We start from the raw sequence: 52,759 nt of genomic DNA, 5'->3' as shown, positions 1-52,759 counted from the left end.
GGGCTTCGGGCTTCGGGCTTCGGGCTTCGGGCAAAGATTAAAACCTTGTGGTGCTGCCACAAGGTTTTTTTATGCCTATGATTACAAGGTGATGGTGAGTTGTTAAACTCAGTTAAAAGAATAAGAACGTAAACTACTTTGCAATCAATCTCTTTATTCCCTGTACACCTTGTACAGAGTATCTTTCTGTTCCAAATGTTATTTGGTGCATTATTAATTAATAGCCAAAAACAAAGTCGTTCCTTGGTGCTGCTATTTGTATTTCAAGGCTGTGTATGCGCCTTTAACCTGTTAGAAGGGTTAGGCCTTTCTGATTACTTAATCACACCGGCATTTACATTACTGTATGGGCCTATGATTTACTTTTTTACCTTGTCGATTACAGGTAAGCAGCCCTTTATAACATCACACTACGCGGTTCACTTAATTCCTGCGGCTATTTCCTTGGCCTTTACCCACTACACGCAGGCGATCATTTTACTCGGTTCGCTCAGTCAACTTGGCTACTTCTACTTTGCTTATGGCACTTTAAAGGGCTACCACAAACAACTTATGCATGCGCGCTCAGATGCTGAGAGCCTTAAGTTAAAGTGGTTGTTCAAAGCATTATTTATTTTTGCCATTATTGTCGTATTCGATTTGCTGCGCATGAATGTGCAACCAATCACGCCGCTCGATTTAAAGATGTACTGGTACTTATTAAACGAAATACTGTTACTGCTTATGTTTAGCTTTTTGTTGTTCCACACCATCAAGAATAGCTTTCAATTCGAGCCTGTCACATTACCTGAAGAAACCGAAGCTGAAGAAGCTGATTCGTCTGATGAGCAACTTGCACAGCAAATTTTCTCAACCATTGATAACTTGATTATTAATGAATCGCTTTATCGACAACCTAGGCTGTCACTAAACGACTTAGCAGATCAAACAGGGCTCGGTAGTAAAGAAATATCTTGGGCTATTAACAGCACAACGGGGAACAACTTTTGTGAGTACATCAACCAGCATAAAGTGAATGATGTTAAACGCGAAATAGAGCAAGACTCACCTCAAAAACTCAGCCTGATAGAACTGGCATTTCAAGCTGGCTTTAATTCTAAATCGACTTTTAATGCGGTGTTTAAAAAAGAAACGGGATTAACGCCGAGTCAATTTAAGAAGCAAACACTAAAAAACAGCTCATAAAACAGACAAAAAACGTCCTAAATCCTGTTTTAGGACGCTTTTTTACAGCCCAAACGCTAATTTAAACAAAAAACAGCTTTGAGACTCCAGATGTACAAGTCCTATTTTTTACTACTAATATTGTGCCTATTAATAAACTTTTCGGGTTCTGCGTTAGCAACGAATCATTCTTTAGAGGTAACGAATCAAGCCTTAAAAGTGCAACCAAATCGCGTTGGTGCAACAGACCCAATCGCTTACTTTCAATCGAAAACAGCAGCAATAGAATTTGCTAAACAACAAAACTGGGCTCTGGTGAATAAACTCACAAAACAGCTCATTAATGAATATCAAAATGATGGCGATACTTGGTATTTACTTGGTCTCAGTTATTTTCAATTGGCCGATTATCAAAATGCCAGCAATGCTTTGCAACGCGCACTTGCAATTGGGACTAGCTTAAAAGGCATTCCTAATGGGGCTAGTAATCCTAACGATTTAATGGTGAAAATTGCAGAGGCATACGCAGAGCTTAATAACCAACAGCAAGCCGAGTATTGGCTCAAAAAAGCACTGGCAGCAAGATGGGATGACCGCCCAACACTTGCTGGCACCAGCTTATTTAAATCTGGTACTAACCCTCACTTTGAACGCTTTGCGCAATCAACCAGTTATAAATCACTTGCAGGTAATAATTTGGAGACTGAACTCAATCGAGATCAAAAATGGCGCACCGATTTAGCGTTTTTAGCTGCAGAGATTAAACGTTTACACGTGGCAATGTATCAAAACATAAGCCCTCAACAATTTGCTGAAAAAGTAGCAAGCATTGATAAAGCGATTCCTATTATGATTGATCAGCAAATTATTTTTCAGTTTATGGAGCTAATTGCACTACTTGGCAATGGTCATAATTTATTGATCCCAGCATGGGGTGAAAAAGGCAACTTTCAGCAATTGCCATTTCAGTTTTATCAATTTAGTGATGGCTTATACATCACCAAAGCAAGTAGTGATTACCAGCAATATATTGGCTATAAAGTTGCAGCATTTGCCGATACACCAGCCGATCAAGCCCTTGAGTTAACTAAACGTGTTAATGCTCGTGATAATGAAATGCAAACCCTGTGGTTGGGCCCATATTATTTAAGTTTGCTTGATGTACTAAACGGGCTTGGCATTAGCAAAGGTAACGAGGTAACACTCACGCTCAGCTCACCAAAAGGGGCTATCACCACAGTTACACCAGCGCTCAAGTCAATGCAATTTGCAGGTTTTCCTAAGTTACCAAAACTTACTGAACACCCTACGCTTAGATACTTACAAAAAACAACACGCCGTTTTGGAGCGAACAAATCAAAACGAATAAATTACTGTATGTACAATTCAATGATGTGCGAAATAGCAAAGATCTCACACTTGCTGAATTTGCTATGCAGCTACAAGCACAAATCAAATACGATGACATTGAGCATATGGTGCTAGACCTTCGCCATAACAGTGGTGGTAATGGCTCGCTCAACCCACCTATGGTGGCAACTGCCGCATTTTTTAAAGTATTAAAGCCACAAGGAAAGTTATTTATATTAATTGGCCGCAATACGTTTTCGGCAGGCCATGATGTAGCAGTTAAGATTGCCAATATAGTGCCAGCGATTTTTGTAGGTGAACCATCAGGCACCCGCCCTAACGTGGCTGGTGAAGCAGGCTGGTTTAACCTACCATACAGTAAACAAACAGGACTTATTTCGAGCCAGTTCCACCAGCAAAGCAGAGCTGAAGATCATCGTATTTGGTTAGCGCCCGATATGCCAATTACACTTTCTGCAAAAGATTACTTTGCAGGTGTCGATCCGGTGATGGATGCTGTTTTAACCATAACTAAGCAATAAACAGTGCTGGCATAAACCTTGTAACTATTCAGTTATAGCAACAATTTGCCCTTGTTTACTGTGTAATTAAGCAACTTTTACGCAGTACTCAAGGCATTTTTACAAGGAGGCACTGTGTCTAAATCTGCAATTTTATATCGCATGGTGACCGATGAGCATATTTGCCCCTTCGGTTTAAAATCAAAAGATTTATTAGAGCGACATGGTTACGATGTTGATGATCGTCACTTAACCAGCCGTGAGCAAACTGACGAATTCAAACAGCAGCATAATGTAAAAACCACGCCACAAACCTTTATTGATGATAAACGTATAGGTGGGTACGATGATTTGCGCGATTTTTTCAATCTGACCAAAGCGGGTCAACAAGGCACAACTTACACGCCAGTGTTAGCTATTTTTGCAGTCACACTATTACTCAGCTGCGGGTTTAGCTATACCAATGGCGACGCTTTATTGTCTATGCAAAACTTAATGCTGTTTATTGCACTGTCGATGGCGGTGTTAGCAATTCAAAAGCTACAAGATTTATATAGCTTTTCAAACTCATTTATTACCTATGACTTACTTGCCATGCGCGTTGTGCCTTATGCTTATGTTTATCCTTTTATTGAAGCCTATGTTGCCATCGGGATGGTGGCCAAACTTCCGGCCTTAGCGGTGGCGCCGTTCTCGTTATTTATTGGTGGTATTGGTGCGGTATCAGTATTTAAAGCTGTATATATAGATAAACGTGAACTCAAGTGCGCGTGCGTCGGTGGCAACAGCAATGTACCGCTAGGTTTTATCTCATTAACCGAGAATCTATTTATGATAACAGCGGGTCTTTGGATGCTAGTTAGTTGATAAAACATATAACGGTTTTGCCCCTTTATTACTGTTCTACCGTGGTTAAATCTGCAAAATTTAGTTAGTATGGTCACGTGTTATTTTTTATTAACGCTCCATCAATTAGGAATTTATGAACAAAGATTTACTGCTCCATCCGGTACTTATTTCACTAGCAATGATCACTATTGCGTTTACTCTTAAGGCGCTGGTTGACAGATTTGCGCGCCATAAAGCAGAAAAAAAAGAAAAAGATATTCGCTATATTTCGCACAATATTAAGCACTCTATTAACCTAGCAACGGTGCTATTACTGCTATTTGTATGGTCTACTGAAATCCAGAACTTTGCGCTGTCGATCGCGGCATTTGCAGTGGCTATTGTATTTGCGACCAGAGAGTTTATTCAATGTATAATTGGCTTTTTCTATTTAGTTACCACGCGCCCGTTTCGGGTTGGTGACTGGGTACAGGTTGGTGAATACTATGGTGAAATTGCTGAAACCGATTGGATCAAAACCACCATGCATGAAATTGACATGCACACCTATCAGTTTTCTCGCAAAACCATTTATATTCCGAATAATAAGCTGATCACTAACCCGATTAAAAACTTAAACTTTGTAAAACGTTTTACCACTCATCACTTTAGTATTGTGCGTAAAGAAAGTTTTAATCCGTATCCAATTTACGAAACTCTAACCACGAAAGCGAAGCAATATTGTGAAGAGTTTCAAGATGTGGCTGGTCGTTATAATTCGATTATCGAAAGAAAATTAGATGCAAAAATTTCTGGCCCTGAGCCTGAAATACACTTTAGCACCACCGAATTAGGCGAGTTTAAAGCCAGCTTCACTTTATTCTGTCCCACTGACAAGGCGCTGGGAATAGAGCATAAGCTAACTGCCTTTTTTATGGAGCTTTGGTACAGTGAAGCTGCAAAACAACAAAGCAGTAACTCTCACATATAATAAGAATATGCCACTATATGGACATAGTTTAACTCACTTGATTAAAACTGAAGTGAGTTAAGCTTTTAACGCTAGCCTCCCGATCTAATATCTCGCTCAAACTCAGTTTTAGTTTTTACTGGCTGACAAGTTGATTGAACCGTGCTCTTATTACTTTCATCTTCGTCAGAACTAAAGATTGTGTAGCTATAGTCTGTTTCAACTTCACCACCTAAGCACTCATGCTCTGCAAATAATTCATCTCCATAACCCTCTGGCATTTCTTTTGACGCACACCCACTGAGGATCAGAAATGTTATTAAAATTGACATTACTTTCATATTAATCACCTTAAAAGAACACGTTATAACTCATACTCAAAATGCCATGATGGAAGCTTGTTGAGTAATGGCTGAAGTGCTTTTTCTTTTCTTAAATCACGACGCTCTCTCTCTAACTGTTCTCGCTCTCGGCGTAACTCTTTACTTTGGCTACTTGACGATTTATCACTCGCTAATTCATTACTAATAGATTGCAGCCGCCAATTAATATTATTAAGTCGATCATCTATCTCGGCTTTCCTTGCTTCAAATTGATAACGCTCGTTACCTTCTTGCCATGCTTTTCTAAACTGTGTGTCATTACAAATCCCGTTATACGCATCGCCTCGCAAACCTAGGGTAAAGCCATTTTCAGGCTCACAAAAGGCTGCGAGCCCCTGTTTGTAACCAGCTTGATAATCATCTAATTTTGCAGTGATGCCAAATTCACTACAAGCAGATATGATTTCTCTGCCATGTTCAAATGTATACCCTTGCTCACCATGACTAAAGCCTAAATTTGTCCAATTGGCCTGTATACATTCATCCTGAGACAAAGAAGAGCATCCTGATATAGATAGTAGAAATAAAATAAACATACAACGGCTAAACATGCTATTTCCTGAAGTGTCATAGACTATTCAAGTACCTATTTTAAGAGATATTCGTTTAAAGTGAATGATAAAAATGTAACAAGCTATTCTAATTCCGTTGAAGTTTAAAATTTACGACAAAACTTAATCCTTTCATCACAAAAAATAACATGAGGCATACTCATAATATTAAAAAGCTGCCTCATAGATATTTTCTTTATTTAACCGTTTGAGCTTGGTTAGTTGGTACATTTTGTTGCTTCATTATCCAACGGGCTATGTTATCTTTTCGCATGAACTTAACACCAGTATGCTGTTTTGCATACTGGATAAAATCATCAAGCGCTTTTACTCGCGCAGGCGTTCCTGCAATACGGTCATGAGCACTAATCGACATCATTCGTCTTCTGTGTTTTCCTTCAGCGTATAACACGTCAAACTCATCTTTTAACTCTTGTAAGTAGGCTTGGGCCGTCATTGCAGTGCTTCCTGAATAGCGCACAATGTCGTTATTACGAAAAGTATAAGGTACAACCACAAAAGGCTTATTATTTACTGGTGTAAAAGAAGGCTCATCACGCGATAGATCATCAATATGATAAATAAACCCCAGCTCTTGCAAAAGCGTAAGTGTATTTTTTGAGTGTCTCATCCAAAATGCATTAAAGCCAACCGGCCGCATGCCTGTCACTTTTTCGATAATATCTGCACTTTTAATATATGAAGCGCGCTCTTGTTCAACACTCATAGAATATTGTGGTGTCCATGTTTGGCCGTGACCCGATGCTTCATGCCCTCGTGAAACCACTTCTTTAGCAAGTGCTGGATTTAATTCCACAGCCCTACCCACCATATGAGAAGTAACTTTAATATTATGTTTATCCCATAGATCAAGTAATCGTGGGATCCCTTCATTCATCCCATACTGATACCAAGTAGGCGAAATCGTATCGTGATAACCCTGCTCTATTTGAGGAAACGGCCCTGCATCAGAGCTATCTTGTGCTGTTGCTTCAAATTGCATTGAAATAGAAATCACTAATTGTGCATCATCAGGCCAATAACCTGATTTATCAGATAATGGGGCCGCATTTAACAACTTACTGCTGCACAGTGCCATTAAAAAAGTGAGTAAAGGTAAAGCCTTCATTTTTTATCTCCTTAACTAATTAACGCGGTCCTGCCGTTACTGTGATCTCGGCTGTTTGCAAAGAGTGCTGATGTAAGAAAAACCCTGTAAGTGCACTTGTTGCCCCTTGTGGAACAGCTAATTTTTCTACATCCAATGCATACACTTTATAGGTATAGCTATGCTTGCGTCCTTCTGGTGGACATGGTCCAAAGTACCCGGGCTTACCCATATCTGTATTACCTTCAATGGCCCCTTCGGGCAAAGTCGTTGAAGATAACGAGTTACTAGTCAGAGGAATATCATGTACTACCCAGTGCCAAAAACCACTGCCAGTTGGTGCGTCATTGTCATACACTGTCACGGCAAAGCTTTTGGCTTTCTTAGGCGCATTTTGCCATTTAAGTTGTGGCCTAACATTACTCCCCTGACAACCAAAGCTATTCCAGTATTGCTCACTCTTTATTGCCTGCCCTGGCTGTAAATCAGGGCTCGATAAACTAAATTCAGCCGCAAAACTGGCACTACTAAACAGCCCGCTGATCAGTAAAGTAACTACTGAGTTTGAAAAATTAACCATTTTTAGCCCTTATATTTTCAGTTAAAAAGTTACTTTTGATATGCTGGGTAATCGGTATAACCTTTGGCTGTACCGCCAAACAATGTACTCCCATCGGTAATCGTGTTTAGTGGCAGTTGCTCTTGAATACGATACGGTAAGTCTGGGTTGGCAATAAAACGACGACCGAATGCGATGTAATCGGCAAGACCTTGTTCAATAAGCTGCGCACCTGAATGCTCGGTATAATTACCGGCAACAATAATCGCGCCACTAAAATACTGACGAAGTGCGACTCTAAACTCTGGTGTTACGGTAGGTGCATCGTCCCAGTCCGCTTCGGCAAGATGAATATACGCAATACCAATTTGCTCAAATTGCTTTGCTGCCAATAAAATAGTGTCAATTGCTTCACTATCACCCATACCACGCTGAGTGATAAAAGGCGCTAATCTAATACCCACTTTATGAGCTCCAATGGCATTACTAATTGCGCTAATGATTTCACAGGCAAAACGAATACGGTTTTCTTGGCTACCGCCATATTCATCTGTGCGTTTATTTGCTGAACGTCTTAAAAACTGATCAATTAAATACCCGTTACCTCCATGTATTTCAACGCCATCAAAACCAGCCTCAATCGCGTTAATTGCCGCTTGCTTGTAATCATTTACTATTTCTTTAATTTCTTTAACACTTAGTGCTCGTGGGGTTGGGCAATCAAGCATCCGTCCTTCTCCATCATCGCCTACCACCCAAACTTGTGCATCTGGAGCAAGTGCAGATGGAGCAACTGGCGTTCCATCATGATGAAATGAAGAGTGCGACATTCTACCAACGTGCCACAGTTGTAAAAATATTTTACCACCTTCTTTATGCACAGCTTGTGTTACTTGCTTCCAACCTTCAATTTGTTCTTGCGTGTAAATACCTGGCGTAAATGAGTAACCTTTGCCCTGAGCAGAAATTTGTGTTGCTTCAGAAATAATCAGCCCCGCAGTAGCACGCTGCGCATAATACGTGGCCATCAGTTCAGTGGGAATATCACCCGGTTGCGCAGTTCGCGAACGGGTCATAGGTGCCATCACAATTCTATTTTGAGTGACCATGCCACCGAGGGTTTTAACTTCAAATAAGGATTCTATAGACATAACTAACTCTCTTATAAATAATGTTTATCTGGATTTAAATTAAATTTCATCACTACTAAATAGCATTTCGACCTTCATCTCTTCTGGTCCTTGTATAAATACTTGGTGCTCTAGTAGCTCTGGCACGGTTCGCTCGAAATAACTTATACCTGTTTGCGCTAAGCGACTTTTCAATCCTTGATAACCTATGCTGCGAATGGCAATGTGATCTACCACTCCTCGGCCTTGGATTTTGCTGTTTAATGCTGATAAGTAACCCTGTTGTGCTTTATTACCCGCGGCATTAACCAGATGAATCAAAGCAACGTTATCGCTGCCGTATAACCACGCTCCCTCGAAAGGAAAAGGCGGACGATACCCTTCACTTAGCCCAACTGAATTAATAAAGAACTGTCGCATCGCTTGGTAATCACAACTAGAAATTAATACATGATCTAAACGCATAAACTTTCTCTGTTGATAATAAGTACAACCAGTTTAACTATTTACTTAAATTTGATAATTGAGTTAATATCAAAAACACTATTCATTAATACTGAATTATAAAGAGTAAGGAACGATGGCTAAGATTGATGATATGCAGCTTTTTGTTCATGTGGTGCGCTCTGGCGGGCTTGCTGCAGCTGGGCGAAAAATTGGTTTATCGCCTGCGAGTATGACGGCACGTATCAACCAGCTTGAAAATCACTATCAAACCCGACTCTTAATACGTAATACTCGCAGTATTAAATTGACCGAGGCTGGAGAGCAATTTTATCAAGGCTGTTTAAGAGTAATTGCTGAAATTGATGCCACAGAGCAAAGTATTCAGCTTAGTAAAAACACCCTTTCGGGTAATCTCAAAATAACCGCACCCTCTGACTTTGGTAAACAGTTTGTTGCCCCTGCAATAGCTAAATTTGTAGCACAAAACCCACAAGTTAAACCACACCTGCATTTAACCGATGGCTTAGTCAATTTAGTTGAAGAAGGTATTGATATTGCTATTCGCTTTGGAAACTTACCCGATAGCAATTTGATTAGCCGAATGATCAAGGCCAATCAACGTGTGTTATGTGCTTCAGCTGAATATTTAAAAATACATGGCCAACCCTTGCAGCCAAACGATTTATTAAATCATCGCTGCCTAGTAATGGAGCGATTTGGTCAATCGATGAATGATTGGCATTTTAAAGATCAGGTAATTCGCGTCCCTGTGGCTATGAGTAGTAGTGATGGTGCGGTGATCAGACAATGGGCAATTGACGGTGCAGGGGTTGCTCTAAAATCAATGGTAGATATTAGCGATGATCTGACTAAGGGTAATTTAGTGACGATACTTGATGACTATATTCTCGGTTTTAGTAATAAAGATAAACAACAAATCGGCTTACAGTTTCTTTACCCATCTAGGCAATTTCAGCCACGACAAGTTGCCGCATTTATGGATTTTTTTCAGCAGCAAATTTAACAATAAACAGCCGACAAAAATAAAACCTTGAAAGCATGCACTTCCAAGGTTTTATTTGTTGTATTTGGCAGTAATAAAATTAAGCCGTGCCACCCACTGTTAGGTTATCTATTTTCAGGCTTGGCTGGCCAACGCCTACTGGTACACTTTGACCGTCTTTACCACAAACACCGACGCCTTTATCAAGCGCTAAATCATTACCTACCATAGAGATTTGTTGCATAACCTCAGGGCCATTACCAATTAATGTTGCCCCTTTAATTGGCTGAGTAATTTTACCATTTTCAATTAAGTAAGCTTCTGAGGCACTAAACACAAACTTACCTGAGGTGATATCCACTTGGCCGCCACCAAAATTAGGGGCAAACACGCCTTTTTTAACCGTGCTGATAATATCAGCTTGGCTGTGCTCTCCACCTAACATGTAAGTGTTGGTCATACGTGGCATTGGTAAATGCGCGTATGACTCACGGCGCGCATTACCAGTTGGGTTAACGCCCATCAAACGCGCATTCATTTTATCTTGCATGTAGCCTTTTAAAATACCGTTTTCGATAAGTACGTTGTACGCTGCAGGAGTACCTTCGTCATCCACATTAAGTGAACCTCGGCGATCGGCAATGGTGCCGTCATCAACTACAGTACACAGCTCTGATGCGACTTTTTGGCCCACTTTACCGCTAAATGCCGAGGCTCCTTTACGGTTAAAGTCGCCTTCTAGGCCATGACCTACGGCTTCATGCAGTAATACTCCTGGCCAACCTGCGCCAAGTACCACTTCCATCGTGCCCGCTGGAGCGTCAATAGCTTCAAGGTTTACTTTTGCTTGGCGTACGGCTTCTTCTGCGTATTCCATCCAACGGGGTTTACCATCCACCAGTTCTTTAAAGTAACCATAGTCTAAACGTGCGCCACCACCTGCGCCACCGCGTTCACGGCGGCCGTCTTTTTCAAGTAATACCGAACAATTTAAACGGATCAATGGGCGGATATCGGTGGCAAATGTACCATCGCTGGCCGCAATCAATACTTCTTCATACACCGCAGACATAGAGCTAATAACTTGCTCTGCGTCAGGAGCAAGCTCACGAATATAATTTTCAAGCTCACGTAATAAATTTACTTTGTCGGTATCACTCATGCTTTGAATCGGCTGCAGTGGTGCAAACTGCTGTTTTGCTGCTACATCACTAAATACCTGAATGGCTTTACTTTCACCTGCTTCGGCAATACTGCGCGCAGCGGTTGCGGCTTTGTTAAGTGCTTCTAAATTAATTGCATCAGAGTACGAAAACCCCGTTTTTTCACCGCTCACGGCACGTACACCTACGCCACGTTCAACGTTGTACGAGCCTTCTTTTACTAAGCCATCTTCAAGCACCCATGATTCATGGTGGCTAGATTGAAAGTAAAGATCCGCGTAATCAACTTTATGCTGATGAATAAAACCAAGCGTTTTTTCGAGTTCTTCTCGATTTAGCTGGCTGTCGTGTAATAAATGCTGTTCAACCGTGTTCATAATAAATGCTCTCTAAATCGTTGGTGAGATTGCACTGGCATATCTCGACGAATGGCGTGTAAGCGGTTTAGATCTGGCTGACAACCAATAAACCCAATGCCATTTGCAAGCTCGCTGAGGACGTCGCCCCAAGGAGAAATAATAATACTGTGGCCGTATGTCGCGCGACCATTTTCGTGTTGCCCTACTTGCGCAGCAGCAATCACATAACTTTGCGTCTCTATCGCTCTGGCCGTTAATAACGGTTGCCAATGAGCTGCACCTGTTATGGTAGTAAATGCGCTAGGCACTAAAATAACCTCTGCCCCGGCTCGTTGCAAAGCACTAAATAAGCCACTAAAGCGTAGATCATAACATACTGTAAGACCTATTTTACCAAACGGTGAATCTACCACCACAATGTCACTGCCCGCTTCGGTGAAGTTAGACTCGCGATACGCACCAGTCCCATCAGCAACATCAACGTCAAATAAATGCATTTTATTATACTGGGCCAGCACTTCACCTTGCTCATTAAACAACAAAGACGCTGCAAAATATTTGCCATGCTCTGTGGCAATCGGCACAGTACCGGCAGCTAGCCAAATATCATGTTGGCGACATAACTCACTTAATTGTTGTTGATAAACATCACTTTGCTTTGCTACAACAAGTGTTTCATGACCGCTATTAGCAAACACTAAGAAGCTTTCAGGTAAACACACCAGTAACGGGCGTATTGCAGGAAGCGTGGTTAACTGTTGTCTAAGTTGATTCATGTTGCCATCAGCACACAGCCCGGAGCACATTTGTAGAGCGACTATCATAGCTTGCATCGTTTAAGGCCTCATTGGGTGGCTGTATCTACAGCATCTTTGAGTGTTAACTCACTGGAGGCGGCGGCTTGAGGTTGGTTTTGTGCAGCTTGCGGAAGAGTCACTTCACGACTTTTACGATCTACTTCTTTCACTACAGGATCAGTCATGCTGCCAGTCACTTTAAAGTTAATCTCAGAAATAACGCGCGCCGAGTGGATCACTTTATCTATCGCCAGTGCCGCAAGCCCGGTTACCGGATTGACCATCCACGCAACAATCACCGGAATACTCGAGGTCACTTGTGGCGCAACCGCTAAATCGTAATCAATCTCCATGGTATTGAGGTTAGTATGGCCTTTAATCGTCAGATCAGCAGGCACCCCATCCATTTTCGTATCTTGCGTGTAAGCGATGCCTTTATCTACCTGCATGGTGCCTTGCAAACTGTTATAAAAAAAACCTTTCGAAAATACATCTCTAAAATCGAGTTTTAACTTACGCACTAATGAATCCAGGCTCAGCAACGAAAATACCCGTGCGCCGCCATCGCTTACCTCAGCTAAATGTCCTTCGCCTAAACGCCAATCTAAATTACCATTGAGGCTGGCAATATCAAATAAATAAGGCGCATCTTGCCATTCAAGCGTAAATTTAATATCTGCGGGTGAATCTTTAACTGTGGTGGTTATATCAAACTCATCAAATAGCTCACCAATGTCATCACTTTGCATATTACCGCTAAATTGACTTATGCCATCTTGCCAATGCCCTTTAGCACGTAACACATGCTTGCCTTTATCAACCACCAGCTCAGATATGGTGAGCTTATGACCATCGCCATAAAGCGATGCGCTGACTTTATCTAATTGATAGCTTGCCACTTTACAATCAGTACACTCAAATTCAATGGCCGGTATGTCACTCAACCAAGTGTAATCTTGAGGTGTTTCAGATGGCTGTAATTCGTCTGTAGTAGGGGTAAAGTTAACACGTAAATAATCACTGGCAATATGAATCGGCCGACTTGATTTATCTAGCGGAATAAGTACTTGCGAGCGTAATTCTTTGGCGTTTAGCCGTAAGCTCATGTCACTTGGGGTCGGCGCTAAACGCATTTCAAAATCATTAAATGCAATATCACCAATGGTTAATTGCTGAATGTTACCCACCACTTCTTTTAATGGTGGTAGTACGCCCTGCTCAGCTGATTCTGTTTGACTGATGGTGATGATCTGCTGGATCAAGCCAAGCCAAGGTAATAGATCGGTTTGCTCTAAATCAATTGCAACACTTAAGTCTTGCTGGTTTAAACCCAGATCATGCTCGCCTAAAATAAACTGTGCATTGGTTAGTTTGCCAACGTTATTCGCTAAGATGCCATTAAAATATAAGTTGTTATTAATATTAGCGGTGATCAAATTAGAAATATTATCACCTTGAATAACAGCCGTTAGCGGCCATACTTGATCGGCACTTTTTGTGTACGGTGCGGGCAGCTCACTACTAAGCCCTTCGAGTTGTGAGCTGACATTAGCGCGATAATCAAAGCCGTCCGTTAAAAAGTTTAGGGCAAGATTAATAGCCACTTCACTTTCACCATGCAAGTAACCTTTTAGTAAGTCTTGACCATGAGAAATTAACGTATCAGCATTTAACTGTGCTTTTATATCAACGTCAGCACGATAGTTTGGGCCAATATTTTTACCATTAAAGTTAACTTTCAGCGGCATTCCTAACCAACTTGCGTTAGCATTTTCTAAAGTGATCTGATCATCATTAAAATAGAGCTGACCTGTAACACCTTCAAGCTGAAGCCCAGGTTGTGCTAAATACACTGGCAGATCTTTTAAATTAACCATGCCTTTAGCTGTTACATCTAACTCATTTAAATCAACAAGTAGCTCAATATCAGCGCTGGCAGCGCCGTTACCTTGGATCACCTCAAATACATTTGCTAGTGGCTCAGCAATTGGCGTTGCTTTAAAAAACGGCAGTAATGTTTCCATCTCAGCACGTTTATTAATTTTTACGCTCAGTAAATCTGCGTTCATTAGATCTGCAATACTGACATGCACGGCATCATCGATCGCTAAGTTAACAAGCCGCCCATGCTCAGAGTAAATATCCATACGCTGATTTTCAAAATGTAATTTTGCACTCGCTTGAGTTACTGCAGGCCAATCAGGGGCAAATTGATAATTGGCGTTATCTACCTGCGCTAATACTTCAAACTGTCCTGAATTATCAGCAAACGGAAAGCCCGTTAACGGCCCAGAAAACAGCACTTGTGTTTGCGTAAGTTCACCACCTTTAATAGCCCCAGTTAAGTAATCAACTAAATTTTTAGTCATCACAGGGCGTGGGAAATAATGGCTGGCAACACTGGCATCTGGTGCAAATGCTTCTGCATATAAATCAAGCCGAGGCTGTTCGTCTAAGCTAAGCTTCATTTCGGCTGCAACAGTGACCTCATCATTATCAAGCCACATATTATCACTGCTGATCTGCCAACCTTGCTCACTATTGGCTAAATCAATTTGCATATTCAGTTGGTTATATTTGATTGGCTGGCTAAAAGTATCTGCGGTAAGTAACTCGCTATTTTCGCCAAACAGATTAATACGACCACGTTCTTGATTTAACAAACCATCGACAAGTAAGCCCTGCACACCTGGCACACCTTGCTCTGCAAACCAGCCCAATTGCTGGGCTTCAAACCATAATTGCCATTGCTGTGTTGATGTAAACTGCACATAAGCGCGCTTAACTTGACCACTGGGTTGACGACTTAACAGCGGCTCTAATTCAGCAAAATCACTTAACTGGGCTAACCTTGTAACCAAGTCAAAATCGAGTTCTTGCAACCAAATTTGTTGTTGCTTGTTATCCAGCTGCGCTTCAAATTGAAAGTCGGGCCAATGCTGTTGATCGTTTGAGAGCCGCACCCCTGAACTTTTTAACCGCCAACCTTGCTGCCAAGGGTAAAGGCGAAAACCCCCTTCACTTAAACTAAATTGATGACTTTTTGTATCTTGCTGCCAATTAATAAAGCTTGGCAACCATTTAACTGTGACATCTTTGATCAGGCCTTTTTCAATACTCAACCATGATTCTAAGTTAATGTCAGAATTGAGCTGCTCTTTACTAGCATTAATATACTGAGCCAGCCATTTCGACACATCAACATTATTTGCTTGCACATAAATATCACCCAGCATGGTTTCTAGCGTCGATCCGGTTAATGCCAAGCGAGCATCAAATGTACCCACTGAAATCCCGGGCAATGCTAAAGTACCACTAGCTAAGTGTTGTTCGTATTGATTTTGCCAAACGATGTCTTCAAGCATCACCCGACGCTCTTTACCATCTGCCAAGATAAAATTAAGACTACTATTTTCAACCGCAAAATGACCGGTTTTACCTAAGAATAAGCCTTCAATCAGCTCTTTTTGTTCAAACGATACCTCACTGCTGTTCGACTGCAACATAGTCGGCATATCAACATCAGCATGGAAACCGTTGATCACAAAGTAGTTAGATTTTAACTGTCGTGTTTTGATGGTTTCCCAGACGTTTAATTCAAGGCTAGCTTTAGCGATAGTCAGTGCGATGGGTGAGCTTTTATTATCTTCAAAGGTGATATCTTCCAAGACAATAGAAGGACCTTGGCCATGCCAGCTGGCAGAAATAGCCCCAATTGATAAATTAACTGCAAACTTATCATATAGGTAACTTTCAAGGTCACCTTTATAGTCATTGGCATACGGCAGGGTATATTTTAAAACCGAAACAACAACGGCAAGCAGTACCAGCGTTATGGCGAACACTTGCCATAACTTACGGATACAAAAAAAACAGACCGTCTTTGCTTTCATTACATCATAACCACATCAAACTGCTCTTGACTGTAGAGGCTTTCGGTTTGAATGCTGACTTGCTTACCAATAAATAACTCTAGTTCTGCAAGATTATGATACTCGTCGTTAAGTAATGCCTCACTTACCGCGGGAGCTGCATAAACCATAAATTTATCAGCCGCGTAAGCACGGTTTACTCGGACAATTTCACGCAGTATTTCGTAGCATACGGTTTCAACGGTTTTTTGTGAACCGCGCCCAGAGCAGGCCGGACATACATCACATAAAATATGTTCAAGACTTTCTCGAGTACGTTTGCGGGTCATTTCCACTAAGCCTAATGCCGATAAACCATTAATATTTGATTTAACGCGATCTTTACCCAGCGCAGACTCAAGTGAATGCAACACCCTGCGCTTATGCTCTTCGCTAACCATGTCAATAAAGTCGATAATGATAATACCGCCCAAGTTACGCAACCTAAGCTGACGGGCAATCGCAGAAGTTGCTTCTACGTTGGTGTTAAAAATAGTTTCTTCGAGATTTCGATGGCCAACAAAGGCACCGGTATTAACATCGACCGTGGTCATCGCTTCGGTTTGGTCGATAATTAAATAGCCACCTGACTTTAACGTCACTTTACGATGTAAGGCTTTTTGTATTTCACTTTCAACATCAAACAAATCAAAAATTGGTCGCTCGCCTGGATAATACTCTAAAGCATCGGAAAGAATTGGTACAAACTCTGCGGTAAAGCTTTTTAGCTCTTCATAGGTTAGCTTTGAGTCAACCCGAATACGCTCCATATCTTCCCCTACGTAATCTCGTAGAGTTCGAAATGCTAAGGTTAAATCTTCATGCAAAATACTTTCTTTGCTGGTTTTTTTACGTTTAGTGACGATTTTTTTCCATAGTTTTTTTAAAAACTCGGCATCGTGACGCAACTCAGCTTCGCTGGCACCTTCAGCTGCAGTACGAACTATAAAGCTGCCGTCTTCATCGCCATACTCACCTACAATGCTTTTCAATCGCGCGCGTTCTTCTTCGGTTTCTATACGCTGACTCACACCAACATGAGTGGCATCTGGCATAAACACTAAATAACGAGAAGGGATGGTGATGTCAGTTGTTAAACGTGCGCCTTTAGTACCCAGTGGATCTTTTACCACTTGCACCATAATGTATTGACCTTGGCGCACTAACTCGCGAATATCTTGTACTTTTTTAATTGGTTGCTCGTCAACACCTTCAACAATAGAGGCGCTATTTACAATATCAGACGCGTGTAAAAAAGCCGCTTTATCTAAACCAATATCAACAAACGCAGCTTGCATACCCGGTAATACTCGGCTTATTTTACCTAAATAAATATTGCCGACGATACCTAAATTGCCAATACGCTCTAGTTGAATTTCTTGTAATACACCGTTTTCAATCAGGGCAACACGGCTTTCACTCGGGGTGACGTTGATCAGTAATTCTATACTCATGTTACCTACTTAGGAATTCGCTTAATAATTTTTCGCATTCATATAAAGGTAAGCCTACTACCGCAAAATAGCTACCGGAAATATTAGTAACAAAGCGCCCACCGAGTCCTTGTATGCCATAGCCACCGGCTTTGTCTTGTGGTTCACCAGTTTGCCAATATGCTGCTAATTCTTGTTCTGAGAGTGTTTTAAAACTCACTTGCGTGGTTACTACACAACTCATAACCTTGTGTTCAGTGGCAAATGCAATTGCCGTTAACACTTGATGACTGCGCCCAGATAAACGTTTTAGGGTTGCCATAAAGTCAGCTTTATCGCGGGGTTTACCAAGTGACTGATTATCTATAACCACCACGGTATCACTGCCGAGTACGGGGCGATCTGTGTATCCCATAGCAACACCAGTTTGGGCTTTTAGACGCGCTAAACGCTCAACAAGTTCAAGGGGTGTTTCGTCTGCTAGCTGGCTTTCATCAGCATCGACACTAAATTGTGAAAATTCGATACCAAGTTGAGTGAGCAATTCTTTGCGCCGGGGAGAAGCTGACGCTAGATAAATGGCGGTTTGCATTATCTGATCCTGAAATGACGGCGATATTTACGTAGCAATAAGAAAATCCAAGGCCAACTTAACATGCCAGTCACGACTGGCCATAAATACTGCGGGTTGAAATAAACGTCCATTAAAAAGTGATTAAGCCAAAATTGCATTAAGTGATATAAGGTTAAAAATAAGCCCACGAGTATCGCTTGCTGCCAAATTGAAAAATTACGAATTTTTTGAAAGTTACTTGCGGTTACAAAAATACAAATTGAGTAAGTGAGTGAATTAATTCCCAGCGGTGACCCTGTGGCTAAATCAATCAGCAAGCCAACTACCCAAGCCGTACCAATATTTAATCGATGTGGAACAGCTAAAGACCAGTACATTAATACTAATAACACCCAGTCAGGGCGAAAGGGTTCAAACGAAAAAGGCAATGGCATCAATGCCATGATCAACGCAAGGAAGATGCTCACGGCGATTAATAAAAAGTAACGACTATTCATTACTGATAGTTTCCTGCTGATTACGCCATAAGATCACTAATAAGCGAATACGATCTAACTGAGCTATCGGCTCGGCGTATACTTGAGCAAACGGGCGGCCCTCATCGCGATTAATTTCAGTTACCACCGCAACCGGGTAGCCCTCAGGAAAAGTGCCTCCAAGTCCTGATGTCACTAACACATCGCCAATCCGTACATCTAAACTATGGGGTACATGGGAGAGTTTAACTAAATTAATTTTACCAATCCCTTCAACCACGGTACGCACATCATTACGTAAAATACGTACCGGTGTGGCATGGGTTGTGTCGGTCATCAGTAACACCCGAGACGTCGTTGAGCCTACTTTGGTAAGTTGTCCGACGACCCCCATTTCATCAATCACCGCTTGGCCTTCACTGATGCCATCTATCGTGCCACGATTGATCACCACTTGATGGCTATAAGGATTTGAATGAACTGAGAGAACTTGAGCAATAATTTTACGATTTGACTGCTTAGCAGAAGAACCAAGTAACGCGCGTAGCTTTTGATTTTCTTTGTTTAAGAATTGATATTGCTGAAGCTGTTCGCTTTGCAGTAATTGTTTTTTCTTGAGGGCTTCGTTTTCAGTTAATAATTGATCGCGCGTGTGTAAGCTTTTAGCCCCGAGGCTAAATACTTCATAAGGTAAATTGGCTAAATACAATAACGGACTAACTAAGGTGTTTAAACTAGTGCGTACTGTGGTGCCACCTTGCGTATAACGATCGCCTACGATCAACACGATACTCAAAAGCACTGCGACAAAAAGTCGCAGCTGCAAAGAAATGGCACGCCCGAACATTAACTTCATTAGTCGTAACTAAATACATCACCACCATGCATATCAATCATCTCAAGTGCCTTACCGCCGCCACGCGCAACGCACGTTAATGGATCATCAGCAACCACAACAGGAATGCCGGTCTCTTCCATTAATAAACGGTCTAAATCTTTAAGTAATGCACCACCACCTGTTAATACCATGCCTTTGGCTGATATATCTGACGCCAGCTCTGGTGGCGATTGCTCAAGGGCAACCATTACCGCACTAACAATCCCCATTAATGGCTCTTGCAAGGCTTCTAATATTTCATGTGAATTAAGCGTAAATGAACGCGGAACACCTTCGGCAAGGTTACGGCCACGTACTTCAATCTCAATTGGCTCATCTGTTTTAAACGCAGAACCAATTTGATGTTTAATGTTTTCAGCCGTTGCTTCACCAATTAAACTACCAAAATTACGACGTACATAGTTGATAATTGCTTCATCAAACTTATCCCCACCAATACGTACAGATGATGAGTACACCACGCCGTTTAGTGAAATAATTGCAACTTCAGTGGTTCCACCACCGATATCTACAACCATTGAACCTGTTGCTTCTGATACCGGTAAACCGGCACCGATTGCCGCAGCCATTGGCTCTTCAATTAAATAAACTTCACGCGCACCTGCGCCCATAGCCGATTCACGAATTGCGCGTTTTTCTACTTGCGTAGCACCGCACGGTACGCAAATAAGCACACGCGGACTTGGACGTAAAAAGTTATTGTTATGCACTTGCTTGATAAAGTGTTGCAACATCTTTTCAGTTACATAAAAATCAGCAATTACACCGTCTTTCATTGGTCGAATGGCTTTGATATTACCAGGCGTTCGACCTAGCATTTGCTTTGCTTCAGTCCCTACTGAGGCAACACTTTTAGGACCACCAGCGCGTTCTTGGCGGATCGCAACTACAGATGGTTCATTAAGGACAATGCCTTCGTCTTTAACATAAATGAGGGTGTTGGCTGTACCCAAGTCGATCGATAGATCGTTTGAAAAAATACCACGGAGCTTTTTAAACATGAGGCTGGATGACCTTTGAAAAACGTTCTTATATTAGCTTATGCAACTTTACCATGCTGAATCAGTTCGGCAATAAAAAGTGCAGCTACCTTTGTTAATTGGGTAAAAAAGGAAGCAACGCTTCCTTTTTAAATTAATTTTATCGTTCGCGTACTAGACGAAAACCGATATAGTTTGCACGAAAGTCTGGCGCTAAAATCAAACGAGTTGAAGCACGAGCTAAACTAGGTGCAAAATTCCACGCACCACCTCGGACAGTAACATCCGCTTGTTCAGCTGACTTATGAGTCCATTCCCATACATTTCCTACCGTGTCGTAGAGACCAAACGCATTAGGTGCAAAGGAGCCAGTTGGCGATGCACTTTTATTTGACCACTCACTACCACACCATCCACAATTGGCTAAATTTTTACCTATTTCATTACCCCACGGGTATTCAGTTTTAGTACCAGCGCGTGCTGCATACTCCCACTCAACCTCATTAGGTAACCGGTATTGTTGACCTGTTTGACCAGACAACCAATCAGCGTATGCTTTCGCATCGTTGTAGGTTAAGCACACGGCTGGAAAATCACTGCCTTGCTCAAAACCTGGATTACGCCAGTTTAAATTTGCTTCCCAGACTGGTTCGCCATTTAAATAATAGGCGCAACCACGATTACGCTCAGCTTCAGTTTTATAATTAGTGTTGCTGACGAACTTTTGATAAGCACCGACTGTCACTTCTTTATTTTGCATCGCAAATGAGTTTGCAATGGTTTTTTCAACAACTGGACGCTCATTTGCAAGTCCATTACCATTGATATCACCCATTTCAAACTTACCTGCGGGAATGACTACCACGTCAGCAGCTGCGGCATTGCCTATAGCTGTACTGGTTACTGATGTCGTATTACGTTGCTCACTGGTGTATGTCGGTGCAGCAATCGACTCAGGCTTTTTTACCAACTTAGCATGAATCGTCTGCGGCTTTCGTAAATCAACACGCACGCGATAAGGTTTATAACCCTGCTTGCGAACTTCAACATCATGAATACCACTTGGTAAAGTCGTTGCTAAACGTGTTGAACCAAAACTTACGCCATCAATAAACACTTCGTCATCGTATACGTTTGAACGCAGTGTGAATTCAATCATTTTATTACTATCAACGACCTGTGTATCAACCGTTGACATTGGTTTGACTGAATAATCGCGTATCGGTTGCTCGCTCAAGCGTGACACCGAAACGTTGGCATTATCCTGACCATCACTGAATGTTAACTGACTATCAGTAAAAGTAGTGTCATACCGAGTTTGATAAGTTGCCGTTAGCGGCGTGCCGTACTCTGAACAATAGCGATTATCAACACTCAATAAATTACATAAGCGACTGCTATTCACATCACCGCGCATAGTGACGCTTAAGTTAACGTTATAATTGCCTTGGCCGCTAAAAGCACTATTAACTACATGGCTACTTAAAACCTGTACTTGCGCACCAGCCATATTGCGCTTTGGTTCAACTAGGCGCTCTTCAGTTAAGTTAGCAAATATTTGATCTACAAAACGCTTGGTTGCTTTTTGTAAGCCCATTTGCTGGCCTCGTTGCTCACAGGCTGCCAATGTTTCTGTACGTTTACAGTTGATAGTGTGATTAACTTCTAGCGTCCCTTCACGGGTAAACTCATTACGTAAGCGCTCAACTCGGGCTGTTGTTAATTGTTCTTTTAAGCTTTCGAGTGTATTTAACTGGGTATGTTTTGCTACGCGAATTTGTTCAATGTCTTTGCGGTGGGATGCAATTGCCGCCAACTGCATCGCGATATCGTCTTTATTTTGCTTATGATCAACCACAGCTTGCTGATATCGCGCCTGTGCAGCACTTATATCAATAGTGGGATCATCAATTAAACGACGATACATTTCATTCATGGCATCAAGTGCTTGATTTTTTTCTTTGTCCAGCTCAGTCGAACGAGTGCGTAATAAATCAAGTTGACTTTGTAACTGACTTTCTTCTTTTAAATGTTTTTCAAGTATCTGTGTAGCGTTATCGTATTCAGCTTGTTTAATACTGATCTCAGATTCAATTCCAGTAACTGTGGCTGTATCTTGTGCAAATGCACTTGATGCAAACAAGCTAGCTGAAATTAACAGAGATAAAGGAGCAATTCGCATATATTCCATTCCCAAAAAGCGGCAATTATTTGGTCATTATTTATTTTTTATAATTAAACTCTTATGCTATGTACTTGCAAGGCAAAACACAAGCTTTGTTCAAAAATTATCTGAGTTTATACCTAATTAGCCTCAAGATGCGAGCTTCAGTTGGAATTAAAAGTGATTTAAGCTAGGCATTAGTTGCAAATGATGGCTGTTCCCTTGTTAAGATCAGCCCCCTGTAAAAGTAACCTAATATAAATTAGCTTTTAACCAGCCCATAAAGCGCTTTATAGGAACCAACTTTGTGAAACATTAAGCTCTGAATTTTAAGCTGGTTTGACATACAGTTATTACCGTACTTCACGCCAGTAAATAACACGATCATTTCCTCTAAAACGGCCAAATTGTAAAATTCCTTGCGGATTTAACTGACTTGCGTCTCCTTGCCAATCCCACTCAAGCCAATTTTCTGTATCGTACTCAAGTGTAAAAATACCTGCGCCTTTAGGCTCAGCATAGATACCATTACTCGCTGGGTAAATGCCTTGTTCGAGTTGACCACTTCTTCCACTGCCATAAATATAACTGAGCTCAGGCGTGCTAGGAGTGATTTGTGTTATTTGTGGGTGTGCAAAGACAGTGCAATTATTATTAGTATCAAGTACAAACTCGCTGCCATTAAAATACTGCGCCTGCATAGGCACAAGTAAATTATCTAAATCAGACCCTGCATTATCACCCAGCACTAAGCGGCCAAAGCGAAAACTAATAGGCGTATCGTTAAGCACAACACTATTACAGCTGCTGTTTGCTGCGCAGTCGGTTGCTAAATTAGGATTATCGTCGGCAGCTGTTAATACAGCCCCTTCAATTCCCGTCACAGTTGCCATCAAATTTACACTTTCAAATGGGCCATCGGGATCATTAAAGCCGCGTCGAGCTAAAATAGTATCGCTATCACTTATAGTAAAAAGTCCTGCTAGGGCTGCGGTACTGCCCCACTGGCTAGCCTCTAAGTTTTGCAATCTAGGAGTTAAACTACTACCCGAGACATAATTTCCTACTTCACTGTTCTCTGCATTAATGCTTACCGTTGAATTAACAAACCCGCCTATATAGTTTTTCATTACTTGGTTATTTTGATTAAGCGCCTGAACAGTAAACCCTAACGTAAACGGTTCACTCAAATAAGTGCTATTGCTGCCATAACGGGTGCACTGTGCATTGGCTTGAATATTTTGTACCGCATATTGCGAAGGCGCAAAACGACCAACACGAGTAATCGCTCCGCGCACATCACCGGCCCCCAAATAGTCGGCATCTTTGAGCCCCGCAACTAAATCAATAATACCAACTTGGTCGTAGCTATAACTTGATATTGATTCACTTAAGTTACCGGTATCTGCAAACGCAACTAAATTTTCTTCTTGTAACGTACCCAGCACACCCGCTGTTGGCAAATAAACGCTGGGTTGCACATCCGGTTGCTCACCAATAAAGTGCTTAGCGACTGGATTACTTGAAATAGCACTGTAATTATCTGGGTAGCCATCATTATTGGTGTCTTGGTTATCAAGCCATTGCACCGCATTCATTTTTAGCGAAAATGACTCGCCGGTTAGTTTAAATAAACTGCCGCTGGCATCATTAGCTTGCGCACTGGTATCAGCAAAGTTCATTGCTAAACCAAAGGGCTTAACCACAAATTCATTTGAGCTACCCGTTAAATTCACCGATAAATTAGTCACGGGATCGAGCACTAAGTTTAATTTTGCATTCAAACTCAGTTTGCCAGCATCGGGATAATTAATCACAATCGGTGCTTTTGAATCACTATCAAACTTTAAAGGCACTGTTTGATAACTTTGACCAATGCTATGGGTTGTGCTGTTATTTGTTAGAGCAAGATTATCGATGCACGTAGAGCCTGCACTGCAGCTATAGGCTAAATCTATAGCCACCTCTCCACCAGCAGGAAAAGCAGCTTCGCACACTCCGGTTGTGGTATTCGTTTTCACAGCTTGGATTGCTAATTGTGATGCATTGAACCCGGTGTTTGACGGTTTACCTGATAATTGGTTTAAAATTGATGTGGTGTTATTAGTCTCATCGCTAAAAATAAACCCCGCGTCTGAAAAAGTAACCTTACAACCACCTAAGCCCACATTTGTACCACCAATATAACAACGTAGCGGCGCTGATGGGTCTGCAACATTATAACCAAATTGCACTTGCCCTGTAGTACGCTTAGCGAACTGTAAATCTGTAATGCCAGTAAAAGTTATCACCTCACCCGTCACCCAACTTTGTTGAGTACTATTATTTGGTGATAAATCTAAAGTGGATACTTCATCATAAATTATATCGCATGCATCATTAGCACAAGCAGTTAGCGTTAGTTCTTTGGCTTCGCAGGTAAGGCCTTTATTATCACTCATTGATAATCGGTAATGATCCAATAAAACCGGCGTATTAATACCACAAAAACCAGGAATGTTATTTGGTACTGCAGTACCAGTAAATGATGAACTTTCTTCAGCAATTATCTCCGTGCCTGAGGTGATCATGCCAGTATAATGAGCTTCTTGTGCAATGCGTACTTCACCTGTTGTCACTAAAAAAGCTGAAAAATCGACTGCGGCACCAATCGACACCGCACCATCTACATAAATCGCTAAATACGCCCCATTTTCTATTGTAATTTTAGTATTCGCCACAGTTAAAAATGACGTCGACAGTAACGTAGTAGAGTTTTGTAAAAAAATACGTGTGGGTGCGGTTACTCTATACTCAGGCGCAATCATGGTCATTTGTAACTCATCAAAAAAATAGTCACCACCGAGTGTTGTAGGAATTGCACTACCCGATGAGCCATCATTGGCCACTGTTGGTACTTGTGAAGCTTGTCCTGCAGTTAACGCATTTTCACCTTTTGCAGCGCAAGGCTGACCATTACAAAGAGGGATATTAGTTAATGCCGTTGAAATATAGTTTGTGGTCGTAAGCATATTCGCGTTGTTATCGGTGACTGTCACTCCTTGGACTAACTGAATTTGGCCATTGTTATAGGTTGCAATCGCACCGGGGAATAATGTGTCACAACTTAGAACATCGCCATTTGACACAAACGTACTGGTCATAGCTAAGATAGAGGCTTCTTCGTCTGGGTGCCTACGCTCATTGTCTCCATCACGGTCTTCATCAACAACTATTCCCAAACGCGTACGAGTCAAATTGCAACTTCGTAGCCAACCACCATCTTCGCCCACTCGGCTATTTTTACTTGCAACAACCAATGGAGCAGTAGCAAAATTATTTGAGAAATAAAAATAGTTACAACCGTCACTCCAACCATCGACATTGTAACCAGTAAAAAAGCTCTCCCATAAAACTTCTACCTGATTATCATCAACAAAGGTACGATTGTTGCCAGGCTCAACAACTAAATAAGCCACTTTTTCACTATTTATTAAGCCACTTCGTGTCTCTGAGGCTTCTAGCGCAATATTAACCCCCGAAGTTGTTAGCGAGTTAGTTTCTACGGCAATCGTTAAAAATGGTCGTAATGCATCTGTAGGTGGATTGCTTTCCAAACTATTAATGGTTTGTAGAGAGTGAAAAAAGTTCGGCCTAACAGCAAAAGGTTGAGCAAAATTTATTGCCTGATAACTTTTAGGCAAAACGTAGTTAGACTTAGGACCATATTGAATCTCTAATTGGATATCTGTACTGCCAACCTCCATTATTGTGCCATCTGGAAATTCATGAACACCGTACTCGACCGCTAAGTAATGTGCTCCCATAGTAATATGCTCACCGTCTTCCCCGGTAGGTTCCAAAGGTAGAGCTTCAAATCCGGTTGTTGTTACATTACGAATTCGTACAATCGCAGGGTTACCCCCTTGATTAGTTGATAGCATAAACACCGCGGGAGGTGTTTCGTACTCTTGTTGAAAGTTTATCTTGGTCCAAATCGGTGAGACATAAGTGTCTTGCAACTCAATAAAGCGCCCTTCAATTTTAGGAACTACAGCAATGCTGTTAGCACTAAAGATCATTATGATTATGAAGATGAATAACTTATATATCATGGCAAAGTCTTCGCTTCGACAGAGAGTGTACGCTGAGTTTGCCAGTAGTCTTTACGACATGCTTCGCCGATAGCACAACTACTTGGCGAGCATGTGGCACGGCTTTGTAAATAAAAAACATTCACCGAGCCTGCGCTATTACTGCTATCAGGTACATTCAAGTATTGCTGACAAGTTATCGTTACTGTGCAGTTCTCTAAATACTGAGTTTGAAAAACAGGGGAGGTAGTTACTGCTGCACAGTTTAGTGCTGGACTATTAAGTGGAAATATTTCAGTTAGCCCGCTTTCTAACCCACTTTGTGCAGCTAAATAAGCGCGAGAGCCATAATACTCGATCACATTTTGCTGCGAAGATGCCGATAAAATCCTGACTAAAGCCAAGCCAAGTACTAGCATCACAACAATGATCACCAAAGTGACAATCAGTAGGTTACCACCTTGATAAGCTTTATTTATAACCGTTCTTTTTATTCGTGGGCTAAGGTACATTGGGTATATGCACCTCATGATTAAACATCATAGCTTCATTATCATTAAACGCCATAATCGCGTGAATGTTCAGCACTGCATTACGAGTTAATGCAATATCCCCAATTCTAAAAAATGCATTATTTGCTAGGTTATTTTCTATATGGAGCGCTAATAGATCACGTTTAACGCCTGTTGTAGCCTGTAGCTCAACTGCATCCAGCTGGGAGCTATTGAAGCCATAATCTTGATAACGATAAAGCTGTGTCCCTTCTACACAAAAACTAACAGGCGTCGCCAGTAAGTAAATTCGTTTTGCTGGTGACTCTTGTGCAAATGCTTGATCAAATTGCCATTGATCTAACTCACTGTTTGAAGATGATACGAAATTAGTTAATTGCAGACGTTTATTATTACTTACGTCGTAGACTTCTGCTGGATCTAATGGATAAATACTGGCCCAATCGCCAAGACTTGGTTGAGTTAAGTCATTTAATTCAAAATCTACTGCCGTAACAATAAAGGGAGCAGTGTTAGGTAAGTAGCCAGTGTAATGGGTAGCTGATTGAAAAGGCGTAAACTCAAGGCATTGGCTCAAACCACAGTTATTTTCACAGCTTAAACGTAAAGAGTTTGGCATCGCATGGCGTAGCTCTTTTGCTAAACGTGTCAACATAAAGCGTGCTTGTGCTACAGCCTCTTGGCGCTCCACCCCTTGACTATAAATATTAAATCCAGAGTTAATAAAAGCAAAAGAAGTAACAGCCAGTATCCCCAATATAACCATAACAAGCAGAAGCTCTATTAAGGTAAATGCTGATTGTTTTAGGTACTTACTCATCAATAATTACCCTTATATGCACTAAAACCGTATTCTTCGCCATTAGGGCTACTTATAATTACCGTGACACGCTTTGCTAGTACACCATCGTTTGCTGTTGCGCTATTAAAGTCACTGTCATATACAACGGTAACGACCACATTAAAGCCTTGATATTGGGTAAGCACTTGACCCAAACTATTTGTTATAGGCTGATCACTCAATGCAATATAATCGTCAACATCATCATAAGTGGTGCGTGTTTCGCCCTCTTCTGAGCCTAAGTTCTCTGAGCTTGTACAATCTTCAGCATCTAATGAACTTTCAGAGCAACGCCTAAATGGCGGTGCACGCTCGCTGTGCTCATCAAATGACTTGGCCAAAATTTCATTCATTAATGATTGCCCTAACTCATTTGCCCGCAACTGTATGATAGGGTCTGCGCTTTGCCGTGCTTGAGGTGCAATTAACCCTGTAATAATCGTCAGTGCAATGGCAAAAATGACAATGCTGATAATCAATTCAATTAAGGTAAATCCATGATTATGGGCACGCATAAATAAGCCCTTCGCCACTGATACACACACCGGCAAGCGATATATCAATGCGACAAGTGCCATCACAACTTTGATCGCTTCGACCTAAAGGATCAAAATTAATCTGCGTAAATTGGGCCCCTTTATCGTCCAATGCAGTAAAAACAAAATCACTGCGCTGCGTTTTAATAGCTACTACTGAATCTTCCGGGTTATTTACATCAGCACCACCTGTGCAGGTATCCGGTGTCGGTCCTGCAATTAAGGTCGCGGTTATGTACAATTTATGACAACTCGTAAGCCCAGTATCTTGCATTGCTCGTAACTGAGCTGTTCTTAGCACTGCTAATACCCGATCGCGATATGCATAAGCGTCTTCCGTTGAACTCCCTAGAAACTTGGGCCCTGCCGTTACCGACAGGATACCCAAAATAACTAAGGTGATAATCAATTCAACCAAAGTAAAGCCACGCAATCGTTGCTTACACGTATATTTCATTGTTAATGAATTAACACTCATCCAATACGATATTAACTACTGGTGGATTATCTTTACTCGTTGCTGGTGTGTACTCAACACGGCAATTATCGGTTACAACATAACTATTAGGGAAGATAGTAACTATTGTGGTTTCACTATCACCATCGACCAGATTGAAATCAGCACCATTTACATTTGAAGCAACAGCAGTCACATCTGCAAAATCAATATCTAAGAATTTCTCAAATGCTTCAATGGTACCAACAGGGTAGCCATAATGAAGTGCTACGCCTTCCACTTCTGGGGTTACATTGGCGTCGTCATATGCATAATTTTGCACACTGGCAATTATCGCCTTACCATTGACTATATTCATCCCACTGCGAATAGAGCCTTGAACGCCCTCAAGTGTTGATGCATTGGCATCTCCTTGAAGATTCAAAAAGCGAGGGGCGGCAACAACAGCCAAAATACCTAAAATGACGATCACGATTATCAGTTCTACCAAAGTAAAACCAGCTTGTTTATTAACTACGTTACTTTTCATTGATTGCGTTTTCATAAGTAAGCCTCTTTGTTATTACTTAAGATTTAAAAATTTGTACTTTGCCTGTTACAGGAAAGTACGAAAATCCACTGGTGCCAACATATGGTTCACCATCTATTGGAATATTTTTCGCATCTAAAGAATGAGTTAAATAGTAAATGCATTGCAGTTTATCTGCGTTATACCTCACTAAAAACTTTGCATCTTTAACTACTGACGCGTCACTACTTAGGGTATTGCTTGGCGCACCTTGTAAAATCACATTCAGCACCTGTTGGCATTTGTAACTACTCATCACTAATGCCTGCGTGTTCTCTTGCTCTGTTTCATCACTTGTTGGCGTGCCTAATCGGCCATCAACACCAACAACTACACCTCCATAATTTATATGCGTAACAAACTGCGAAACCCCATTTCCAGATGGTCTCGCGTCCAGCTCCCATTGCCCCCTAATTAAACCAACAGCACTGGCAAAACCACCAGCAACGGCATCAATATTTGAACGATGGGCTCGCTCCTTAATATCTAAAAACTGCGGTACAGCAACACTCATTACAATCGCCAATAAAATAACCACAAGCACAAGCTCCAAAAGAGAAAAACCTGCTATATGGCCTGGTTTACTGGGCATTGTTAACCCCCTTTAATTGCAGACATCATGTTCCACATCGGCATAAAAATACCGAGCGCGAGAATTAGCACCATAACGGCAACTATCACTGTCAAAATAGGCTCTATCTTGGCGGTTAAACTACGTAAGTCGTAATCGACTTCTCGCTCGTAATAATCAGCGGCTTCTTGCAAAAGCTCATCAACTCGCCCTGTTTCTTCACCAACAGCCACCATTTGTAGCACTAACTGGGAAAAAAGCTCGCTACTCCTTGAGGCCCTTAACAGGCTGTCACCTTTTTCTATATCTTGACGAATATTTAAAATTGCACGTTCCATATAGGTGTTATCTACCGCTTTTGCCGTTAAAGACAATCCTGTAGTCATAGGTACACCAGAGCGCAATACCATGGCTAAACTTTGGCTATACCGTGCAAGTAATGAACGATGAATAATATTTCCAACAATGGGGATCTTTAATTTGTAGTGATCCCAGTTATATAACCCCTGCTCGGTTGCCAAATAGCGCCGCCAAGCGATCACACTGCCAATAAGAATGAGTAATAAAAGCCACCAGTAATTAACGAAGAAGTAACTTGTTGCCACCAAAATTTGGGTCATTAATGGTAGTTCTGCATCAAATTTCGCGAACATGGTGGCAAACACCGGGATCACAAATATATTTAAAATCACCATTGCAACTAATAATGCAGCAATAACAAAAGTGGGATAGCGCATTGCGGCCTTTATGCGTTTGCGCGTTTCTTGTTCTTTCTCAAAATAACTAGCGAGTTGGTGAAAAGCATCTTCTAACCGCCCTGAGCCTTCGCCAACCAATACCATTGCGATAGTTAATCTGCTAAAAACTTTATTGTGCATGGTCATGGCACTGGAAAGATCCCGACCTTGCTCTAGTTGTTTGATTATGTCTGTTAAAACCAGCTTAAACTCTTTATTTTGTGTGGTATCAGCTAACCCCACCATGGCACGAATAATCGGGATGCCAGCTTTGAGCAACGAGTACATTTGCCGCGAAAACATAATCATGTCTGCCAGGCCTATTTTTTCTTTGAATAGTTGCGCAAGCGGAAGGTTAATGTCGCTTTCTTTATCGATTTGGGTAATCGAGATCGGCGTAAATTGGCGTTTTAACAAGCTGTCGGCAACACCTGCCTGGCTGGCAGCTTCAAGTTGCCCCTTAATTAAAATGCCTTTTTGGTCTTTAGCTTGATAGTTATAAAGGTGCATCTTCACCTCCTATCAATTCAGGGATATATTCAGCGACTTTAAATACTTCATCTAAAGTGGTTATCCCCTGCTTGGCATACCCTAACGCCATGGTAGATAACGGCGCAAAGTAAGGGTTGTTCTTGGCAGCCCGAGCAAAGCCTTGAGTGTCATTTTGACGAAGACACTCCATCATAGCTTCATCCATTTCGAGTAACTCAAAAATACCGACTCTCCCTTTGTAACCTAAGTGGTTACACGCAGTACAGCCTTTGCCATGAAAAAATGCGGTATTGTCTACATCAACATTTAGGTACTTTAACCAACTCGCTTCTTGCACATCAGGGTAGTATCGTTGTTTGCAGTTATCACAGACTCGCCTAACTAAGCGCTGGGCAATGATGGCTCTTAGTGAGCTGGCAACTAAATAGGCTGGTGCTCCCATATCAATTAGCCGCATAGCACTGGTTATAGCGTCATTAGTATGCAAAGTTGAAAGCACTAAGTGCCCTGTTAACGCGCCCCGCAGGCCTATATCAACCGTTTCTTTATCACGCATTTCCCCCACCATTAAGATGTCGGGGTCTTGCCGTAATGCTGTTCTTAATATGCTGGCAAAACTAAGCCCTATTTTATTTTTAATTTGCACTTGGTTTATCCGGCCAATACGATACTCCACCGGATCTTCTACAGTTATTATTTTATTTTCTGGCTGATTTAGCTCACTTAACGCCCCATATAAAGTGGTTGTTTTACCTGAACCTGTAGGCCCTGTTACCAAAATCATGCCATGAGGACGCTTTAAGATTGAGCGAAACCGCTTTAGCAACGCTGCTGGCATACCCGTTTCATCTAATGATAATAGCCCTGCAGATTGATCTAATAGCCGCATTACAACCGACTCACCATATTGCACCGGCATAGTAGACAAACGCACATCAATGCTATGTGTATGCACTTTAATATTAAAACGGCCATCTTGCGGTAAGCGTTTTTCTGATATATCTAAACCAGACATTAACTTAAGCCGCAGCACTAATGCTGAGGCTATTTTAACTTGATTGAGTACATGCTCCTGCAACACTCCGTCGACGCGTTGACGAATCCGTAACATACCTTCATCTGGTTCAATATGGATGTCTGATGCTCTGACTTGTACAGCATCTTCAAAAATCGATTGTAATAGCTTCACTACGGTAGCATCAGAGGATTCATCACCTAACGAATTTAAATCAAACTCTTCTACATCTTCGTACTCTTCATGTAACTGCTCGGCAAAGCTGGTAATTTCTTCTGTCCGCCGGTAAACGTTATCAAAAGCAGTCATGATCTGACTTTCTTGCACTACCGCTAAATCAATTCGCTTTGGCGCTAAAATTGGTGCGAGTTGATCAAGCCCTCTTAAATCGGCCGGATCACTCATCCCCACAAGTACTGAGTCACCATTATCTTCTATAACGAGCGCTCTATAGCGGCGCGCCATTACTTCAGAAAGCAACTTGGATACTTCAGGTGAGATTTTGCGTTGCGAAATATCTAAAAAGGGAACTTTTAATTGCTGAGCTAAAAACCTTAGTAATTGTGGCTCACTAATAAACTCAAGAGCAATTAACGTTGCACCTAGCTTACGCCCGGTTGCAGCCTGCACGTTTAACGCTTCACTCAATTGCGCTTCAGTGATCATGTTTTCTTCAACTAATAAATCACCTAACCTTAGACGTAGACTGGGTCTCATGACACACCTCCTAAGGTCTGCAAACGTTGCTTTGCATGTTTTAACACTGCAGGGTTTAAGTTACCCACTTCGATTGCAGCTAGGTAATAACGTTTCGCCGAGAGGTAATCACCTTGTGCATCTTTAGAAGTCGCCATAGCTAACCACCATTTACCTTGCTGAGGCTGTAACTGTGTTAATTGCTCAAAGCAAACCAATGCACGAGTATGATCACCTAACTGCTGCGCAGCAGTGCCTTTAAGCGCCCAATATTGCGCATCACCTTGGCTATCAAAATCATCGCTTAATAATTGTTGTACCACTGAATATTGCTTGCGCGTAATATAAATTTTACTAAGCTGCACTCGCCACTCGAGTACTTGCGAGTCAAACGCAATGCCATGTTCTAAAATACTTTGCGCGGATAAAATATCTTGCTGCTGAAAATAAGTTGCTGCGAGTAAACTTCTTGCAGCTATATTCCCTTTATCTCGATTAAGAATTTGGCTTAAATCATCTATGCCTTCCTGATATAAACCAAATTCGAGGGCTTGCTTAGCTTGGCGCAGTAGCTCAGCTATTTGCTGTTGCTCTGTTCGTTGCTGAGTCACTTTTTTAACCTGAAAACTACTTTGTTTATTGGCACTAGGCACTGTATTTGGCTCAACCGTGATAGCTGCAACCATGGGTTTTTCAGCTACAAACGGCTCTTTGGTGTCCGTTTTTACCGCTGCGACTTCTTCAATAATGGGTTCTACTTTAGCAACTGGTTTAATTACATCAGAGTTACTCACCACAGGAGCATTAATTAACACTGGCGTGTTATTTTGCTCAGCCTCTTTTGAGCTTTGAGCTTTGGTAACTAGATCCATTCGTTCTGGTAATTGAGCAGCATCATCACTTGCTGTAGGTAAATAAATATAGCTCAATACAACCACTAACAAGGCAATGGCGATTATTAGTAGCTTTTTAATAACACCATGCGAATCATAAACAGGGTCTACTACAACTGTACCTTGCTCATTTAACGAAGTTGTTGGCTGTCGCTGCTCAATATTTTTAAGCATAGAATTAATGACACTCATAGCCATTGCCTCCACGCCCAAATTATCATAATGGCAATAGCCGATAGACTCACCACTGCAATATTCCAACCATTGATGCAATTATTCACGGTGCAATCTTCGGTGTCTTTTACCGCAAGCTTTATGTGCCGGCTACTTACTGCGGTGAGCCCTTCACCGTAAGCTTGCAGCAAGGTTTTATGACATAAGATATTTACTAACCGAGGAATACCACGACTTGCTTGCGCTATTTTTAAGCCTAATTGCTTGGTAAATAGCGGTGCACCTTTAAAACCTGCGACCTGTAATCGATGATTAATATAGTAAATTACTTCGCCGCTAGTCATTGGTCTTAGCTGGTAAGAAAAGCTAATACGCTGGCGTAATTGGCGAACCCGTGTATGCGCTAGTTTTTCGTCTAATTCGGGCTGCCCAAACAGCACCACTTGAATCAGTTTTTCGCTTTCAGTTTCAATATTGGTAAATAGTCGTAACGCTTCAAGAGCATCCCAGCTTAGGCTTTGCGCCTCATCTATCAGTAAAACAACTTTTTTGCCTTCTTTTTGTAACGCTAATAAATGATGATTGATCAACTGACTTAGTGCTTGCTGATCTAATTGTTTATCAACGTCCATACCTAGCTCTACAGCGAGTGCCCAGCGTAGCTCATCTGGGCTTAAATATGAGTTAGGTAGATAAGCAACGGTGTAATCATGCTCAATTTGATTAAGTAATTTACGGCACAATAAAGTTTTACCCGTGCCGACCTCTCCTGCTACCTTAATAAACCCCTCTCCCATTTCAAGTGCAGTAATAAGCACCTGCATTGCTTCATTATGCGGTGCAAGCGCACAGAAAAACTCGGTGTTAGGGGTTAAGGTGAAAGGCATTTCACTTAAATTAAAAAAGCTCAAATACATAGCTAGTTCTCATACCAAGTATTAAGTAGTTGGCGGCTGCGTGTTTGCTGTTTTTTCCACGTATCTGGCATTACAACTGTTGGCTTTAGCAATATAACGAGCTCTTTCTTTTCTTGGCGTTTACTAATACTTTTAAATAAATTACCAAATAAGGGGATATCACCTAATACCGGTGTTTTAGACTCTTCATCGGTGGTTATCGTTTGCATTAAGCCACCAATCACAACAATTTCACCGCTTTGCGCACGAATTACCGTGTCTGATTCCCTAATGTTGCTTTGTGCTAACGGTAAAATAAACTCATCATTATTAAGGGTAATGACCTTTTGTTGCTCTTCAGTTTGAGTGACGGAGGGGTGAACATGTAAGATCACTGAGCCGTATTTGTCTATTTGTGGGGTTACATCGAGGGCAATCCCTGAAAAGAAAGGAGTTAGGTCAATTTCTGGGGTTGTTGTGGTGGCATTCCCTGTTACAGTGGTACTTGAAACATTCGTAACAAAATACTCATCTTGACCTACTTTAATGACCGCTTTTTGGTTATTAGTCGCAGTCACTCGGGGGTTTGAAAGCATCTGTACATCGCCCTGAGTTTCTAATAAGCTAATCACCCCAGTAAAGTCTGCGTTATTAATAACTAAGTTTGATACACCACCTAGAGCGGCCGTAATACTATTACTAATTTGCCCTGCTGCAGTGGTCGCGAACGACAGACTTGTACTGCCAATTGAACCCGCAATTTCGTTCCAATTAACACCTTGCTGGTATTCATCTTTAAGCGTGACTTCGACTATTTTGGCTTCTAAAATCACTTGTCGCTGTAAGTTTTCTTGGGTTTGCCGCAAAAAGTCCTTTAGCTGCATTATTTCACTCGGTAATGCATTAACCGTTACTAAGCTGGCTTGTGGGCTGGCGATAACATAGCGCCCATCACCGGTGCCAATCAAGGATTTTAAAGCCAGCTCTAGATCTTTCCAAAAGTCATTACTGTTAGTGGTTTGAATACGCGAACCGTTAAGTTCAATATTTTGATTATTACCAAACTCACTATCTTGTTGATTATTATTGTTATAGTTATTCGAACTATTGCTTTGATTAGAATTATTATTATCAGCCATTTGGCTCACACCACCAGCAACAACACTTACCGTAGACTGACCACTACGTTTCATCATTAAATAGTTAACAGGTATTGTTTCAGTGCGCATTTTTGCAGGTAGCACCTGTACAACTCGTCCTTCGTGAACAATATCAAGCGGGTACATACGTTTAATTACATTTATTACCTCATCAAAGGTAACATTTTTTAATGTGAGACTAATGGTGCCAGCTACCTCTGGGTGTATAGCAACGCTATATGGCGTATCGTCAGTTAAACCAGCAAAGAAAGCGCGCACTTCTACTTCATTTGCAGCCACTTCAAAACGCTTAACTGCCAACTCTGTATTAAGGCTTTGCTCGCTATCAAATGACGATAATAAGCTTTGCGTAACTTCATCGGGCACTGTCAACGGAGCTACTGTAGTTTGCTGCTCAGGCTGAGCTGTGAGCTCTTGCTCAATATGGGGCTTTATTTCTTTACCTGGAGCAAAACTATGGCAACCACCAAGGTAGATAGGTAACAGCAATAAAATAGTCAGCTGACTAGGTAATTTAATTTTTAATTTCATAATCATATAAATCTAATTTTATTTGCTTATTGTCATTCGCTAACACAACTTGCTTAGAGCTTATGGTTAGCACTTTATAGTCATTTATTTGATCGCCTACGGTATAAATCTGTCCTGAAATAATCGCTTTATAGCGGCCTGACCTTTTAATTATTGATTGCAGCTTGAGGCTACTTTGCTGATTTTTAACTACGCTAGTAGCGAGCAAATTTTGTGGCTTAGTTGGATCGGCCAACTGCTGCGCAACCACGTCTGCTGAGCAAACAAATAACCCAAGCACACTAAAGAGCAATAAATTTTTCATTCGCGCTCACCGTTGCTATATGTATGATTAATTGCGCCCGAGGGTAATCCTCTACTTGATAGTCAAAACGCTGGATTAAGAGTTTTTCTTTACTTTGTTTTAGCGATGCTAAATATTGTTGCAAGTTAAAATACTGTCCCTGTAATGTGAGCACCATTTGATGTTCAAAAAACAGTGTTTTAGCTTCGTTTGCACCAACCTTAGTAACATCGACAGCTTTAGGCTCTAACACTTTAAAACTAACAACCTTAACCTCGGTACTTTCTTTTAATAGCTGCTGCAACATATTAGGAACCCGTTCAGCGCTGACAAAGCCTTTGCTAAATTGGCTCAATTTTTCATCAGCAATAGTCAATTCACTCTTTGCCCGTTCTATTTGAGAGCGTAATTCTTTTGTGTAATCATTACTTAGAGCTTGCTCTAACATCGCTAATTGTGTTCTATTTTGAGTTATTTTTTGTTGTGCTTGAGTGTTAGCTTGGTGCTGTTTATTTGCTTGAATTTGCGTCGGCTCGACAATAAATAGATAGCCTAAATATAAAATAATAAATAACCCAGCAAATAAAATAGCCAATTTTTCTCTTATTTGCAGTGCAGCAAAACGCGCTTGATACTTCACCCAAATAGGCCAACTACGAGAGGATTTTTCAGTTTTCATGGCTGTCCTCCTTAGCTGCAACCTCTGTAGCTACATTAAATTCACTTAAGCCGTTTTTATCTTCAAACTCTAAAACCGAAAACTCTTTACCTGCAAAGTATCTTGATTGTTTTAAACTACTCAACCAAATAGGTAACTGAGCCGATTGACTTGCTTGCCCTTTTAAAGTCACTGTTTGCTCAGAAAACGTTACTTGGGTTAACCAAATACTTGCCACATGGTAACGCGCTAAATCAAGCATCACTTGGCTATAGTCCATACTCGATAAAGTTTGTGCAGCCTCCAAGTAACCAAACACTTGTTGTTTGTGGGCAATTTCTTGTTCCATCTTTTTTAACTGCTTAACAAACTGATCTTTATTTTGTTTCTCATCTAATTTAGCTTTCACAGCTTGTAACTGGGTGCTCATTTCATTTAATGTTAATTCAGTTTGTTGCGCCTCTATTTGGTTAAAGTGAACTGATAACGCAAACCCACCCCAACTTATGGCAATAACAAATAACGCTATGCCCCACAGAGCTAATAAACTTTGCAATGGCATTAAGTCACGACGAGGACGTAGTGATTTTTGGTAAAAATTAATTCTATTCTTCATTGCGCGGCTCTTTACTTTCAGCCATAGATATAGCTGCAGCTAGGGCATAGAAGTACTGACTATCTAAACCCTCTGATAAGGCAAGGTTAGGTTGAAAATCAACAACCTTAACTTGTAATAGCTCTGCAAGCTCAGCTCTGAGTGTTAAAGAAGATAAATCGTCGCATTGCAGCTGAATACTGCGTATAGGGGGCTGCTTAAGCTGACTTTCAAAAAAATCCATCGACCGTTGTACCTCTAAACCTAAAGCGTCAATGAACGCACTATTTTGATCTTTTTCTGTAATGCCTACAAAGCCATTTAGCCGCCTTGCCAATACAAGCTTACCGTCACAAATAATCAATATTCTCGGCTCATGTTCAACATGCTGCACCACCAACATATGCGCATCTTTATCTTTACCAAATAAAGTGAGTAATACCATTTCTTCTGACGTCATTGAGCGTAAAATTGCGTTGGTATCTGCAAAGCTATTAATGAACGGCTGAATCTGTGTTTTATCAGTAATAAACACATTCATTTTATTCGCTTGCATTGGTAATGAGATGGGATAATCAATAAAGTCTGCGATGATATTCTCTGGCGCAACGTTGACAAGGTCTTTCGTAGTCCATGGTAACGACTGCACAATTTCGTCATCTGTCAGGTTAGGTTTTTCCATTTGCACAATTTGATAATAGTGGTGAGGTATCACTAAATTAATCGCACAACGCAGCTTACTAACTTCATTTGTACAAGTTACAATTGCTTTTGTATAATCCCGAGGTTCTGTCACTACAACACTGTGGGTTTTATCGATTTGCCAGTGCCCCTGCAAGCGTTTTAAGCTTACAGCATTCACTGTTTTTGCATATGTAGCTATCCCTATTACACAATTCGAATCTAACCCTTGTTGCAACCAAGGAAATAATGAAAAAATCTTCTTTTTCATATAGCTACTTATGTTGGCTATTGATTTTTTAAGTATCGTATATTTTTACTAGCCCGCAAGTTTTCACATAAGAAAAAAGGAACTTGAATGCATAACTCTTTCACTATTGATGAAAATAGCCCGATACAACAAATAGATAGTACCAAGTTAAAAAAAAGAAATATTTCATTATGCATTAAACGTGATGATCTGCTACACCCGCTCATTAGCGGTAATAAATGGCGAAAACTCAAGTACAACTTAATTGAGATGCAAGCACAAAATAAACAGGAGTTAGTAACGTTTGGTGGCGCTTTTTCAAATCATATCCATGCCTGTGCGGCTGCCGGAAAGCATTTTAACTTAACAACCCATGGTATTATCCGCGGCCCTGAACTTGATCAGCAAAACCCGACCTTACAATTCGCCAAACAATGCGGTATGCAACTGCACCCAGTTACCCGCTTAGAGTATCGTGAGCGACACAATGCTGATTATTTAGCGCAATTACAAACTCGCTTTCCTAATGCCTACCTATTGCCAGAAGGCGGTACAAACACAGCCGCTCTACTTGGTTGTAAAGAGCTTGCGCAGTCATTACCCGTCGCCGACTATGTTATCTGTCCAACGGGGAGCGGAGGCACACTGGCAGGGTTAATTGAAGGCTGCGATAACAGCACACAGGTTTTAGGAGTCGCGGTATTAAAGCAAGCTGAGTATTTAATCGATGAAATAAAATCGCTGAGCCCGGTAGCAGCACAACAGCAAAACTGGCAATTACTCACCCAGTTTCATGGCGGTGGCTATGGCAAGTTTAGCCCTGAACTTTGGCAATTTTGCCTGCAGATGCAAAGCCAACATCAACTCCCGCTCGAGCCGATTTACTCAGGAAAAATGATGCACGCTTTATGGCAGTTAATCGCTCAGGATTATTTTCCTAAAGGCAGTAACATCATTGCCATTCATACCGGTGGTCTGCAAGGCTTAGATGGACTGCGTTACCGCCAGTTAATAGATTAATTAACCATTACATTAGTAAACTCTTGCAAAGGCTCCGTAAAATAAAATCCTTGCGCGCCAATGACGCCCTGTTTTTTAAGCATATTGAGCTCTTGCTGCGTCTCAACACCAACACCGTATACGGGTAAGTTCACTCGCTCTGCACTGGCTACAATTTGGCGCACCACTTTTTGCTGCGTTACATTTTTATCAATGTCGTGGATTAAATCATAGCTAAGCTTGAGTCCTTTGATCCCTTTGTAAGGCGCTAATAAAGCGATTTTATCGTGCGATGAAACATTATCAATTGATACTGAGCTCCCCACTGATTTAATTGTACTAAAAGCAAAATTCAATCGCTGTTGATGTTGATAAAAATCCACCTCCGATATCTCAAACTGTAGTTTATCAGCACCTTTTACATTTTTCATTCTCTGTCCAAACCAGCGCCAATAGTCATCAGAAAACCAATTAAATGCGTGTAAGTTAATACTCACGGTTAACGCACTTGTTTCACTTTCTAATAACTTAACAACTTGATCCAATACTGTTTTATCCAATAAAACAATCGCTGAATCATTTTTTAGTTGAGGAATAAATTGCTTAGCAGAAAGCATCCCTAAAGACTTATGACGAACCCGGATCAAAGCTTCATGCTGTAAAATATCACCACTGGCGAACTCAAATAACGGCTGAAAAAACAACATAAATTTCTTTTTGCCAATGTAATCAGCTAAGTTCTCATCGCTATTTGCCAGCACCGTTGAACGCGTATGGTTAAACGGTACCCGATGAGTATGCTGCCATGGGCTTTGTTTTGCTAATGCGAGTGCTGATTTAGTTAGCTGATAAACCACAGTTTGATCGGCACCATCGCGGTAATTACATACGCCTATTTTAATTTCTTTGCGAGATAAGTCACCGCGATAAAGCAAAGAAGCCTGATAAATAATTTGATGCAAGCGCTTAGTGTAAGCATCGATATCAGGTTGAGGTATATTCTCCAAGGTAATTGCCAGCCCACCTGAAGATAACAACTTAACTGATACCCGAGATAACTCTTTAAAGCCTTTGCTCACAATAAGTTTAAAGTGGCTTTCTAAATCAACGTTATCTGGAAATGGCTGTGTCCAATAAAGTAAAGCAAAAAGGTGGTTATGATTATTTTGGATACCGTACATTGCGGTAATTGCAACATCGTCAGCGGAACTTAATTTTCGCTTGGCTGTCAGTACTTTTGTACTATTAATAGCAATATCATTTAGTGCTAATTTAACCACATCTTTAGGCGCTTGTTGGCTGCTTGATACTTTACCACCAGTTAATAATGCAATTGAATCTACACCATCGCGCTGTTTAAATAGCAGTCGCCACCAGCGATAACTCCAAATAGCAGCGCCAATCATCACTAGGTTTAATAAAATAAATAGCGGACTTTCAACAACCCAAAAAGGCAAATGATAAAGCTTTAAACTAACCGTTTTATATTTAAAGATATCACTCTTTTGGGCCATAAAAGCAGAATAATGAAACGAATCACTGCCTGATTCAAGCATAAAACCATGACTTTCAGCAAGTGCGGCAATGATCTCTTTATCTGCAATTGGTTGCAATTTTAAGTTGTAGATCTGTTTAGCTAATTGGCTCCCAGTGATGTGTACTTTTTGATGCAATATTTCCCCTAGAAAAAGATTAAATACCGTTAGTAAAAGCATAAAAGCAATTACATAAAAACTGAACATCCGCACTTGAGCATTTTTAAATTGAGTCACCATGGCTGTTACGCTGTTTGTACTAATAGCTAAAGTGTTGTTCAAGATCCTTATAAACACAAGGCTGAGAGCGATGTTTAAATGTTAACGAACATTATAATGAATAAAACCATCGCATTTTTAGCTACCTAAGTCGGAATAAATATTTATAATTTTTAGCGCATCACAATTGCTTCCTAAAAATAACAAAACACTTATGATGTTTCACTTGTTTGTAATTTTTATCTATTTAGTCAACAGTTATCTAAGACAGCAAATATGGTAATGACTTCGAAAGGTTTATTACAATCACTCTGAAGCCATCAATTTTATTGATATTCGTTTAACTCCCCTATATTAAACGTATAAGCTACGGGCTCATCATCAACCGGAAACTCTTAAAACGAGATTTACTAAATAAATACAAGTGATTATCTAACATAAAAGCCACTATACAGACAGACCTCAAATAAAGACGAGTGCCATATTATGTTTAGTCTTCAGTTAGCAGCGTAATTATTTTCTCTATCGTAAGGTCCTTTTTCTCGCCTCTTGCGAATTTATCATAAGGGTCAACCTCAATATCAACAGGCACACCGAGCACTTCAGCATTTAGCCCCTCACCATTTTTATAGTATTCATTACTAAGTTCATAGGCCCAACCATTAGGTAACATACGAGGGAAGGTATCTGATGTGGCCCCTGCAGTGGGTTCTCCAACCAAAGTAACCTTAGGAAGCGTTGACATAGCAAGCGCAAAACTCTCGCCTGCACTGAAAGTACCATTTGACGTTAGTAAGTAGATATCATTTTGATAGTATGGTCTGCTATCAGGTTCCGCATAAACAGTAACTAGTTCATGAAGGCTACCAGCATAAAAAGTACTAATATCCCAAACTAAGGTATTACCAGATATAAACCTTTTGATTAATTCCAAGGCTTGAATATCATAGCCGCCTTCATTATCACGAATATCAATTATCAATTTTTGCGTACCATCCAATGCAATAAAAACCTCATCGAGCAAGTTATTAAATGCTTCGTTCGCATAACTGATATCTTGGCGCTCGAGGCTCTCTGTTTCAATAAAGTTTACAAAGTGAGGAAGTGATAGATATCCAACTTGAATACCTTCAACATCAATGATCCCCCAGTTTGGGCTAAATGAGTTCAGTGTATTACGTGCAATAAACGCTGGCTGAGTTGCTTTATTTAGGTACTGCGTAATATTTTCTCTAACAAGTACAGTTTGCTCGATAATATAATTCTCAGCAGCTTCGCCTTTCAACTCTAAATCATGCGCTTCTTGTTCCAGTCGTTTTGCAAGTGTTAACTTAGCTTCAAAGCTTATTGGCTCTTCGTCTAAGTTATAATACAAGCGAGTATGACCATCACTCAAAATTTCTAATATTTCACTAATTATATTAATTAACTGCTCTTCGTCATTTCCATGTAACTTAGGAGCGTACACTTCATAGATATGCTCCCAATCAATGTTACGCTCCTTAAAAAAGGCGTAGTGATTTTGCATATCTAGCCAAAACAACTGAAAAATAACTTCGGCATCAAATTCATAGCTGTTACCGGCGATTGTATCTAGTATGCCGTCAGTGCAAACATCTTCAATGTTTTGTATAGATCTATATGAAGCAGGACCACTATCATACGGTCGTTCATAAATAAGTTGGTCTTTATACTTTTGGCTAAAAGAATCAAAAAGTGGCAAGGGGTCTAAAGTAATTATTGGATAACAGAAAGCTCCTGTTACCTGCCAAGTAACAACGGAATCACCGCTGATCTGTTTTATTTCACCATAAATATCCGAATACCAAAGCTCATTTCGCTGCTCTTTTATAATGTCACTTTGATCACTATCAGAGTTACATCCAAGTAAGCTGATACAAAATATGGTGACGACTAATTTAGCAATACATTTGATCATTACAACTTCCTATAAATTGAAATAAGAAGTTATTCTAATATTCAAAGCACTCTCGGTTTGTCACTTTAATGTCAGAGTTTCGTAATGCCTATTCGACAAAACAACTAGACAAATCAATAGTCAAACAAGCGCCACCAAACTGGCTTTTACTTATTTTTACATTCGCATCATGGCTAGACAAAATTTCTTTTACGATTGCAAGCCCTAGACCCACACCATGGCGCTTACCTGTCCTACTTTCATCAACGGTATAAAAGGGTTGAAAAACTAACTCTCGTTTGCCCTTGGCAATTCCTATTCCATCATCCTCAACTGTCAACAGCAAACGTCTACCTTGCCTAAGTAGTGACACATGAATCTGCTCTACAGCGTACTTATCCGCGTTAACAACTAAATTATGTATAACTCTTTTGATACCAGCGTTATCTACTCGCGCAAATATAGATTGTTGGACATCCAAAATAATAGGATGGTTACAGTACTTTTCTATAGACTTCGCATAGTTTTGAAGTGAATTGCTCAAATTAATTTCAGTAAAATTCAAAGATGAAGAAAACTGCTCTACTTTACTATATTCTAATATTTCATGGACTAAAGTATCCAGTTCGTCACATTCCTCAAATAACTCGTAAATAAGCTTTTCATTATTTGAGGACTTATCTAACAGCTCAAGCTTCAGTTGCAATCGAAAAATAGGGGTTTTTAGTTCGTGAGAAATTGCTCTTATCATATGCCTTTGCTGAGCAAACAAGCGCTCCAACTTCTCTGCCATGTGGTTGAAAGTTTCATTTACACGTCCAATAGCGAAAAGTCCAGTATCAGCACGCCCCGATAATTGGCCCTTTGCAATTAGTTTGCTTGCAAGCTCTAATCTAAAAAGTCTGTATTGCAGCCAAAGTGTATGCAATAAAAAAAGAAATAATATTAAACCCAAAGGCAGCCCATATTGAATAAAAAACAGAATGGTCTCGACATTATCTTTCACTCTAAATGCTGAAAATTGAATTAACTCATTCCCCTGTATTTTTGCTGTAACAGCTTGCAAATTCCCATCATGAACATTTTCTACAAGTATAGTTTGCGTCTGTTCTGAAGCTGGGGTACTAATAGTTTTAACAGTTAGGTTGCTTTGCTCCGAGATTCGCTTTAGCAAAGCAAGCCATTGTTCATTGCTCAGTGCTGGGCGAGCTGCATCTAAAGCATAAATGTAGGCTCTATAGTCTAATTCCACATCTTGCTTCAATTCAGTAGAAAAATAATCCGTAGCAAGTGAAGTTAAAAGGGGATTAATCGTTAAAAATATCAAAATGAAAATTAAGCTCTTTACCCCAAAGCGTATTAACAACATTCGGTTTCCTTGCTATTGACAATAATGTACCCCTTCCCCCTAACTGTAATGAGGTGGCGATAAGGTATATTATCCCCAATGACTTTGCGTATTTTCATTATTTTATTGTCAATTGTGCGATCTAATCCATCAAATTCCCTGCCATATAATTGCCGAGAAATATCATCGCGACTAATTATAGAATCTACATGTGAAGCTAAAAAATAGAAGAGATCAAATTCACTATCCGACATCTCAAGTTTGATATCGGATTGGCTTACAACTCTGGTGAGCAAATTAAATTTAAACGGCCCAACATTGAGTATATGATCCAATTTTCTTTTACTCTCAACTCCTTGAGCTAATCTGAGCAACTTGCGAAATCTAGCCAATATAATTCGAGGATTAACCGGCTTTTGAATAAAGTCATCAGCCCCCATTTCCAGTAAGGTGATCTCATCGATGTCGTCATTACTAGCCGTTAAGATAATCACTTTACCAAAATACTTATTCTGTAAAGCACGACACACCTCAAAGCCATCCACTTCGGGAAGCATCAAATCTAATAGGACAAAATCAGGTTGATGTAACAGCACATACTCTAAGCCACTAGAACCGCTATATATCGTGTTAACCAAAAAGCCATGCTTTTCAAAAAAACTCTTAAGCAATGCTGCAAGTTCTAGATTGTCTTCAATAATAGTCAATGACTTAGAAATAAATGTATTCCTTTACTTAATGCCTACGATGGTATTCATCTTTTGTTTTAGACACAATTTTACGCTTTCTTTAATATTGCCTTGAGATTCATCATGAGGCAAATTTTGATTTAATATTCTAAAAGCACAATTTAGTCTGCAAACTATTATTAAACTATCAGTTATATTATTAAATTAAATGATTTTCAGGTTAAGCTGGAGATTTAAAAAATGTTTAATCCCCCTGCTTATTCTTGTTTGCGTAATAACAAAAAAAACCTTTAAACTTAATATTTAAAGAGGCTTTCATTAATAATTACCACATTATTTCATAAGTACTAATAAAATTATAAATACTTATGAAATTGAAAAAGCCACTAAACAGTGGCTTCAAAGGATTTTTTAAACATTTTTACTTTTGTCTTTGGTTAGAACGGGATATCGTCATCAAAATCAATAGGTGGTTCCATTGGATTTGATGCGCCGCCTTGCGGAGCACTTTGTGGCTTAGGTGCAAAACCACCTTGCGCTTGTCCACCACCTTGTGGAGCATAGCCGCCGCCACCTTGGTATTGATTACTTTGCTGTGGTGCTGCAGCTGGTTGCTGACGAGCTGCTGGCGCTTGTTGTGGCGCTGGTGCATACCCGCCGCTTTGCTGTGCTGCACTTTGCTGCTGAGCATACCCACCACCTTGTTGTGGTGCGCTTTGCTGCGGTGCGCTCTGTTGTTGGCCGTAACCACCTTGAGATTGACCACCGTGGCTTTGCTGTTGGCCACCTTGGTAACCGCCACTTTGTTGGTCGCCACCACGGGCACCTAACATTTGCATTTGACCAGTGAAACCATCCACTACGATTTCAGTGGTGAATTTCTCTTGGCCTTGTTGGTCAGTCCATTTACGGGTTTGAAGTTTGCCTTCAACGTAAATTTGTGAACCTTTACGGCAATATTCACCAACAATTTCAGCTAACTTGCCAAAAAACACAACACGGTGCCATTCTGTTTTATCAACCATTTGACCGGTGTTTTTGTCTTTATAGCTATCTGACGTAGCTAGAGTAATATTCGCTACACCATTGCCGTTAGGCATATAACGTACTTCTGGATCTTGACCTAAATTACCAACCAAGATTACTTTGTTCACACCGCGTGCCATGGACCTTTCTCCTATAAACGTTATATTAAACCAGCCACTTTGCGGGCTTGGTCTAGGTCAAATTCTTTATCATCAATCTTTAAATAACTGCGATTTTCATCACAGACTACTGTTGCTTCAATTACGCCTGGTAAAGCAACTAAACGAGAAGCAAGGGTTTGCGCTTGCTGCTCGTTACTTAATTCTGTCATTAAGCTTATCATTTTACTGCGTGGCGGGACTTGCATATTCCACGCAAGGATAAGCCATATTACCCCAACAACTGCGGCTGCGGCAAACACTGCTTGCGGTGTTGTTGATTGCGCAACGTAACCGCCTAAAATACCACCTAAAAATGCACCAAAAAATTGTCCTGACGAAAACACTCCCATCGCCGAGCCTTTTTGGCTAGCAGGTGCTAAGCGCGATACTAATGCCGGCATCGTCGCTTCTAAAAAGTTAAAGGCAACAAAATACGCCAGCATACACATCGCCATGCCGATGATTGAGTCAACACCAATTGCCATTGCCAACATACTTAGAGCGAGCACTGCGATAGAGCCAACAAATGCCTGTTTCTCTTTTTCTTTGCGGATCGCAATGATCATCACTGGCGCCATTAATAAAAATGCCAGTAATAAAACGGGAATATATACTTGCCAATGCGCTTGTGCTGCTAAACCTTTGGCAATTAACTGCCCTGGTAAGGCGACAAAAATCGTCGTCAAGGTCAAATGTAATAGCATCACCCCTAAATCTAAACGTGCTAATTGCGGGTGCTTAATGAGTTTTTTAATATCGCTAACGCTTGCTAAGGTATCGCCTTTGGGGGCTTTGCTAACCGCTTTGGGGACCAAAAACAACACAATAAAAATACCCGCAACAGCCAAAATAGCAGTTAACCAGAACACTCCAGCAAGACCCCACGCTGCGGCAATCATTGGACCAAGTAACATAGCAATAGCAAAGCTCATGCCTATGCTCATACCAATCACGGCCATCACTTTTGGTCGTTGCTCATCGCGGCTCAAATCAGAAGCAAAAGCTAATAACGAGCTGGCAATTGCGCCCATCCCTTGTAATGCTCGCCCTAACGTGACCATTTGCATTGAATCAGCCGTGGCAGCAATCACCGAACCGATGGCAAAAACAGTTAAACCGCCAACAATGACTTTTTTACGGCCAATTTTATCCGATAACCAGCCCATGGGAATTTGTAACACAGCTTGTGTTAAACCATAGGCGCCAATCGCAAAACCAATCCATATAGGTGAAAATCCTGATAATTCTTGCCCATAAATAGCCAATACTGGCATCAACATAAATAGGCCAAGCATACGAAATGCAAACACACTCGCTAAGGAAACTGCGGCGCGTTTTTCTCGTGAATTGAGTGAAGAAGCTGTCATGATTCGCGTGTTCTTGCTGTCTATTAAAATTTGAGCAGGGATTCTACCACAAGCTTACAGAGAAATAATCGTCCCAATGCGATGATTTTTCATTGATCAAGGATTAATCTTCGCACGTATTATGAGATACTCAGTAAATCAATTTGGTAATGAAACGAGATAGCATGGAAAACATTGAAGTCCGAGGCGCCCGCACGCACAATTTAAAAGACATCAGCCTAACCATTCCCCGTGATAAATTAATTGTTATCACCGGTCTATCTGGTTCGGGTAAATCGTCTTTAGCATTTGATACCTTATATGCAGAAGGGCAGCGTCGGTATGTAGAATCTTTATCGGCCTATGCCAGACAATTTTTATCTTTAATGGAAAAACCGGATGTTGATCATATTGAAGGGTTGTCACCGGCAATTTCAATTGAACAAAAATCAACGTCACATAATCCCCGCTCCACCGTTGGCACCATTACCGAAATATATGATTACCTGCGCTTAATGTTTGCCCGTGTCGGTGAACCGCGTTGCCCTACTCACGATTTGCCACTCGCTGCACAAACCGTTAGCCAAATGGTCGACACTGTGCTGGCGTTCCCAGAGGGCAGCAAGCTGATGTTGCTAGCCCCTGTTGTGAAAGAGCGCAAAGGTGAGCACGTTAAGTTGTTAGAGCAACTAGCCAGCCAAGGTTATATTCGCGCCCGTATTGACGGGGAAGTATGCGACCTTTCTGATCCACCGACTTTAGAACTACATAAAAAACACACTATTGAAGTCGTGGTCGATCGTTTTAAAGTGAAAGATGGCTTACAACAGCGTTTAGCCGAATCGTTTGAAACCGCGTTAGAGCTGTCAGCCGGTGTAGCAACTATTGCATCGATGGATGACGCAAACGCCGAAGAGCTGCTGCTCTCCGCCAACTTCGCTTGCCCAACGTGTGGCTACGCCATGACCGAACTTGAACCTCGGTTATTCTCATTTAATAATCCGGCAGGCGCATGCCAAAGTTGTGATGGTTTAGGAGTTCGTCAGTATTTCGACCCAAATCGAGTGATTCAAAACCCAGAGCTTAGTTTATCTGGCGGTGCCATAAAAGGCTGGGATAAACGCAGTTTTTACTATTTCCAGATGCTACAAGCCGTTGCTGAGCACTATAAATTTGATTTAGAAATGCCATTTCAGGAACTATCTAAAGATGCTAAAAAAATCATTTTAGAAGGTTCTGGCGATACAAAAATTGCTTTTAACTACCGCAACGACCGTGGCGACCTGATCACTCGTAACCATGAGTTTGAAGGCGTGTTAAATAACATGAACCGCCGCTATCGTGAGACAGAATCAAATTCCGTGCGCGAAGAACTGGCTAAATATCAAACCAGCCAAGCTTGCCCAAGTTGTAAAGGGTCGCGCCTACGCCAAGAAGCGCGCAGTGTATTTATCGGTCAGACTAACTTACCCGCTATCACCAGTATGAGTATTGGTGAAGCAATGAGCTTTTTTGAGCAACTAAGCTTAACGGGCCAAAAAGGCCAGATAGCTGAGAAAATCTTAAAAGAAATTCGCGACCGTTTATCGTTTTTGATCAACGTAGGGCTAAATTATCTCTCTTTAGAGCGCAGTGCTGATACTTTATCTGGCGGTGAGGCTCAACGTATTCGCTTAGCCAGCCAAATTGGCGCAGGCTTAGTAGGCGTAATGTATGTACTTGATGAACCATCGATTGGTTTGCATCAACGTGATAATGACCGTTTACTACAAACGCTGATCCATCTACGCGACTTAGGTAATACCGTGATTGTGGTAGAGCACGACGAAGATGCCATACGTGCCGCCGATCATATTATTGATATAGGCCCTGGAGCTGGCGTGCATGGCGGTTATATCATTGCCCAAGGTACTCGTGATGACATTTTAGCTAGCGAAGAGTCAGTAACAGGGCAATTTTTATCTGGCCGACGCAAAATTGAAGTTCCCAAAGAGCGTCATAAAATCAACGATAAGTGGTTAGAGCTGTTTGGCGCTAGCGGTAATAACTTAAAAAATGTCGATTTAAAAATACCTTTTGGTTTAATGACCTGTATTACTGGCGTATCAGGCTCTGGTAAGTCAACGCTTATCAACGATACCTTATTCAAACTTGCTCATACCGAACTAAACGGAGCGACCACCGCCGAAGCCGCACCGTACAAATCAATTAGCGGCCTTGAGCATTTTGATAAAGTCATCGATATTGACCAAAGCCCGATTGGCCGTACCCCACGCTCAAACCCAGCCACATATACCGGTATTTTTACTGGCATTCGTGAACTGTTTGTAGGCACGCAGGAATCTCGCTCTCGTGGTTACAAAGTCGGTCGCTTTAGCTTTAATGTAAAAGGTGGCCGCTGTGAAGCTTGCCAAGGCGATGGCGTGATCAAAGTCGAAATGCACTTTTTACCTGATGTATATGTGCCATGTGATGTCTGTAAAGGGCAACGTTATAACCGTGAAACGTTAGAAGTGCAGTATAAAGGCAAAAACATCCATCAAGTATTAGAAATGACGGTGGAAGACGCACACGACTATTTTGATAAAATACCCGCCATTGCGCGTAAACTAAAAACCTTAATGGATGTGGGCCTGTCTTATATTCGCTTAGGCCAAGCCGCGACAACGCTCTCTGGTGGTGAAGCTCAACGGGTTAAACTCGCCCGCGAGTTATCTAAACGTGACACAGGTAAAACCTTATACATTTTAGATGAACCAACCACAGGCTTGCACTTTGCTGATATTGAACAATTATTAGTAGTACTGCATCGCCTGCGTGACCACGGTAATACGATTGTGGTTATTGAGCATAATCTTGATGTAATAAAAACAGCCGATTGGATCATTGATCTAGGTCCCGAAGGTGGTGCTGGCGGCGGTGAGATCCTCATTGCAGGCACGCCGGATGAAGTAGCCGAATGTGAGCGTTCACATACTGGCCACTATTTAAAACCCCTATTATCAAAATAGGGTTTTCGCTTTATGTACTAAGGTTGGCCGGTGTTAAGATACATAAAAATTGCCAGATGGCGTGCAAACAAACAGCTGAGGCAACAACAGCAAAATTTGCAACCTCATAAACTGCGCTTTTATGAGCAAGGTAAAGCTATTTGGTTTAATCTTAACACCGCGCAAAAGCTCTACTTATTGGCGTTAATCTGCCTAATCATCTTTCAAAGTGGTTGGCTATGCGCCAGTATCACTATCGTAGCGCTTACTATTGAGTTTTGGCCAAAGTTCAATAAGCTCTGGCATTCACTTGCTGGCAAAGCACTTATACTTATTTTCTATGCCAGTATCGCCAACTTTGTACTGGCCAATGCCAGTGGTATTGTGAATAATGTAACTCATGTTTCAGCAACACATTTTAATTACACCCACAATTTTGCCACGCTACTTTATTTACCACCCTGGGCGTTGGGCATCTCTCTATCGACATTACTATTATTACAATTGATATTGCCGTTCTATATTTTTATGCTCTTAATCATCAAACCGTTTGGTTCACAGCGGGTAAAGTTTATTAGCCAAAGCTATTCACCTTTACTTACAGCTTCTATACGGTTTTTTTTATCAACGATTGTAATAATCAATCTAATGTCTTTTGTTGATGACAAAGATACCGGTGCCGTTTTTGATGACATAGTAAGCAACTTCGTCAGCAGCAAGCAGCTCTCAAGTCGAGCACTAACAAAGCAACAAGAAGTTGAAGTTGTAGAAGAGCTCAGCCAAAAAATACATGGGCAACTACCAAGTGAAAATATTACCCAAACACCTTCCACACTGCCAGTAACTCCGACGGAAGAAGATGAAACCACTCAATCCGTACGATTATTCTTTAACACCAAAGGTTACTTTGAACGCAGCAAACGGTTAATTGCTATGTTTGCTTACACCTACGAAGCAGACCAATACTCCCGTTGCAAAAAATCTGACGACAGTAAATCGATTGAGATTAACGACTACGAAATTGTTGAAATTGCACCAGATAACAGCAAACCTTACGGTTACAGCTTTACGGTAAAAGCATGCCAATCGCCGGGCATTAAAGCGCCATAGCGGGCTACGGGCTACGGGCTACGGGCTACG

46 protein-coding genes are annotated in these 52,759 nt (G+C 41.0%); 9 read left to right on the top strand and 37 right to left on the bottom strand.

Translation table 11 applies throughout. The features are described from left to right. The first annotated feature begins 138 nt into the window (after positions 1-138). The 5 genes from H5158_RS14645 (at position 139) to H5158_RS14625 (ending at position 4,854) form a co-directional block, all read left to right on the top strand. Complete coding sequence (locus tag H5158_RS14645; RefSeq protein WP_182740323.1) at positions 139-1,185, top strand: AraC family transcriptional regulator; 1,047 nt, start codon at positions 139-141, stop codon at positions 1,183-1,185. 198 nt (positions 1,186-1,383) lie between these two features. After that, entirely contained in the window at positions 1,384-2,649 is a 1,266-nt protein-coding gene (locus H5158_RS14640; RefSeq protein ID WP_182740322.1) for a tetratricopeptide repeat protein, read from the top strand. After that, the gene (locus H5158_RS14635; RefSeq protein ID WP_182740321.1) at positions 2,598-3,056 is read left to right on the top strand and encodes a hypothetical protein; all 459 of its coding nucleotides are present in this window, start codon (positions 2,598-2,600) and stop codon (positions 3,054-3,056) included. Before H5158_RS14640 ends, H5158_RS14635 begins: the two co-directional genes overlap by 52 nt. Before the next feature lie 114 nt (positions 3,057-3,170). After that, entirely contained in the window at positions 3,171-3,902 is a 732-nt protein-coding gene (locus H5158_RS14630) for a glutaredoxin family protein (RefSeq protein ID WP_182740320.1), read from the top strand. 115 nt (positions 3,903-4,017) lie between these two features. Next, positions 4,018-4,854, top strand: coding sequence for a mechanosensitive ion channel family protein (locus tag H5158_RS14625; protein WP_145238627.1), 837 nt, complete (start codon positions 4,018-4,020; stop codon positions 4,852-4,854). Between the two features lie 71 nt (positions 4,855-4,925). Here H5158_RS14625 and H5158_RS14620 read toward each other — a convergent pair whose 3' ends face one another. The 6 genes from H5158_RS14620 to H5158_RS14595 all read right to left on the bottom strand — a co-directional run bounded on the left by H5158_RS14620 (position 4,926) and on the right by H5158_RS14595 (position 9,029). Continuing rightward, the gene (locus tag H5158_RS14620; RefSeq protein WP_259399450.1) at positions 4,926-5,174 is read right to left on the bottom strand and encodes a hypothetical protein; all 249 of its coding nucleotides are present in this window, start codon (positions 5,172-5,174) and stop codon (positions 4,926-4,928) included. A 23-nt stretch (positions 5,175-5,197) separates the two neighbouring features. After that, positions 5,198-5,767, bottom strand: a complete 570-nt coding sequence (locus H5158_RS14615; protein ID WP_182740319.1) for a DUF2799 domain-containing protein — start codon at positions 5,765-5,767, stop codon at positions 5,198-5,200. A gap of 196 nt (positions 5,768-5,963) precedes the next feature. Beyond that, positions 5,964-6,866: a polysaccharide deacetylase family protein gene (locus H5158_RS14610; protein ID WP_310736706.1), complete on the bottom strand. Its 903-nt coding sequence runs from the start codon at positions 6,864-6,866 to the stop codon at positions 5,964-5,966. A gap of 49 nt (positions 6,867-6,915) precedes the next feature. After that, entirely contained in the window at positions 6,916-7,455 is a 540-nt protein-coding gene (locus H5158_RS14605) for a YbhB/YbcL family Raf kinase inhibitor-like protein (RefSeq protein WP_182740317.1), read from the bottom strand. Positions 7,456-7,484: 29 nt separating this feature from the next. After that, the gene (locus H5158_RS14600) at positions 7,485-8,585 is read right to left on the bottom strand and encodes an alkene reductase (protein WP_182740316.1); all 1,101 of its coding nucleotides are present in this window, start codon (positions 8,583-8,585) and stop codon (positions 7,485-7,487) included. Between the two features lie 39 nt (positions 8,586-8,624). Beyond that, on the bottom strand, positions 8,625-9,029 hold the full coding sequence (locus H5158_RS14595; RefSeq protein ID WP_145238608.1) for a lactoylglutathione lyase: 405 nt from the start codon (positions 9,027-9,029) through the stop codon (positions 8,625-8,627). 115 nt (positions 9,030-9,144) lie between these two features. On the opposite strand from H5158_RS14595, the gene H5158_RS14590 reads away from it, so the two are divergent. Beyond that, positions 9,145-10,035 (top strand): LysR family transcriptional regulator, encoded by an 891-nt coding sequence (locus tag H5158_RS14590; RefSeq protein WP_182740315.1) that lies wholly within the window; start codon positions 9,145-9,147, stop codon positions 10,033-10,035. A gap of 79 nt (positions 10,036-10,114) precedes the next feature. Here the strand turns inward: H5158_RS14590 and tldD are convergent, their stop codons facing one another. From tldD to H5158_RS14465, 25 genes are all read right to left on the bottom strand, one after another. After that, positions 10,115-11,554 (bottom strand): metalloprotease TldD, encoded by a 1,440-nt coding sequence (gene tldD, locus H5158_RS14585; protein ID WP_182740314.1) that lies wholly within the window; start codon positions 11,552-11,554, stop codon positions 10,115-10,117. Next, positions 11,551-12,360: a carbon-nitrogen hydrolase family protein gene (locus H5158_RS14580; RefSeq protein ID WP_182740324.1), complete on the bottom strand. Its 810-nt coding sequence runs from the start codon at positions 12,358-12,360 to the stop codon at positions 11,551-11,553. Before H5158_RS14580 ends, tldD begins: the two co-directional genes overlap by 4 nt. A 20-nt stretch (positions 12,361-12,380) precedes the next feature. Beyond that, on the bottom strand, positions 12,381-16,226 hold the full coding sequence (locus H5158_RS14575; protein ID WP_182740313.1) for a YhdP family protein: 3,846 nt from the start codon (positions 16,224-16,226) through the stop codon (positions 12,381-12,383). Beyond that, a complete protein-coding gene (gene rng, locus H5158_RS14570; protein WP_149982651.1) occupies positions 16,226-17,698 on the bottom strand; it encodes a ribonuclease G in 1,473 nt (490 codons plus the stop codon). Before rng ends, H5158_RS14575 begins: the two co-directional genes overlap by 1 nt. A 1-nt stretch (position 17,699) precedes the next feature. Further along, positions 17,700-18,269: a nucleoside triphosphate pyrophosphatase gene (locus H5158_RS14565; protein ID WP_149982650.1), complete on the bottom strand. Its 570-nt coding sequence runs from the start codon at positions 18,267-18,269 to the stop codon at positions 17,700-17,702. Then, entirely contained in the window at positions 18,269-18,748 is a 480-nt protein-coding gene (mreD, locus tag H5158_RS14560) for a rod shape-determining protein MreD (RefSeq protein ID WP_149982649.1), read from the bottom strand. The genes H5158_RS14565 and mreD overlap by 1 nt, the downstream gene beginning before the upstream one ends. Next, on the bottom strand, positions 18,741-19,583 hold the full coding sequence (gene mreC, locus H5158_RS14555; RefSeq protein WP_182717725.1) for a rod shape-determining protein MreC: 843 nt from the start codon (positions 19,581-19,583) through the stop codon (positions 18,741-18,743). Before mreC ends, mreD begins: the two co-directional genes overlap by 8 nt. Further along, positions 19,583-20,626, bottom strand: coding sequence for a rod shape-determining protein (locus tag H5158_RS14550; RefSeq protein WP_145238587.1), 1,044 nt, complete (start codon positions 20,624-20,626; stop codon positions 19,583-19,585). Before H5158_RS14550 ends, mreC begins: the two co-directional genes overlap by 1 nt. Before the next feature lie 139 nt (positions 20,627-20,765). Next, entirely contained in the window at positions 20,766-22,787 is a 2,022-nt protein-coding gene (locus H5158_RS14545) for a formylglycine-generating enzyme family protein (RefSeq protein ID WP_182717724.1), read from the bottom strand. 335 nt (positions 22,788-23,122) lie between these two features. Continuing rightward, on the bottom strand, positions 23,123-26,863 hold the full coding sequence (locus H5158_RS14540; protein WP_182740312.1) for an H-type lectin domain-containing protein: 3,741 nt from the start codon (positions 26,861-26,863) through the stop codon (positions 23,123-23,125). Then, positions 26,860-27,354: a pilus assembly PilX N-terminal domain-containing protein gene (locus H5158_RS14535; RefSeq protein WP_182717722.1), complete on the bottom strand. Its 495-nt coding sequence runs from the start codon at positions 27,352-27,354 to the stop codon at positions 26,860-26,862. The genes H5158_RS14540 and H5158_RS14535 overlap by 4 nt, the downstream gene beginning before the upstream one ends. After that, on the bottom strand, positions 27,344-28,174 hold the full coding sequence (locus H5158_RS14530) for a type II secretion system protein J (protein ID WP_182740311.1): 831 nt from the start codon (positions 28,172-28,174) through the stop codon (positions 27,344-27,346). Before H5158_RS14530 ends, H5158_RS14535 begins: the two co-directional genes overlap by 11 nt. After that, on the bottom strand, positions 28,174-28,710 hold the full coding sequence (locus H5158_RS14525) for a prepilin-type N-terminal cleavage/methylation domain-containing protein (protein WP_182740310.1): 537 nt from the start codon (positions 28,708-28,710) through the stop codon (positions 28,174-28,176). Before H5158_RS14525 ends, H5158_RS14530 begins: the two co-directional genes overlap by 1 nt. Further along, positions 28,697-29,188: a type II secretion system protein gene (locus H5158_RS14520; RefSeq protein ID WP_182740309.1), complete on the bottom strand. Its 492-nt coding sequence runs from the start codon at positions 29,186-29,188 to the stop codon at positions 28,697-28,699. The genes H5158_RS14525 and H5158_RS14520 overlap by 14 nt, the downstream gene beginning before the upstream one ends. Positions 29,189-29,198: 10 nt before the next feature. After that, positions 29,199-29,732 carry a prepilin-type N-terminal cleavage/methylation domain-containing protein gene (locus H5158_RS14515; protein ID WP_182740308.1) on the bottom strand — a complete coding sequence of 178 codons (534 nt, stop codon included), beginning with the start codon at positions 29,730-29,732 and terminating at the stop codon, positions 29,199-29,201. Positions 29,733-29,754: 22 nt separating this feature from the next. Further along, a complete protein-coding gene (locus H5158_RS14510) occupies positions 29,755-30,348 on the bottom strand; it encodes an agglutinin biogenesis protein MshB (protein WP_182740307.1) in 594 nt (197 codons plus the stop codon). 2 nt (positions 30,349-30,350) lie between these two features. Next, complete coding sequence (locus H5158_RS14505) at positions 30,351-31,574, bottom strand: type II secretion system F family protein (protein ID WP_182717749.1); 1,224 nt, start codon at positions 31,572-31,574, stop codon at positions 30,351-30,353. After that, on the bottom strand, positions 31,561-33,288 hold the full coding sequence (locus tag H5158_RS14500; protein ID WP_182740306.1) for a GspE/PulE family protein: 1,728 nt from the start codon (positions 33,286-33,288) through the stop codon (positions 31,561-31,563). Before H5158_RS14500 ends, H5158_RS14505 begins: the two co-directional genes overlap by 14 nt. Then, positions 33,285-34,352: a lipopolysaccharide assembly protein LapB gene (locus H5158_RS14495; protein ID WP_182717715.1), complete on the bottom strand. Its 1,068-nt coding sequence runs from the start codon at positions 34,350-34,352 to the stop codon at positions 33,285-33,287. Before H5158_RS14495 ends, H5158_RS14500 begins: the two co-directional genes overlap by 4 nt. Next, the gene (locus H5158_RS14490) at positions 34,349-35,251 is read right to left on the bottom strand and encodes an ExeA family protein (protein ID WP_182740305.1); all 903 of its coding nucleotides are present in this window, start codon (positions 35,249-35,251) and stop codon (positions 34,349-34,351) included. Before H5158_RS14490 ends, H5158_RS14495 begins: the two co-directional genes overlap by 4 nt. A gap of 2 nt (positions 35,252-35,253) precedes the next feature. After that, positions 35,254-36,921: a pilus (MSHA type) biogenesis protein MshL gene (gene mshL, locus H5158_RS14485; protein WP_182717713.1), complete on the bottom strand. Its 1,668-nt coding sequence runs from the start codon at positions 36,919-36,921 to the stop codon at positions 35,254-35,256. Next, the gene (locus H5158_RS14480; RefSeq protein ID WP_182717712.1) at positions 36,905-37,225 is read right to left on the bottom strand and encodes an agglutinin biogenesis protein MshK; all 321 of its coding nucleotides are present in this window, start codon (positions 37,223-37,225) and stop codon (positions 36,905-36,907) included. Before H5158_RS14480 ends, mshL begins: the two co-directional genes overlap by 17 nt. Beyond that, positions 37,203-37,883: a type II secretion system protein GspM gene (gspM, locus tag H5158_RS14475; protein WP_182717711.1), complete on the bottom strand. Its 681-nt coding sequence runs from the start codon at positions 37,881-37,883 to the stop codon at positions 37,203-37,205. The genes H5158_RS14480 and gspM overlap by 23 nt, the downstream gene beginning before the upstream one ends. Next, positions 37,873-38,478: a PilN domain-containing protein gene (locus tag H5158_RS14470; protein WP_182717710.1), complete on the bottom strand. Its 606-nt coding sequence runs from the start codon at positions 38,476-38,478 to the stop codon at positions 37,873-37,875. The genes gspM and H5158_RS14470 overlap by 11 nt, the downstream gene beginning before the upstream one ends. Beyond that, entirely contained in the window at positions 38,468-39,409 is a 942-nt protein-coding gene (locus tag H5158_RS14465) for an MSHA biogenesis protein MshI (protein ID WP_182740304.1), read from the bottom strand. Before H5158_RS14465 ends, H5158_RS14470 begins: the two co-directional genes overlap by 11 nt. An 87-nt stretch (positions 39,410-39,496) precedes the next feature. On the opposite strand from H5158_RS14465, the gene H5158_RS14460 reads away from it, so the two are divergent. Continuing rightward, a complete protein-coding gene (locus H5158_RS14460; RefSeq protein ID WP_182740303.1) occupies positions 39,497-40,408 on the top strand; it encodes a 1-aminocyclopropane-1-carboxylate deaminase/D-cysteine desulfhydrase in 912 nt (303 codons plus the stop codon). Here H5158_RS14460 and H5158_RS14455 read toward each other — a convergent pair. The 6 genes from H5158_RS14455 to H5158_RS14430 all read right to left on the bottom strand — a co-directional run bounded on the left by H5158_RS14455 (position 40,405) and on the right by H5158_RS14430 (position 48,650). Then, entirely contained in the window at positions 40,405-42,060 is a 1,656-nt protein-coding gene (locus H5158_RS14455) for an EAL domain-containing protein (RefSeq protein WP_182740302.1), read from the bottom strand. The two genes, H5158_RS14460 and H5158_RS14455, sit on opposite strands and share 4 nt — an antisense overlap. 571 nt (positions 42,061-42,631) lie before the next feature. Continuing rightward, positions 42,632-44,080 (bottom strand): S41 family peptidase, encoded by a 1,449-nt coding sequence (locus H5158_RS14450; protein WP_182740301.1) that lies wholly within the window; start codon positions 44,078-44,080, stop codon positions 42,632-42,634. Between the two features lie 88 nt (positions 44,081-44,168). Continuing rightward, positions 44,169-45,428: an ATP-binding protein gene (locus H5158_RS14445; protein WP_182740300.1), complete on the bottom strand. Its 1,260-nt coding sequence runs from the start codon at positions 45,426-45,428 to the stop codon at positions 44,169-44,171. Next, entirely contained in the window at positions 45,419-46,114 is a 696-nt protein-coding gene (locus H5158_RS14440; RefSeq protein ID WP_182740299.1) for a response regulator transcription factor, read from the bottom strand. Before H5158_RS14440 ends, H5158_RS14445 begins: the two co-directional genes overlap by 10 nt. Before the next feature lie 419 nt (positions 46,115-46,533). Beyond that, positions 46,534-47,262, bottom strand: coding sequence for a single-stranded DNA-binding protein (gene ssb, locus H5158_RS14435; protein ID WP_149982642.1), 729 nt, complete (start codon positions 47,260-47,262; stop codon positions 46,534-46,536). Positions 47,263-47,282: 20 nt separating this feature from the next. Continuing rightward, positions 47,283-48,650 carry an MFS transporter gene (locus H5158_RS14430; protein WP_182717703.1) on the bottom strand — a complete coding sequence of 456 codons (1,368 nt, stop codon included), beginning with the start codon at positions 48,648-48,650 and terminating at the stop codon, positions 47,283-47,285. 164 nt (positions 48,651-48,814) lie between these two features. Here H5158_RS14430 and uvrA point away from each other — a divergent pair, with 164 nt between their 5' ends. Further along, on the top strand, positions 48,815-51,640 hold the full coding sequence (gene uvrA / locus H5158_RS14425; RefSeq protein ID WP_149982641.1) for an excinuclease ABC subunit UvrA: 2,826 nt from the start codon (positions 48,815-48,817) through the stop codon (positions 51,638-51,640). A gap of 30 nt (positions 51,641-51,670) precedes the next feature. Next, entirely contained in the window at positions 51,671-52,729 is a 1,059-nt protein-coding gene (locus H5158_RS14420; RefSeq protein ID WP_182740298.1) for a hypothetical protein, read from the top strand. Positions 52,730-52,759: the final 30 nt, after the last annotated feature.

The organism is Pseudoalteromonas sp. SR45-6, from assembly GCF_014163545.1.
GTDB classification, from domain to species: Bacteria; Pseudomonadota; Gammaproteobacteria; order Enterobacterales; family Alteromonadaceae; genus Pseudoalteromonas; species Pseudoalteromonas rhizosphaerae.
This window is presented reverse-complemented; position numbering and strand designations above follow the sequence as displayed.

Coding starts and splice junctions, on each gene's coding strand:
- H5158_RS14635 (WP_182740321.1), top strand. CDS start 2,598: ATGCAGCTACAAGCACAAATCAAATACGATGACATTGAGCATATGGTG.
- H5158_RS14625 (WP_145238627.1), top strand. CDS start 4,018: ATGAACAAAGATTTACTGCTCCATCCGGTACTTATTTCACTAGCAATG.
- H5158_RS14620 (WP_259399450.1), bottom strand. CDS start 5,174: ATGAAAGTAATGTCAATTTTAATAACATTTCTGATCCTCAGTGGGTGT.
- H5158_RS14615 (WP_182740319.1), bottom strand. CDS start 5,767: ATGTTTAGCCGTTGTATGTTTATTTTATTTCTACTATCTATATCAGGA.
- H5158_RS14610 (WP_310736706.1), bottom strand. CDS start 6,866: ATGGCACTGTGCAGCAGTAAGTTGTTAAATGCGGCCCCATTATCTGAT.
- H5158_RS14605 (WP_182740317.1), bottom strand. CDS start 7,455: ATGGTTAATTTTTCAAACTCAGTAGTTACTTTACTGATCAGCGGGCTG.
- H5158_RS14600 (WP_182740316.1), bottom strand. CDS start 8,585: ATGTCTATAGAATCCTTATTTGAAGTTAAAACCCTCGGTGGCATGGTC.
- H5158_RS14595 (WP_145238608.1), bottom strand. CDS start 9,029: ATGCGTTTAGATCATGTATTAATTTCTAGTTGTGATTACCAAGCGATG.
- H5158_RS14590 (WP_182740315.1), top strand. CDS start 9,145: ATGGCTAAGATTGATGATATGCAGCTTTTTGTTCATGTGGTGCGCTCT.
- tldD (WP_182740314.1), bottom strand. CDS start 11,554: ATGAACACGGTTGAACAGCATTTATTACACGACAGCCAGCTAAATCGA.
- H5158_RS14580 (WP_182740324.1), bottom strand. CDS start 12,360: ATGATAGTCGCTCTACAAATGTGCTCCGGGCTGTGTGCTGATGGCAAC.
- H5158_RS14575 (WP_182740313.1), bottom strand. CDS start 16,226: ATGAAAGCAAAGACGGTCTGTTTTTTTTGTATCCGTAAGTTATGGCAA.
- rng (WP_149982651.1), bottom strand. CDS start 17,698: ATGAGTATAGAATTACTGATCAACGTCACCCCGAGTGAAAGCCGTGTT.
- H5158_RS14565 (WP_149982650.1), bottom strand. CDS start 18,269: ATGCAAACCGCCATTTATCTAGCGTCAGCTTCTCCCCGGCGCAAAGAA.
- mreD (WP_149982649.1), bottom strand. CDS start 18,748: ATGAATAGTCGTTACTTTTTATTAATCGCCGTGAGCATCTTCCTTGCG.
- mreC (WP_182717725.1), bottom strand. CDS start 19,583: ATGAAGTTAATGTTCGGGCGTGCCATTTCTTTGCAGCTGCGACTTTTT.
- H5158_RS14550 (WP_145238587.1), bottom strand. CDS start 20,626: ATGTTTAAAAAGCTCCGTGGTATTTTTTCAAACGATCTATCGATCGAC.
- H5158_RS14545 (WP_182717724.1), bottom strand. CDS start 22,787: ATGCGAATTGCTCCTTTATCTCTGTTAATTTCAGCTAGCTTGTTTGCA.
- H5158_RS14540 (WP_182740312.1), bottom strand. CDS start 26,863: ATGATATATAAGTTATTCATCTTCATAATCATAATGATCTTTAGTGCT.
- H5158_RS14535 (WP_182717722.1), bottom strand. CDS start 27,354: ATGTACCTTAGCCCACGAATAAAAAGAACGGTTATAAATAAAGCTTAT.
- H5158_RS14530 (WP_182740311.1), bottom strand. CDS start 28,174: ATGAGTAAGTACCTAAAACAATCAGCATTTACCTTAATAGAGCTTCTG.
- H5158_RS14525 (WP_182740310.1), bottom strand. CDS start 28,710: ATGCGTGCCCATAATCATGGATTTACCTTAATTGAATTGATTATCAGC.
- H5158_RS14520 (WP_182740309.1), bottom strand. CDS start 29,188: ATGAAATATACGTGTAAGCAACGATTGCGTGGCTTTACTTTGGTTGAA.
- H5158_RS14515 (WP_182740308.1), bottom strand. CDS start 29,732: ATGAAAACGCAATCAATGAAAAGTAACGTAGTTAATAAACAAGCTGGT.
- H5158_RS14510 (WP_182740307.1), bottom strand. CDS start 30,348: ATGCCCAGTAAACCAGGCCATATAGCAGGTTTTTCTCTTTTGGAGCTT.
- H5158_RS14505 (WP_182717749.1), bottom strand. CDS start 31,574: ATGCACCTTTATAACTATCAAGCTAAAGACCAAAAAGGCATTTTAATT.
- H5158_RS14500 (WP_182740306.1), bottom strand. CDS start 33,288: ATGAGACCCAGTCTACGTCTAAGGTTAGGTGATTTATTAGTTGAAGAA.
- H5158_RS14495 (WP_182717715.1), bottom strand. CDS start 34,352: ATGAGTGTCATTAATTCTATGCTTAAAAATATTGAGCAGCGACAGCCA.
- H5158_RS14490 (WP_182740305.1), bottom strand. CDS start 35,251: ATGTATTTGAGCTTTTTTAATTTAAGTGAAATGCCTTTCACCTTAACC.
- mshL (WP_182717713.1), bottom strand. CDS start 36,921: ATGAAATTAAAAATTAAATTACCTAGTCAGCTGACTATTTTATTGCTG.
- H5158_RS14480 (WP_182717712.1), bottom strand. CDS start 37,225: ATGAAAAATTTATTGCTCTTTAGTGTGCTTGGGTTATTTGTTTGCTCA.
- gspM (WP_182717711.1), bottom strand. CDS start 37,883: ATGAAAACTGAAAAATCCTCTCGTAGTTGGCCTATTTGGGTGAAGTAT.
- H5158_RS14470 (WP_182717710.1), bottom strand. CDS start 38,478: ATGAAGAATAGAATTAATTTTTACCAAAAATCACTACGTCCTCGTCGT.
- H5158_RS14465 (WP_182740304.1), bottom strand. CDS start 39,409: ATGAAAAAGAAGATTTTTTCATTATTTCCTTGGTTGCAACAAGGGTTA.
- H5158_RS14460 (WP_182740303.1), top strand. CDS start 39,497: ATGCATAACTCTTTCACTATTGATGAAAATAGCCCGATACAACAAATA.
- H5158_RS14450 (WP_182740301.1), bottom strand. CDS start 44,080: ATGATCAAATGTATTGCTAAATTAGTCGTCACCATATTTTGTATCAGC.
- H5158_RS14445 (WP_182740300.1), bottom strand. CDS start 45,428: ATGTTGTTAATACGCTTTGGGGTAAAGAGCTTAATTTTCATTTTGATA.
- ssb (WP_149982642.1), bottom strand. CDS start 47,262: ATGGCACGCGGTGTGAACAAAGTAATCTTGGTTGGTAATTTAGGTCAA.
- H5158_RS14430 (WP_182717703.1), bottom strand. CDS start 48,650: ATGACAGCTTCTTCACTCAATTCACGAGAAAAACGCGCCGCAGTTTCC.
- uvrA (WP_149982641.1), top strand. CDS start 48,815: ATGGAAAACATTGAAGTCCGAGGCGCCCGCACGCACAATTTAAAAGAC.